Raw genomic sequence first — 56,421 nt, 5'->3', positions numbered from 1 at the left:
ATTGTCGAAACAGACCGAAGTTCATGGCCTGGTGCTGGATGTGCGCGACCGCAAGGCCATGGAAGAAGCCATCGCCAACCTGCCGCCGTCCTTTGCGACGTTGCGTGGCTTGATCAATAACGCCGGGTTGGCCCTGGGTGTGGATCCGGCTCCCAAGTGCGACCTCGATGACTGGGACACGATGGTCGATACCAACGTGAAAGGGTTGATCTACAGCACGCGCCTGCTGTTGCCGCGCCTGATCGCCCACGGCCGTGGCGCCGGAATCATCAACCTGGGTTCCATCGCCGGCAACTATCCGTATCCGGGCAGTCACGTCTATGGCGCGAGCAAGGCGTTCGTCAAACAGTTTTCGCTGAACCTGCGCTGCGACTTGCAGGGCACTGGGGTGCGGGTGAGCAACATCGAGCCGGGCCTGTGTGAAAGCGAGTTCTCCCTGGTGCGCTTTGGCGGCGATCAGGAGCGTTACAACGCGACTTACGCCGGAGCCGAGCCGATCCAGCCGCAGGACATCGCAGAGACGATTTTCTGGGTCCTCAACACCCCGGCGCATATCAACATCAACAGCCTTGAGCTGATGCCGGTCAGCCAGACCTGGGCCGGGTTTGCCATCGAACGGCATAACAAGGCTTAAAGAACGCGTGTAGTTCATCGCGGGCAAGCCCTGCCCGCGATAGCAATCTACCGGTCAGTCAGGTAGTCGGCCAATCCGCGATAACAGGTCATCAGATGATAGGGCGTGGTCGATGGCATGTCCTGGCGACTGACGAGGCCGGCGCCGTCCAGGCATTCATGCCAGCCTTGCGGATGCAGGAAATGTTGCTGCAAGGCTCGTAGCTGACGCTGCAGCGATGCCTGGCTTTCTGGCCGCAGGGTCAATGCCCGAAGGTATTCGGCCTGGGCCCAGATGCGCTGGGTGGCGTCGCGTGGGGCAGCTTGCGGGTGGGGGGCGAGCATCGCGCACACCGCACCGGATTGCGGGTCCACGCCCCGTTGCTCGGTTTGTTCGAAGCTGTGTTCCAGCGCCGTATGCAATGTGCTGCCACTCAGCAAGGGTGACGAGGCCAGCAGGTAATACCACTCGAACTGGTGCCCCGGCTCATACCAGTTATCCACAGCTCCGAGGGGCTTTTCCATCATGACGCGCTGCTGCGGGTCGGTGAAGCGCTTGAACATGCCATCACACAACGCCAGCAATGCCTGCCGGACGCTGGCGTCTTCGCGAACCGCAAGGACCGCAAGAAATGCTTCGGCCAAGTGCATCAATGGATTCTGCAAGGGGCCCGAGCCGAGTGACGACCAGTCGCGGCCAAGACTGGCTTCGTAGAGACCGTCCGGGCTGGCAAAGCGCTGCTCGACCACTTGCAGGGCGGCATTGAGCACCGACTCCACCAGGGGGTCGCGGACCTTGGCCCAATAATGGGCACAGGCGAACAGGATAAAGGCGTGGGTATACAGATCCTTGCCCGAGTCCAGCGGCGCGCCCTGTGGGTCGATGCTGTAGAACCAGCCGCCATGCTCGGCATCATGAAAATGCCGTTGCAGCGAGCGGAACAGCGCCGCAGCCCGCTCTTCGGCCCGGGGTACTTCGCCGATCAGGCTGGCGAATACATACAACTGCCGTGCGCAGGCCATCGCCCGATAACGCTGGGGCGGCAAGGGCGAATGCCCTGCGTCCAGCGATTCATAGGGCAGTGCCAGCTCCGCATTCCAGCCGGGCCCTTGCCACATCGGTACGATCACCTCATGAAAATGCTGGTGCACCGCGGCGAACAGGCGGGTCAATTCGGGTGAGGGCACAGGGCGGGAGGCATCAGGCATGGGTCGACATCGTCACGACGGAGGGGCGGTTGCGCGACATGGTAGCAGAGTGACCGGCTTCAGAGAGATGGCGCCCTCAAGTCCGTCATCGCGAGCAGGCCCGCTCTCACAGGGACGGTATACGTCCATCAAATGAGGGAGCGAGCCTGCTCGCGATGAAGCCCGGACGAACGATAAAGTCAACCCGCCAGTAACCAGACCCCAGCCGCCGCCGAGGCCGCCCCGGCCAGTCGTACCAGCGGAGCCGCTGCCCGTGGCAACACGCGAACCACGGCGAAACCAGCGCCATGCAATGCCGCCGTGGCCGCGACGAAACCTGCTGCATAAGCCCAGGGGCTCGACATTTCGGGCAGTTCCAGGCCATGGGCCACGCCGTGGAACAGCGCAAACAGCGCCGTGGCCACGATTGCCAGGCTCAACGGCGGGCGCACAGCCAAGGCCACTGCCAGGCCCAAGGCCAGCACCGAAGCGGCAATCCCGCTTTCCAGCGCCGGCAGGTCCAGGCCTTCGAAGCCCAGCAGGCCGCCGAGCAGCAGGGTCCCGACGAACGTGCACGGCAGCGCCCAGCGCGCCGCGCCCTGCTGTTGCGCAGCCCACAGGCCGACGGCCAGCATGGCGAGCAGGTGATCCAGGCCCCCGATGGGGTGGCTGAGGCCAGCCATCAGGCCATTGTCGCCATGACCGGGATGGGCGAAGGCCAAGGTCGGGCTCAGCAGCAAGGCGAAGGCGCCGAAGAGGCGTTTGAATGTCATGGAAAAGCTTCCTTGTCGATCATTGAAAAACAGATATGAAAATCAGGCCGCGGTCAGCAGGCCTTGGCGTTCGATGAAGGCGATGATGTCGTCCAGGCCCTGGCCGGTTTTCTGGTTACTGAACACGAATGGCTTGCCGTTGCGCATCCGCCGGGTGTCGCTGTCCATCATTTCCAGGGACGCGCCCACCAGGGGCGCCAGGTCGATTTTGTTGATCACCAGCAGGTCGGATTTACAGATGCCCGGCCCGCCCTTGCGCGGCAGCTTGTCGCCGGCCGATACGTCGATCACATAGATCGTCAGGTCCGACAGCTCCGGGCTGAAGGTCGCCGACAGGTTGTCGCCGCCCGACTCCACCAGGATCAGGTCGAGCCCCGGGAAGCGCCGGTTCAATTGGTCCACCGCTTCCAGGTTGATCGAGGCATCTTCGCGGATGGCGGTGTGCGGGCAGCCGCCGGTTTCCACGCCGATGATCCGCTCCGGCGCCAGGGCTTCGTTGCGCACCAGGAAGTCGGCGTCCTCACGGGTGTAGATGTCGTTGGTGACCACCGCCAGGTTGTAGCGCTCACGCAAGGCCAGGCACAGGGCCAGGGTCAGTGCGGTTTTGCCGGAACCGACCGGGCCGCCAATACCGACGCGCAAAGGTTGTGTATTCATGAGTGTCTCCTAGGAACGGAACAGGCGGCTGTACTGGCGCTCATGGGCCATGCAAGCCAGGGACAGGCCAAACGCGGCGCTGCCGTAATGCTCGGGGTCGATGTTCGAAGCGTTGTGCTGGGCCTGTTGCAGCAGCGGCAGCAGTTCGCTGGTCAGGCGCTGGGCGGCTTGCTGGCCCAGGGGCAGGGTTTTCATCAGCACCGCCAATTGGTTTTCCAGCCAGCTCCACAGCCAGGCGGCGAGGGCGTCCTGAGGGCTGATCTGCCAGGCTCTTGCGGCCAAAGCCCAGCCCAGGGCCAGGTGCGGTTCGGTGCGTTGCTCGAGAAAATACCGTGCGGCGGCGTCGAGTTCCGGCAGGCCGCTGAGCAGTTGCTGCAGCGAATAGCCCATCTGCCGGCTCTCCTGATAGAGCTCGCGGGTTTCCCGACTGGCGCGATGGGCTTCGCAGTGCTGCGTCAGGGCCGCCCAATCGTCCGCCGCAGCCGCGGTGCAATGGGCGAGCAGCAACGGCGCCTCGAAGCGTGCCAGGTTCAGCAGCAGTTGATCGCCGATCCATCGGCGTGCCTCGTCGGGTGACGTGATCTGGCCGTTGTCCACTGCCATCTCCAATCCCTGGGAATAGCTGTAACCGCCTATCGGCAGTTGCGGACTGGCCAGACGCAGCAGCGCCCAGGCGCGATTCATGGGCGCACGCCGAACTGATGCAGGCGTGGTGCGTAGTTGAAAGCTTCATCGCCGTGCCGCGAGTGGTGATGGCCGCCGCCATAGGCGCCGTGTTCCGGCTGGAACGGCGCTTCGATGGCTTCGGCACTGGCGCCCAGTTGTTCGAGCATCGCCTTGAGCACATAGTCGTCCAGCAGGCGCAGCCAGCCATCGCCCACTTGCAAGGCGACGTGGCGGTTGCCCAGATGATAGGCCGCGCGAGTCAGCTCAAAGGCGTTGGCGCAGGTCACGTGCAGCAACTGTTCGGGGCGGGCGCAGACCCGCACGATGCGTCCGTCCTCGGCCTGCAGGCATTCGCCGTCATGCAACGGCGGCTGCCCTCGCTCCAGAAACAACCCGACATCTTCCCCCTCGGCACTGAAACAGCGCAGGCGACTTTTGCTGCGTGCATCGAACGTCAGGTGCAGCTCCGCGTCCCAGCGGGGTTGAGTGTCGATTCTGCGATGAATCACCAGCATCGGAGAGCTTCCAGCAATGAACGGTGCTGTGTTTAGAGCAAGGGGCTTGCCAATCGAAAGGGGGCGTAGGAAATAGCCGAGGGATACCCAAGGCGCGGTTCAGCGCAGGTTACATTTCGTTCCGAACTGGTGCGCTCGGTGAGTCTTACGCACCATCTTGTGGCGCGCTACGGGCCTGTGGGAGCGAGCCTGCTCGCGATAGCGGTGTGTCGGCTGAACTGATGTCGATTGACCCAACGTTTCGCGAGCAGGCTCGCTCCCACAAGGGGCATCCGGATTACTCGATGCTTCCCAGCCCTTGCCAATGCTTGAGGCCGATGAAGATGAACCGCAATTGCTGGGTGATCTTCGCCTGGGGCGTGAGGTGGTCGGGCAAGGCTTCGTCGGGTGGGTCGATGATGTCGGGCAGGGTGGCGAATACGCTCTTGACGATGAGGTCGGCGATCACGCTCAACCCGGCCGGGTCCAGATGCTGCAATTTGGGCATCAACGTCAGGTCGGCGGCCAGGTCCGAGCTGATGCCTTCGCGCAGTTTTGCGATGGCGTGGCGCACGGGCAGCGAACCGCCGTACTGCTCGCGGGCCAGGAACAGGAACTGGGACCGGTTGGCTTGCACCACGTCAAGAAAGATCCGCACCGATGCATCGATGATGCCGCCCATGACGAACTCGTTATGACGTACCAGCCGGATGGTTTCACGGAAGGTCTGGCCCACTTCGCTGACCAATGCCAGGCCCAGTTGGTCCATGTCGTCGAAATGCCGGTAGAACCCGGTAGGCACGATGCCCGCCGTCCTGGCCACTTCCCGCAGACTCAGGCTGCCGAATCCACGGCCACACTCCATCAAATGACGGGCCGCATCCATCAGGGCGTTTCGGGTCTGTTGTTTCTGTTCGGCGCGAGGCAGCATCGCAGGGCTGGCTTCTGATTCTCAGGAGCGACGCACTCTAGCAAATCGGCTTTGCCGACGTCGAACGGTTGAAGGGGGCCGAGCGGGGAAACGTGTGTTGCAAAAAGTCAAAAGCCCGATTGCTGGAATCGGGCTTTTTTTCCGGCCACCATGGGCTCAGCTCGCTGTGCCGTTGCGTTCTTTCACGCGGTCACCGCCGTCTGAGGCAAGCAGTTGACCTTGTGGGGTGTGCTCGTAGCCGCCTTCTACCAGGCCTTTTTCTTCCAGTTTTTCGCGACCGCCTTCGGCGAGGGTCTCACCCAGTTTGGTCCGGTCGGAACCACCTTCGGCCAGCGACTCACCCAGTTTGGTGCGGTCGGAACCACCTTCGGCCAGCGACTCACCCAGTTTGGTGCGGTCGGAACCGCCTTCGGCCAGCGACTCACCCAGTTTGGTCCGGTCGGAACCGCCTTCGGCCAGCGACTCACCCAACTTGGTCCGGTCGGAACCGCCTTCGGCAACAGTCTGGCTGTAGACCGAGTGGCTATCCTTGACCTGTGGTGTGGCTTGTTCGGAAGCTGGCAGGGCGAAAGCAGTGGAAGCCAGCAGTGAAAGGGACAGACTCATCAGTAATTGGCGTTTCATGATCGTTGCTCCTCGGGAGGGCTGAAAAGTGGGTACGAGGGCAATGCTACTCTCGATAAGTCGATATAAAAGTTCATAAACGCAATGGTAATAATCAACGGAATTGATTGTTCTGGGGGATGGCTCTAGAACGGGCCTTTCAGAGGTGCGGTTTTGCACTGTGGTGGGTATTTTGTACTCACTGGTGCCGCATAAATGTGCGGGAGCGGTAACAGCTGTTGGCGGTTCGGTCAGGATTTTCACCCAGGGTGTTAAACCTGTCGGCCGTTTCGCCAGTCTCATCATTAACGAGCCGACTACAGGTTCGATTTTCCAAGCGTCGCGGTTCGGGCGCTGATTTGTCAGGAGCCTTGTGCATGACGCGCACTTCAAAAATCCTCGCCTGGACCTTTGCCAGTCTGCTCGTCCTGCTGGCGGTACTGGTACTGGTCATCGCGTTCTTCGATTGGAACCGGATCAAGCCGCCCCTCAACGCCAAGGTTTCCGAGGAGTTGCATCGCCCCTTCGCCATCAACGGTAACCTGGCGGTGATCTGGCAGCGCGAGTCGCAAGAAGAAGGCTGGCGAGCGTGGGTGCCGTGGCCCCATGTGGTGGCCGAAGACTTGAGCCTGGGTAACCCCGACTGGTCGAAAACGCCGCAGATGGTCACCCTCAAGCGCGTTGAACTGCGCATCTCGCCCCTGGCCTTACTGGCGCGTCGAGTATCGATTCCCCGTATCGACCTGACCGGCCCCGACGCCAACCTGCAACGTCTGGCCGACGGGCGCGCCAACTGGACGTTTCAGTTCGATCCCAAGGATCCGGACGCCGAGCCCTCCAATTGGGTCGTTGACATTGGCGCCATCGGCTTCGACAAGGGCCACGTCACGCTGGATGACCAGACCTTGAAAACCCGGCTCGACCTGCTGATCGATCCGCTGGGCAAGCCGATTCCCTTCAGTGATATCGTCGGTGACAAGACTGCCAAAAAAGCCCGGGATCAAGGCGCGACTCCGCAGGATTATGCGTTTGCCTTCAAGGTCGACGGGCAGTATCACGGCCAGGGACTCACCGGTTCCGGCAAGGTCGGCGGCCTGCTGGCCCTGCAGGATGCATCGCGTCCCTTTCCCCTGCAGGCCCAGGCGAAGATCGGCGACACCCGCGTCGAACTGGCCGGCACCCTGACCGATCCGATGAACCTTGGCGCCCTGGATTTGCGCCTGAAGCTGGCCGGCAACAGCCTGGCCCACTTATACCCGTTGACAGGCGTGACCCTGCCGGACTCGCCACCTTATTCCACCGACGGGCACCTGATCGCCAAGCTCCATGAGCCAGGCGGCGCACTGTTTCGCTATGAAGCGTTCAACGGCAGGATCGGCGACAGCGATATCCATGGTGACCTGGCGTATGTCGCCAGCCAGCCCCGACCGAAACTCAGTGGCACGTTGGTGTCCGATCAGTTGTTGTTCAGCGATCTGGCTCCCCTGATCGGCGCTGATTCCAACAGTGAGCAAAAGGCCCGTGGCGGTGCCAGCAAACAACCGTCGGACAAGGTCTTGCCCGTTGAAGAGTTTCGCACCGAGCGCTGGAGCGCGATGGATGCCGACGTGGAGTTTACCGGCAAGCGCATCGTTCATAGCGCGCAGTTGCCATTCACTGATCTTTACACGCACTTGGTGCTCAACGACGGTCAGCTGAGCCTCGAGCCGTTGCGGTTCGGCGTGGCGGGCGGCCGGCTTGATGCGCAGATCCGTCTCAATGGCCACACCCAGCCCCTCGAGGGTCGGGCGAAGCTGACGGCCAGGGGCTTCAAGCTCAAGCAACTGTTCCCCGGCTTCGAGCCAATGAAAACCAGCTTCGGCGAACTGAACGGCGATGCCGATATCGCCGGGCGCGGCAATTCGGTGGCGGCGTTGCTGGGCACTTCCAATGGCACGCTGAAGATGCTTATCAACGACGGTGCGATCAGCCGGGAGTTGATGGAGCTGGCGGGGTTGAACGTCGGCAATTACGTGATAGGAAAAATCTTCGGCGACAAGGAAGTGAAGATCAATTGCGCTGCGGCGGACTTCGACATCAAGACCGGTCTGGCGACGACTCGCCTGTTCGTCTTCGACACTGAAAACGCGATCATCTACATCGACGGCACGGCGAATATGGCCACCGAGCAACTGGACCTGACCATCACGCCGGAGTCCAAGGGCTGGCGGCTGATTTCCCTGCGCTCGCCGTTGTATGTCCGGGGCAAATTCGCCAAGCCTTCCGCCGGCGTCAAGGCCGTGCCGCTGATGCTGCGCGGCGCCGGGATGGTCGCGCTGGGTGTCATTGCGGCGCCGGCGGCAGGGCTGTTGGCATTGGTCGCGCCAAGCGGAGGCGAACCGAACCAGTGCGCGCCGTTGCTGGAGCAGATGAAAGCCGGCAAGGCGCCGGTGACGGTGAAGCCGACGCGCTAGTCGGCTTTACGATAAGGTGGCTGGCCTATCGCGAGCAGGCCCGCTCCCGCATGCGACCGAGATCAACTGTGGGAGCGAGCCTGCTCGCGATGGCGGCCTTACAGATCGGCCAGGATATCGGCCATATCATCGGCGTGCTCTTCTTCCTGGGCGAGGATGTCTTCGAAGATGCGCCGGGTGGTGGGATCCTTTTCACCGATGTACTGAATGATTTCCCGATAGCTGTCGATGGCGATCCGCTCGGCCACCAAGTCTTCGTAGACCATTTCCTTGAGGGTGTTGCCCGCCACGTACTGGGCATGGGAGTACCGGGTCAACAGGTCGGGGTTGAACTCCGGCTCGCCGCCCAGTTGCACGATGCGTTCGGCCAGTTTATCGGCGTGTTCGGCTTCCTGGTTGGCGTGTTCGAGGAATTCGCCGGCCGCCACGCTGGCCTTGAGGCCGGTGGCCATGAAGTAGTGGCGCTTGTAGCGCAGTACGCACACCAGCTCCGTGGCCAGTGCCTCGTTGAGCAGGCGCACGACTTCCTGTCGATCGGCGTTATAGCCCTCGGTCACCGCGCCGTTCTGGACATTCTGCCGCGCCCGTTCACGCAGGGTTGTCACATCGGATAAGTGCATGTCGCTCATCTCGTTCTCCTGGTGGCTGATCCGGTGGGAATGTCGCGCTCTGTGGCGCGATCTCTTGAGGTGGGAGTCACGAGCGAGACAAAAAGTTTTATGAAAATACCCGCATGGCCCTGGAGGGCTGTGCGCCAGACAGGCGGGCCTCTTCCTCCAGCCATTGGAAAAACGCCCGTACCGGCGGATGGCGCTCGCGGCCTGGCACGCATAACGCGCTGTAGCCGGCGCCATCGACTTGAACGTGCGGGCGATAACCCACCAGCAAGCCGCTGGCGACGCTTTCGGACACCAGGATGTTGCTGGCCAGTACCAGGCCCTGCCCGGCAATCGCCGCTTGCAGGGCATAGTGTTCCTCGTCGTATTCACGCATGCACGGTTGTCGAGTGAGCCAGGTTTCCCCGGCCTGGGCGCACCAGGCATCCCAGCCGTGGGCGTACAGCTTGGAGTTGTGCCAGCGCACGCTGATCAGTGTCGGGGGCTGTCGGGCCGCCAATGCCACCTGCGCGGGGGCGCCATACACGCCGAAGCTTTCGTCGAACAGGCACAGACCGTACAGGTTCGGGTAGTCATCGAGGCTGTAGCGCACCACCAGGTCGACGCTGGCGTCCTGATGCAGGTCGATCACTTCGCAATGGGTATCCAGGCGCACATTGATGTTTGGATGGCGCGCATAGAACCGGCCCAGGCGCGGTACCAGCCAGAGCGCGGCAAACGCCGCGGTGGTGGAGAGCGTCAGGTGAGTGTTGCTGCGTTGCGGGCGCAAGGTGTCGACGCTTTGCGCCACCTCCAGCAGCGCGCCATGCAGGCTGTGAAACAGCCGCTGCCCGCCATCGGTCAGCCGCACCTGACGCGGCAGGCGTTCGAACAGTTGCACGCCGAGCCAGGTTTCCAGGGAGCGGATCTGGTGGGAAACAGCCGTGGGCGTCACCGACAGCTCCTCGGCCGCGGCCTTGAAGCTGAGCAGGCGTGCGGCCGATTCGAAGCTGCGCAGGGCGTTGAGGGGCAGGTTGGCGAACATGGGGTAATCTCCGCGTGAGCGTTGAGATGAGTTTAATTCATCCATGTGAACTAACCCTCATTTGAGAGCGCGTGGCGATGAGCTTCAAGCTGCAAGCCACAAGCAGTCCCAGTGTAGTCTCAAACAAGGAGATTCAGATGAGTAAAGTTCTTGTGGTGCACGGCAGCCCCCGTGGTAAACGTTCCCATTCCCGGCGCTTGGCCGAAACCTTCGTGTCGGCGTGGCAGACCGCCCATCCACAATGCCAAGTGACCCGCCGCGAGGTGGGACGCACGCTGATTCCCCCCGTCAATGAAGCTTTCATCGCGGCGGCGTTCTACCCCGAACCCCAGGCCCGACCGTTGACCATGCAGGCGGATCTGGCCCTGAGCGACGTGCTTGTCGCCGAATTGCAGGCCCACGACCGACTGGTGATCTCCGCCCCCATGCATAACTTCAGCGTGCCCAGCGGGGTGAAAGCGTGGATCGACCAGATCGTGCGGATCGGTTTGACGTTCAACCACAGCCTGGACAATGGCGTGTCGCATTACGAACCGCTGGTACAGGGCAAGAAAGCCTTGATCGTGACCAGCCGTGGGGATTTCGGCTTCGGCCCCGGCGGGCCATTGGAGGCGATGAACCACGCCGACACGTTGCTGCGCACCGTCCTGGGCTTTATCGGCATCACCGATGTGACGGTGGTGGCCGCCGAAGGCGAAGAGGCGGCCGAGCGCAGCTTCGCCCAGTCCTGCACCGAGGCCGAGCAGCGCCTGCTGGCGTTGGCGCGGACCTTCTGATGGCCTGGGTTTTCCTGCTGGTTGCCGCCGCGTTCGAAGTAGCTTTTGCCATGGGCATGAAGTACGCCGAAGGCTTCACCCGATTCTGGCCGTCGCTGATCACTGTAGTGGCTGCGGTGGGGGGGATCGGGTTCCTGACCCTGTCCATGCGCGAGCTGCCGGTGAGTGTCGCCTACCCGATCTGGACCGCCATCGGCTCGCTGGGCACGGTGTTCCTGGGGTTCATGTTGCTGGGAGAGAGTCTGACGCTGGTGAAAATCGTCTCGGTGGGGCTGATCGTCGCGGGGGTGAGCGGGCTGAAGTGAGGCGGGTGTCATAGACTGGTCATCATCGACGCCGATGCTGGCTCACCCCATCACAAGGATGTCCGCTCTATGCTGCAACAGTGTGCCACTCGCTACCCGCTGGTGCTGGTCCCGGGAATGCTCGGGTTCATTCGCCTGGTGTTGTACCCGTACTGGTACGGGATCGTCTCGGCGCTTCGCCAACGGGGGGCCGTGGTGGTGGCGGTGAAGATTTCGCCGCTGCATTCTTCCGAGGTGCGCGGCGAGCAGTTGCTGGCGCAGATCGAGCAAATCCTGCGTCAGACCGGCGCGCAAAAGGTCAACCTGATTGGTCACAGCCAGGGCGCCCTGACGGCCCGGTACGCAGCGGCCCGGCGTCCGGACCTGGTGGCGTCGGTCACCTCGGTGGCCGGTCCCAACCATGGCTCGGAGCTGGCCGATTACCTGCAGATCCATTACCCACCCGAGCGTGCCAGCGGCCGGCTGCTCAGGGCCTTGCTGCGCTTGATCAATGCGCTGATGAGCCTGTTGGACACTGGTTATCGCGGGCCGAAGTTGCCGGTGGATGTCCGAGCTTCCCATGAATCCCTTACCACTGCCGGGGTAGCGCTGTTCAACCAGCGTTATCCACAGGGGCTGCCCGACACCTGGGGCGGGCAGGGGCCGGAAGAGGTCAATGGCGTGCGTTATTACTCGTGGTCCGGGATCCTTCAGCCTGGCAAGACCGACAAGGGGCGCAACCTGTTCGACGGCACGAATCGCAGTTGCCGGCTGTTCGCCCGCACCTTTGTGCGCGAGGCGGGGCAGTGCGATGGCATGGTCGGGCGATTCAGTTCGCATTTGGGGACGGTGATTGGCGACGACTATCCCATGGATCACTTCGACATCGTCAACCAGTCACTGGGATTGGTAGGCAAGGGGGCTGAGCCGATCCGCTTGTTTGTCGAGCATGCAGAGCGGTTGAAGGCGGCGGGGGTGTAGGCAGTCAGTTGGATCGTGTGATCGTTCTTCGCGAGCAGGCTCGCTCCCACAGGGACCGGGTCACACCAAATCCAATGTGAGAGCGAGCCTGCTCGCGATGACGGAATTGAGGACGAACCCATCTGAGGAATGTGTAACAAGCCTTGTCTACACTGCACAACATCGCCGTACCCTTCGGGCGGCATTCAGGAGAAGCCCCATGAAATTACCGCGTGTCTCTCTGCTGATGATCGGTTTGCTGCTGTGTTCCCAGGGTTTCGCCGAGACAGCGCAACAGACCAAAATGACCACCTGCAACGCCGACGCCACTGCCAAGGCGCTCAAGGGTGACGAGCGCAAGGCGTTCATGAGCAATTGCCTAAAGGCCAAGCCAACAGAGGTGCAGGGAACGCCTCAGGAACGCATGAAGACCTGCAATGCCGACGCCACCGCCAAAGCGCTCAAGGGCGATGAACGCAAGGCGTTCATGAGCAATTGCCTGAAGAACAAGTGACTTCTTGCGTCTGCAAGGGCCTTATCGCGGACAGGCTCGCTCCCACATTGGATTGGCATGAACCGGTCCCTGTGGGAGCGAGCCTGCTCGCGATGAGGCCCCCATGGGCTCTGCAAAGACATCTGAACCGTACCAAAGGTCGGCCGATACAATCTCTAGGCTCCGTTTGAAAAGTCTTGAGACGAAGGTCAGGCAAGGCGAAAACCGGCGAGGAAGCGGAGTTTACTGGAGTAAATGAGCATTCCGAGCCGGTTTTCAACGCAGCATGAACGAGTATCAAGGCTTTTCAGACAGAGCCTAGTGCTGTCCGCTGAAGGCTGGCAGACTGCCGATCCTTTCACACCGTTTTGTCCTGAGGCTGTATGCCAACGTTTTCTCAGCGTCATGTGTTGTTGGTGATCAGTTGGGTGATCATTTTTGGTGGGTTGCTGCTGGTGTTGCCGTTGCGGCTGTTGCCCAGTTTGCTGGCGGGTTTGCTGGTGTTCGAGCTGGTCAACATGCTCACGCCACAGCTGCAGCGGTTGATCGAAGGCCGGCGTGCCCGCTGGCTCGCGGTGGCGTTGCTGGGCACGCTGGTGGTCACTGTCCTGACGTTGATTTTTGCCGGTGCGATCAGCTTCCTGCTGCATGAAGCGGAAAATCCTGGTGCATCCCTGGACAAGTTCATGGCGGTCGTCGACCGCGCCCGGGGGCAACTGCCGCCGTTCATCGACGCCTACCTGCCGGCCAGTGCCGCCGAGTTCCGGGTGGCGATTGGTGACTGGATGAGCAAGCACCTGAGCGACCTGCAACTGGTGGGCAAGGACGCAGCCCACATGTTCGTGACGTTGCTTATTGGCATGGTACTGGGCGCCATCGTCGCCTTGCAGCGTGTTCCCGACCTGACCAAGCGCAAGCCCCTGGCTGCCGCGTTGTTCGATCGCCTGAACCTGCTGGTCAAGGCGTTCCGCAACATCGTCTTCGCCCAGATCAAGATTTCCCTGCTCAACACGTTCTTCACCGGGATTTTCCTGGCGGTGGTGCTGCCGCTGTTCGGGATCAAGTTGCCGCTGACCAAGACGCTGATTGTGATGACGTTCCTGCTGGGGCTGCTCCCGGTCATCGGCAACCTGATGTCCAACACCCTGATCACCATCGTTGGCCTGTCGCTGTCGATCTGGGTAGCGGTGGCGGCCCTGGGTTACCTGATCGTGATCCACAAGGTCGAGTACTTCCTCAACGCCCGCATCGTTGGCGGGCAGATCAGCGCCAAATCCTGGGAACTGCTTATGGCGATGCTGGTGTTCGAGGCGGCGTTCGGCTTGCCGGGAGTGGTGGCGGGACCGATCTACTATGCGTACCTCAAGAGCGAGTTGAAGCAGATCGAGATGGTTTAGGAGTAGCTGCAAGCTGCAAGCTGCAAGCTACAAGTAGAAGCCAATCTGCTTTTACTTGGAGCTTGAAGCTCGAAGCTCGCAACTGGCTTTAGCCGTACCGTTTCTTCGCCTCGATGGCCAGCCCGCTGCCGATGCTGCCGAAAATATTGCCTTCCACATGCCGCGCCCGGGGCAGCATCGCCGCGACGCTGTTGCGCAGCGCCGGGATGCCACTGGAACCGCCGGTGAAGAATACCGTGTCGACCTGATCGATTCCGACGTTGGCATCGCTCAGCATTTGCGTGACGCTCTCGCGTACCCGCCCCAGCAGACCTTCGATGGCCGTCTCGAACAAGGCCCGGCTCAGGTCCACACTCAGGCCCGGCTCGATCCGGTCCAGCGATACGTGTCGCTGGTCGGCGTGGGTCAGCTGGATCTTGGTTTCTTCCACTTCCATCGCCAACCAATGCCCGGCGCGCTGTTCGATCAGCTTGAACAACCGGTCGATGCCGCCGGTGTCCTCGATGTCATAGCGCATGCTGCCCAGGGCCAGGGTGGACTTCTGCGAGTACACCGCGTTGATGGTGTGCCAGGTCGCCAGGTTCATGTGGTGGCTGGTGGGCATGTAGGCGCCGCTTTTCATGCGGCTGCCGTAGCCGAACAACGGCATCAGGCCGGCCAGGGACAGCTGCTTGTCGAAATCGGTCCCGCCAATATGCACGCCGCCGGTGGCCAGGATGTCATCGTGACGGTTGTCGTGGGCCCGACGCTCGGGCGACAGGCGCACCAGCGAGAAGTCCGACGTACCGCCGCCGATGTCGACGATCAGCACCAGCTCTTCTTTGTCGATGGTCGACTCGTAGTCGAACGCTGCCGCGATGGGTTCGTACTGGAACGAGACTTCCTTGAAACCGATGGCGCGGGCAACGTCTGCCAGGGTGTTTTCCGCTTCCTGGTCGGCCAGCTCGTCGTCGTCGACAAAAAACACCGGACGCCCCAGCACGACTTCATCGAACGCACGACCGGCAGTGGCTTCGGCGCGCTTTTTCAATTGGCCGATGAACAGCCCCAGCAGGTCCTTGAACGGCATCGCCGTGCCCAGCACGCTGGTGTCGTGCTTGATCAGCTTGGAGCCCAGCAGGCTCTTGAGCGAACGCATCAGCCGGCCTTCGTAACCTTCCAGGTATTCGTGCAGGGCCAGGCGGCCGTAAACCGGACGGCGTTCCTCCTGATTGAAAAAAACCACCGAAGGCAGGGTGATCTTGTCGTCCTCCAGCGCAATCAGCGTTTCCACGCCGGGGCGCAGCCAGCCGACGGTGGAGTTGGACGTGCCGAAGTCGATGCCGCAGGCACGGGCCGGGGATGCGTTTTTCATGTCTTTCAGGTTCCGGTCGAAAAAACGGCCGCGCAGTGTATGTCAGTACCGCCCGGATTCGAAGGCCGGTTGTCCGCTAATTCATGGTCCGCGACCTTGAAAGCCTCGGTTTTGCCCCCACACTTGCAGGCATCAACCTGGCAGGCCACAGCGCGGGTGCAAGAACCGCCGCCGGCTGCCGATAAACTTCTGATGCGCCGTCCGGTCACAACCTTGAGATCGGTCAAACCCGGTGTCCGGTCATCCGGGCATGCTGTGCGTGGCGGTGCGACATCGATAACGGATGGTGATGCTTAGATGGACTTCAAAGACTATTACAAAATTCTGGGTGTGGAGCCGACGGCTGACGACAGCACGATCAAGGCCGCCTATCGCAAGCTGGCGCGCAAATACCACCCGGATGTCAGCAAGGAAAAGGACGCCGAAACCAAGTTCAAGGACGTTTCCGAAGCCTATGAAGCGCTGAAAAGCGCCGACAAGCGCGCCGAATACGACGACCTGCGCCGCTACGGCCAGCACGGCCAGCCGTTCCAGGGACCGCCGGGCTGGCAAAGCCGTGGCGGTTTCGGAGGCCAGGACGGCGGGGATTTTTCGGATTTCTTCAGTTCGATCTTCGGCAATCGTGGATCAGGTTTCGGTGGCGGACAATCAGGTCGCAGCGCCGGCCGTCGGGGGCAGGACGTGGAACTGGAATTACCGATTTTCCTGGAAGAGACCCTGTCCAACGAGTCGAAGAAGGTCAGCTACCATGTGCCTCAGCACAATGCGGCGGGGCAGCACGTCAGCAATACCAGTAAAAGCCTGAACGTGAAGATCCCTCTGGGGGTGACCGACGGCGAACGCATCCGCCTCAAGGGTCAAGGGGCGCCGGGTGTCGGTGGCGGCGCCAATGGCGACCTGTACCTGACCATTCGCTTCGCACCGCACCCCAAGTTCGACGTCGAAGGCCAGGACCTGATCATCACCTTGCCGCTGGCGCCCTGGGAGTTGGCCCTGGGCACCGAAGTGGCCGTCCCGACCCTCACCGGCAAGATCAACCTCAAGGTGCCGGCCGGCAGCCAGAACGGCCAGCGCATGCGCGCCAAGGGCCACGGCTTGCGCAACAAGACGGGCGAGCGTGGCTACCTGTTCGTGCAGCTCAAGGCGGTGATGCCCAAGGCCAATGACGAGTCGGTCAAGGCATTGTGGGCGGAGTTGGCGAAGAAGGCCGCGTTCGATCCGCGGGCGAATTTCTGATTGTTTGAAGGCTAGACTCGACAGTCAAGGCATTGGGAGAAGCAGACCATGAATAACCCGATCGTTGAACTGAACCTGACGGAATTCTGCGAGGCCGCCGCGCTGGCGGATGTCCATGTGATCGAGATCGTCGAGCACGGCATCCTCGAGCCCCACGGCAATGCCCCGGCGGATTGGCGTTTCACCGACTACGAACTGGTCCTGGCCCGGCGTGCGGCCAAGCTGCGGCAGGACCTGGACCTTGAATGGGAAGGCGTCGCCCTGGCGCTGGATCTGTTGGAAGAGGTGCAGCAACTGCGTACCGAAAACCGCATGCTCAAGCAGCGCTTGGGGCGGTTGGTGGGCTGAAGCCAATACTTCGGACAGTATGCTGACCTGTGGCGAGGGGATTTAGCGAAACGTCGCACCGCCCCGCTCGGTTGCGCAGCAACCGCAAGAAAAGCAGGGGCTGCTACGCAGCCCAGCGGGGATAAATCCCCTCGCCACAGGGTTATGTGTTTATCAGTTTTTCACCTTAGAACAGAAAATACCGCTGCGCCATCGGCAACACCTCAGCCGGTTCACACCACAGCAGCACGCCGTCGGCCCTGACCTGATAAGTCTGTGGGTCGACCTCGATGGCCGGCAGGTAGTCGTTGTGGATCAGGTCGGTCTTCTGCACGTCGCGGCAGCCTTTGACCACGGCAATTTTCTTCTTCAGACCAAGCTGTTCCGGCAGCCCCGCCTCGGCGGCGGCCTGGCTGATGAACGTCAGGCTGGTGGCGTGGCGTGAGCCGCCGAAGCTGGCGAACATCGGCCGATAGTGCACCGGCTGCGGTGTCGGGATCGAAGCGTTGGCGTCGCCCATCAGGCTGGCGGCGATGGCTCCACCCTTGAGGATCAGCGTCGGCTTAACGCCAAAAAACGCCGGGCGCCACAGCACCAGGTCGGCCCACTTGCCCACTTCGATGGAGCCCACTTCATGGCTGATGCCATGGGTGATTGCCGGGTTGATGGTGTACTTGGCGATGTAGCGTTTGATGCGGAAGTTGTCGTTGCCTTCGCCGTCACCGGGCAGGGCGCCGCGCTGTCTTTTCATCTTGTCGGCGGTCTGCCAGGTGCGGGTGATGACTTCGCCGACCCGGCCCATGGCCTGGCTGTCGGAGCTGATCATCGAAAACGCTCCGAGGTCGTGGAGGATGTCCTCGGCGGCGATGGTTTCGCGGCGGATGCGGCTTTCGGCAAATGCCACGTCTTCGGCAATGCTGGGGTCCAGGTGGTGGCAGACCATCAGCATGTCCAGGTGCTCGTCGATGGTGTTGCGGGTGAACGGGCGGGTCGGGTTGGTGGAGCTGGGCAGCACGTTAGGGAAACCGCAGGCCTTGATGATATCCGGCGCGTGACCGCCGCCGGCGCCTTCGGTGTGGTAGGTATGAATGGTGCGGCCCTTGAATGCCCCCAGGGTGGTTTCCACGAAGCCGGATTCATTGAGCGTGTCGGTATGGATCGCCACCTGGACGTCGTACTGGTCGGCGACGCTCAGGCAGTTGTCGATGGCCGCCGGGGTGGTGCCCCAGTCTTCGTGCAACTTCAGGCCAATGGCGCCGGCCTTGACCTGCTCGATCAACGGCTCCGGCAGGCTGGCATTGCCCTTGCCGGTGAGGCCGATGTTCATCGGGAAAGCATCGGCGGCCTGGAGCATGCGCGCCAGATGCCAGGGACCCGAGGTACAGGTGGTGGCATTGGTCCCGGTGGCCGGGCCGGTGCCGCCGCCGATCATGGTGGTGACACCGCTCATCAGGGCTTCTTCGATCTGCTGCGGGCAGATGAAATGGATGTGGGTATCGATGCCGCCAGCCGTGAGGATCATGCCCTCGCCGGCGATCACTTCGGTGCTGGCGCCAATGGCGATGGTCACGTCGGGCTGGATGTCCGGGTTGCCGGCTTTGCCGATGGCCGCGATGCGCCCGTCCTTGAGGCCGACATCAGCCTTGACGATGCCCCAGTGGTCGATGATCAGTGCGTTGGTGATCAGGGTGTCGACGACTTCGGCGGCCAGCAACTGCCCCTGGCCCATGCCATCGCGAATCACCTTGCCGCCGCCGAACTTCACTTCTTCGCCATAGGTGGTGAAGTCTTTTTCCACTTCGATCCACAGCTCGGTGTCGGCCAGGCGGACCTTGTCGCCGACGGTGGGGCCGAACATGTCGGCGTAGGCTTGGCGGGAGATTTTCATGTGCTTGCCTTGAGTTCGATTGAAGGTTGGAACCGTTCGCTGCGCTCACGTATCGCGAGCAGGCTCGCTCCCACAGGGGACGCGATCAAATGTGGGAGCGAGCCTGCTCGCGATGAAGCCGGTGCAGACACCCCGGGATTTAAAGATCGCCCATGATGCGCCCGGCAAACCCGAACACCCGCCGCAACCCGGCCAGTTCGACCAGCTCGACTTCCCGGCTCTGGCCCGGTTCGAAGCGCACGGCCGTGCCGGCCGGGATGTTCAGGCGCATGCCGCGGCTGGCGGCGCGGTCGAAGGTCAGGGCGTCGTTGGTTTCGAAAAAGTGATAGTGCGAGCCAACCTGGATCGGCCGGTCGCCGCTGTTGGCCACGGTCAGTGTCAGGGTGCGGCGGCCGGCGTTCAGTTCGATGTCGCCGGGCTGGACCTGGTATTGGCCTGGAATCATTGTGGTTGCCCCAAGAGCTTGTAGTAGATTGCGGTCGGGGTGTACGTCCCGTCCGGGCTTTGGCAGTAGTCGGGCAGTTCACCGACGCGGGTGTAGCCCATGGCGCGGTAGAACGCCTCGGCGTCGGAGCCGGCCTGGGTGTCGAGGTACAGCAGGCCGCGCTTGTGCTGGCGTGCGCCGAGTTCCAGGGCGCTCAGCAGCTGCTGGCCCAGGCCACGGCGACGGGCATCGCCGCGCACCAGCAGCTTCTGCACTTCGGCGCGGTTCAGGCCATTGGGTTTCTGGCACAGGGCGAGTTGGACACTGGCCTGCACTTGCTCATCCTTGACCACGACCCACAGCAACAGGCTGCCTTGGTTGAGGCCGGCCTGAACCTCATCGAAATGGGCGCGGGCCTGGGTCGCATCCAGGTCAGCCATGAAGCCGACGCTGGCGCTGTTGCCCACGGCGTCGAGCAACAGATCGATCAGGCCCTGGCGATAATGCGCAAAGCTTTCAGCGTGGACTCGGCGCAATTGGGCGGCGTTCATCGGGTTTCACTCCTTGTCGACGGCAGGCGCGGGCGCCCCTGGGTTGAGCATCAACTGCATGAAGGTCAGGTCGAGCCAGCGACCGAACTTGGTGCCCACCTGGGGCATCTGCCCGGTGGTGACGAAACCGGCTCGCTCGTGCAGGCGAATCGAGGCCGTATTGCCACTTTCGATGGCGGCAACCATGACATGCTTGCCACAAGCCCTGGCGCGCTCGATCAGCGACGCCATCAACAACGGTCCGAGGCCATTGCCACGTTGGTCGCTGCGCACGTACACGGAGTGCTCGACGGTGTGGCGGAAGCCATCGAAAGGGCGCCAGTCGCCGAATGAAGCGTAGCCGAGTACGTTTTCGTCGGCATCGGCCACCACCAGCACCGGATAGCCCTGGGATTGCCGGGCGTCGAACCACGCTTGGCGATTAGCCAGGTCCACTGCCTGTTCGTTCCAGATGGCGGTGGTGTTCAGCACCGCGTCGTTGTAGATGTCGCGGATGCCCGGCAAGTCGGCGGGGCGAGCGTCACGGACGAGGTAAGTCATGGCGCTGCCTCAGGCGATGGGCTGGTGGACGGTGACCAGTTTGGTGCCGTCGGGAAACGTCGCCTCGACCTGGATCTCCGGAATCATTTCCGGGATGCCTTCCATCACTTGGTCGCGGGTCAGCAGTGTCGTGCCGTAATGCATCAGCTCGGCCACGGTCTGGCCGTCGCGGGCGCCTTCGAGCAAGGCTGCGGAAATGAAGGCCATGGCTTCCGGGTAATTGAGCTTCAGGCCACGGGCCAGCCGTCGTTCGGCGACGAGGCCGGCGGTGAAGATCAGCAGCTTGTCTTTTTCGCGTGGGGTCAGGTCCATGTGCAATCCATAAAAGGCAGATAAAAAATTCGGGCTACCAACACAAATCCCCCCTGTGGGAGCGAGCCTGCTCGCAGTTGCTATGGTCGCCTCAACATAGATGTTGACTGACACACCGTTATCGCGAGCAGGCTCGCTCCCACAGGAAAGCAGATTCATGTGCTCCATATTCTCGGGGGCACCGCCTCCCGACCGAGCAGCGCCGGGCGCAGCAGCCGCCACAGTTCAACCAACCACCCCCGCGCCAGCAACGCCTCGCTCGCCAGACACCGTGCTACCAGCAGGCCAGGCAACTGCGTCAGGTCACCGCGCACGGGGTGCCCGAGAGAGCGGCACCGCTCCAGCAGCTCGCTGTCAATCTCACCGGTCACCAGTAGAGTGGCGAACACCGGCTCACCGCCCAGCCCGATGGGGGAGTCGAGCAATCCGTCGCCGCCGACAATGCGCTGGCGTTCGTGCCAGAGCAACTGTCCGTCGCGGCGAATGTCCAGCCGCGACTGGAAATGCCCATGATCAAAGCGCTCGCCGCTGGCGGGGCGACCCAAGGCAACCATGTCCCAGTAGAACAAGCGCCCATCACCGTGCAGGTCGATGGTGGTGCTGAGTTCGGCTTGGGCCGCGCTGAACACGATGGTTTCCTGGGGCAGCCATTCCAGGGTCGCGCCGGGGGCTACGTTCAAGGTCAATTGCTGATAGGCAGGACTGGCGGCGCGGTACCATTTGGCCGCACCGGGGCTGGTCAACTGCGCCCAGGCCCCAGGGCCTACGTTGGCCGAAATATCCAGGCGGTCACCGCCGGCGATCCCGCCCGGTGGATGGACAATGATGTGCTGGCAGACCTCGGCGCCTTCGGCGTACAGATGCTTCTGCACCCGCAACGGGCCTTGATGGCGGCGTTGTACCGGGCGCGTGCAGTCGCCGAAACGGGAGTAGCCGAGTTCCAGCTCGGCGTGCCAGCTGGGTGTGAACAGGGGCGGCGAAGATAAAGGTAGATTCATGATTTCTGATAATTATCGGGACGCCCAAGACTAGATCGTAACCAGTCCGCGCACACCCTCGGCTTCCATATTTTCGCCGCGTCCCTGTTGCACGATCTCGCCCCGGGACATCACCAGGTATTGATCGGCCAGCTCGGCGGCGAAATCGTAGAACTGCTCCACCAGCAAAATCGCCATGTCGCCCCGGGCTGCCAGTTTTTTGATGACGGCCCCGATTTCCTTGATCACCGACGGCTGGATGCCTTCGGTGGGTTCGTCGAGGATCAGCAGGCGCGGGCGACTGGCCAGGGCACGGCCAATGGCCAGTTGCTGTTGCTGGCCGCCGGAGAGGTCACCGCCACGACGCTGTTTCATTTGCAGCAGCACCGGGAATAATTCATAGATAAACGCCGGCACCTCCTTGGCCTCGGAGCCGGGAAAACGCGACAGGCCCATCAGCAGGTTCTCTTCCACCGTCAGCCGCCCGAAAATCTCCCGGCCCTGAGGCACGTAGGCGATGCCGGCATGAACCCGTTGGTGGGGCTTGAACGTGGTGATCGGCTTGCCCTCCCAACTCACCGCACCTTCCCTGGCCGGCAACAGGCCCATCAGACACTTGAGCAGGGTGGTCTTGCCCACGCCATTGCGCCCCAGCAGGCAAGTGACTTCGCCAACCTTCGCGTCGAACGACAGGCCCCGCAGGATGTGGCTACCGCCGTAGTATTGGTGAAGATGTAGGACTTGTAGCATTTGAACTCCGTTCGTAGGGCTTCAAGCGGCAAGCTTCAAGCGGCAAGTAAGAGCGGGACGGTGTACGGCTTGGCTTTAGCTTGTCGCTTGAAGCTTGCGGCTCGAAGCTGGTCGATTCATCTGCCCAAATAAACGTCAACGACCCGTTCATCGGCCTGCACCTGCGCCAGCGACCCCTCGGCCAGCACGCTGCCCTGGTGCAGCACGGTAACGTGATCGGCAATCGCGCCGACAAACCCCATGTCGTGTTCCACCACCATCAGCGAATGCTTGCCCGCCAGGGACTTGAACAGCTCGGCGGTGAAGTCGGTCTCGGCGTCGGTCATGCCCGCCACGGGTTCGTCCAGTAGCAACAGTTGTGGGTCCTGGACCAGCAGCATGCCGATCTCCAGGAATTGCTTCTGCCCATGGGAAAGCAAGCCGGCAGGGCGATTGACTGACGCGGTGAGGCGGATGGTTTCCAGCACTTGATTGATGCGGTCGTGTTGCTCGCCCGTCAGTTTCGCCCGCAGGCTGGCCCACACCGACTTGTCGGTCTTGAGCGCCAGCTCCAGGTTCTCGAACACGCTCAGGGCTTCGAACACCGTGGGTTTCTGAAACTTGCGGCCGATGCCCGCCTGGGCGATCTGCACTTCGCTCATGGCGGTCAGGTCCAGGGTTTCGCCGAACCAGGCCTTGCCGTGGCTGGGCCGGGTCTTGCCGGTGATCACGTCCATCAGCGTGGTTTTGCCCGCGCCGTTGGGGCCGATGATGCAGCGCAGTTCGCCGACGCCGATGTACAGGTTCAGATTGTTCAGGGCCTTGAAGCCATCGAAGCTGACGCTGATGTCTTCCAGGGTCAGGATGGTGCCGTGGCGGGTGTTCAGGCCCTCGCCGGCCGCCTGGCCGAGGCCGATGGCGTCGCGGCTGCTGCCGGCGTCCTTGTTGGGTTCCGGCGGATAAAAAGCCGGTTCGAGCATGAACTGAGCCGTGGGTGTGATCCTCATGATTCGCCCCTTTTCTTCAGCAATCCGATTACGCCCCTGGGCAGGTACAGCGTCACGACGATGAACAGCGCACCGAGGAAAAACAGCCAGTATTCAGGAAACGCCACGGTGAACCAGCTCTTCATGCCGTTCACCACCCCGGCGCCCAGCAGCGGGCCGATCAAGGTGCCGCGACCGCCAAGGGCCACCCACACGGCGGCTTCGATGGAGTTGGTCGGCGACATCTCACTGGGGTTGATGATGCCCACTTGCGGCACATACAGCGCGCCAGCCAGGCCGCACAACACAGCGCTCAACACCCAGACGAACAGCTTGAACCCTCGCGGATCGTAGCCGCAGAACATCAAGCGGTTTTCCGCGTCGCGCAGGGCGGTCAGTACCCGGCCGAACTTGCTGCGGGCCAGGCGCCAGCCGATGAACAGGCTGGCCGCCAGCAACAGCACGGTCAGCAGGAACAGCACGGCGCGAGTACCCGGTTCGGTGATGCCGAAGCCCAGAATCGAACGGAAGTTGGTGAATCCGTTGTTGCCGCCGAAGCCGGTTTCATTACGAAAAAACAGCAGCATCCCGGCGAAGGTCAGGGCCTGGGTCATGATCGAGAAATACACGCCCTTGATCCGCGAGCGGAAGGCGAAGAAGCCGAACACCAGCGCCAGCAAACCGGGTGCCAGCACCACCAGGCCCAGGGCCCAGAGAAAGCTGTCGGTGCCGGTCCAGTACCAGGGCAATTCGGTCCATGACAGAAAGGTCATGAATGCCGGCAGCCCGTCGCCCGCAGCCTGGCGCATCAGGTACATGCCCATGGCGTAGCCGCCGAGGGCGAAGAACAGCCCATGACCCAGGGAAAGCAGACCGGCATAGCCCCAGACCAGGTCCAGCGCCAGGGCGACGATGGCGTAGCAGAGAATCTTGCCCACCAGCGTCAGGGTGTAGGCCGAGACGTGCAGGACGTTGTCTGGCGGCAGCAGCGACAGCAGCGGCAGGCTCAGCAGCAAGGCCAGGATCAGCGCACCGACGACGACGGTGACTTTGGGGCCGGCTTTTTGCGCGGCGGTGAGCATCAGGGGCTGGTTCATCAGTCGATTACCCGTCCTTTGAGGGCGAAGAGGCCTTGCGGACGCTTCTGGATGAACAGAATGATCAGCGCCAGGATCAGGATCTTGCCCAGCACCGCGCCGATATGAGGTTCGAGGATTTTATTGGCGATGCCCAGGCCGAACGCGGCGGACACGCTGCCGGCCAACTGACCGACGCCTCCCAGGACCACCACCAGGAATGAATCGATGATGTAGCTCTGGCCCAGGTCCGGGCCGACGTTGCCAATCTGACTCAGGGCCACGCCGCCGAGACCGGCGATGCCTGAGCCGAGGCCGAAGGCGAGCATGTCCACGCGACCGGTGGGCACGCCGCAGCAGGCGGCCATGTTGCGGTTCTGGGTCACGGCGCGGACGTTAAGGCCCAGGCGGGTCTTGTTCAGCAACAGCCAGGTCAGCACCACCACGAACAGTGCAAAGGCGATGATGACGATGCGGTTGTACGGCAGCACCAGGTTCGGCAACACCTGGACCCCACCGGACAACCAGGCCGGGTTGGCGACTTCGACGTTCTGCGCACCGAACACCAGGCGCACCAATTGGATCAGCATCAGGCTGATGCCCCAGGTGGCGAGCAGGGTTTCCAGCGGACGCCCATAGAGGTGACGAATCACCGTGCGCTCCAGGGCCATGCCGATGGCGGCAGTGATGAAAAACGCCACCGGCAGGGCGATCAGCGGGTAAAACTCGATGGCGTTCGGGGCGAAGCGCTGGAACAGCATCTGCACGACATAAGCGCAGTAGGCACCGAGCATCAGCATCTCGCCGTGGGCCATGTTGATCACCCCCAGCAAACCGAAAGTGATCGCCAGGCCCAACGCCGCCAACAGCAGGATCGAACCCAGGGACATGCCGCTGAAGGCCTGCCCCAGCAGCTCGCCCACCAGAAGCTTGCGCTTGACCTGGGCGAGGCTGGTTTCAGCGGCGGTGCGCACGCCGTCATCGGTTTCGACGCCGGGTTCGAGCAGGCCTTCGAGGCGGGTGCGGGCCAGCGGGTCGCCGGTTTCACCCAGCAGCCGGACGGCGTTCAGGCGCACGCTCGGGTTGGTATCCGCCAGTTGCAGATTCGCCAGGGCCAGGCTCAGGGCGGCATGCACATCTTCGTCCTGTTCACCAGCCAATTGCCGATCGAGGAAAGCCAGCTGTGCCGGGCGGGCGCTTTTCTGCAACTGCTGCGCGGCACCCAGGCGTACACGGGCATCGGCAGCCAGCAATTGATGGCTGGCCAGGGCGGTTTCGATCAGCCCTCGCAAGCGGTTGTTCAGGCGCAGGGTCTTGGGCTGACCGTCGACGGTCAACTGGCCTTGTTGCAAGGCATTGACCAGCTCGACGCGCTCAGGCTCGGGCTGCGCGGCCCAGGTTTCCAGGAGCCTGGCCTGCTGGGTCGGGTTGGCGGCGACGAAGTCCTCGGCGTCGCCGGCATAGGCGACCGCGGGTAGTAGCAGCGCCAGGGCGAGGATGAGGCGGTAGAGGGCAGTGGGCATATGTCAGGCCTTGCTCGTACTTTTTTTGTGGGAGCGAGCCTGCTCGCTCCCACAAGGGGATGGGTGTTGGCCCCGGATCCGGGGCCAACACCCATGGGCTCAGTTGCTCTTCACCGCATAGTCGGGCTTCTTGTCGTTGCCGGCGATGAAAGGGCTCCACGGCTGGGCGCGGATCGGGCCTTCGGTCTGCCAGACCACATTGAACTGACCGTCGGCCTGGATCTCGCCGATCATCACCGGCTTGTGCAGGTGGTGGTTGGTCTTGTCCATGGTCAGGGTGTAGCCCGACGGTGCGGCGAAGGTCTGGCCGGCCAAGGCTTCACGTACCTTGTCGACGTCGGTGGACTTGGCTTTTTCCACCGCTTGCGCCCACATGTGGATACCGACATAAGTGGCTTCCATCGGGTCGTTGGTGACGGCCTTGTCGGCGCCGGGCAGGTTCTTGGCCTTGGCGTAGGCTTTCCAGGCATCGACGAATTTCTTGTTCGCCGGGTTATCCACCGACTCGAAGTAGTTCCACGCCGCCAGGTTGCCGATCAACGGCTTGGTGTCGATGCCGCGCAGTTCTTCTTCACCCACGGAGAACGCCACCACCGGAACGTCGGTGGCTTTCAGGCCCTGGTTCGCCAGCTCCTTGTAGAACGGTACGTTGGAGTCGCCGTTGACCGTGGAAATCACCGCCGTCTTGCCGCCGGCCGAGAATTTCTTGATGTTGGCGACGATGGTCTGGTAATCGCTGTGACCGAACGGGGTGTAGACCTCTTCGATGTCCTTGTCCGCCACGCCTTTGGAATGCAGGAACGCACGCAGGATCTTGTTGGTGGTACGTGGGTAAACGTAGTCGGTGCCCAGCAGGAAGTAGCGCTTGGCACTGCCGCCTTCTTCGCTCATCAGGTATTCCACCGCCGGTATCGCCTGTTGGTTCGGTGCTGCGCCGGTGTAGAACACGTTCGGCGACATCTCTTCACCTTCGTATTGCACCGGGTAGAACAGCAGGCCGTTGAGTTCTTCGAACACTGGCAACACGGATTTACGCGACACCGAGGTCCAGCAACCAAACACTACGGCGACCTTGTCCTGGGTCAGCAACTGCCGGCCCTTCTCGGCGAACAGCGGCCAGTTCGACGCCGGGTCCACGACCACCGCTTCCAGTTTCTTGCCGTTCACACCGCCCTTGGCGTTGATCTCGTCGATGGTCATCAGCGCCATGTCCTTGAGGGACGTCTCGGAGATCGCCATGGTCCCGGACAGCGAATGCAGGATACCGACCTTGATGGTCTCGGCGGCCTGGACGGTCCAGGCCATGCCCATCGCGGCAATGCTGGCCGAGAGTGTGAAAGCCTTGATCAAGCTACGACGTTTCATGGTGCGATCTCCGTGACTTTATGAGTGTTCTTGGTGGGCAGATGCGGACGCTGAAAGGGGCTTTTGCAAGGGGTGTGCCCGGTTGGGGGGAGGCTTGGAAACAAGGGGATGGCGTGGTTGGCAAGTAGAGCCGCGCACCATGAGGGAACGCCTTATGGGAGCTGGTGCGCCAGATGCGCCACATTGGGGCGCAGGATTTGCAAAATTCCTGTGGGAGAAAAAGGGGGATCAGCGCCGCCGCATCAAGCCGATGAAGAACAACCCGCCAATGGCCGCGGTGGCGACACCAATCGGCAGATCCTCAGGGGCAATCAGGGTGCGGGCGGCGACGTCCACCCAGATCAAGAACAGGCTGCCCAGCAGCACGCACGCTGGGAGTAGCCGACGATGCTCGGCCCCCACCAGCCGACGGGCGATGTGCGGCACCATCAGCCCGACAAAACCGATCGAGCCGCTGATGGACACCAGCACGCCGGTCATCAGCGAGGCAATCAGAAAAATCCACAAGCGCACTCGTGCCGCATTCAGCCCCAGGGTTACGGCGGTCTGCTCGCCGGCCATCAATGCATTCAGCGGCCGGGCCATGCCCAGCAGCAACAGCAGGCCGAGTGACACGCTGACGGCCGGCACCGCCAGCAGCTCCCACCGCGCCAGGCCCAGGCCGCCGAGCATCCAGAACATCACGGCAGAGCTGGCGCGATGGTCCCCCAGGAACAGCAGCAAATTGGCCGCCGCCATCATCACGAAGGAAACCGCCACCCCGCATAGCAACAGGCGGTCGCTTTCCAGGCGACCCTGGCGGCTGGCAATTGCCAGCACCAGAAACATGCTCAGCAACGCACCGATGAACGCGGCCAAGGGCAGGGTCAGCAGGCCGACGATTTCGCCGACATGCAGCACCACGATCACTGCGCCCAGGGTCGCGCCGGAAGTGACGCCCAATAGATGTGGATCCGCCAGTGGGTTACGAGTCACCGCTTGCAGCACCGCACCGATCAGCGCCAGCCCCGCTCCAACCAGGGCGCCGAGGAGCAGGCGCGGTACGCGGATCAGCCACACGATGTGTTCCTGGCCGGGCGACCAATACACGTCCCCCACACCGAATGCCTTGTTCAGCAGAATGTCCCAGACCACGGCGACCGGGACTCGTGCAGGCCCGAAGCCCAGGGACACCACGCAGGACACCAGCATCAACGCGCCGAGCAACATCAGCAATGCGCTATAGCGACGAGCGTTCATGGGGTGTGGAAACCCTTCGCCAGGGTTTGCACCGCCAGCACGTTATCGATCCCCGGCGTGGCCTGGACGTAGGGAATCACGATGAAACGGCGATGCTTGATCGCGTCCACCGATTGCAAGGCCGGGTTGTCCAGCAGGAACTGTTGCTTTTGCTCGGCGCTGACTTCGCCGTAGTCGACGATCACGATGACCTGGGGATTGCGCTCCACCACGTTTTCCCAATTCACCCGGGTCCAGCTGGTTTCCAGGTCATCCAGGATGTTGCGCCCACCGGCCGCGTCGATCAGCGCCTGGGGCATGCCGAGCCGGCCGGAGGTCATGGCGCGGTCTTCACCGCTGTCATAGAGAAACACCCGTGGCCGGTCGGCTGGCAATTGTCGACGGAGGTCGGCTACCTGGGCCTGCATCGTGGCGATGAGGTGGTTGGCGCGATCCTGCACGTCGAAGATCTTCCCGAGATTACGCAGGTCGTTATAGGTGTCTTCCAGCGAAGCCGCCGGGCGCTTCATGACGAAGGCGCAGGATTCGGTCAGCTCGTACACGTTGATGCCCAACGGTTGCAGGGTCTGTGGCGTCAGGTCGCCACCCACCCGCATGCCGTAGTCCCAACCGGCGAAGAAAAAATCCACATTGGCATTGAGCAGGGTTTCCACGGAAGGGTACTTGGCCGCCAGCTCCGGCAGGCCCTCGAGGATCTTCGCCATCTCGGGCGTCACGGACTTCCAGCCACTGATGCCGCTGTAGCCCACCATGCGCGGCTTGAGCCCGAGGGCGAGCATCATCTGAGTCATGTTGATGTCATGGCTGACGGCATGTCGGGGTGCTTCGTTGAACACCACCTGACGGTTGCAGCTCTGGATCGTCAACGGATAGCGGGTGGCTTCGGCCAAGGCCTGGGCGCTGCACAGCAGCAGTGGCAGGAGTAGCAGAGAACGCAGGGTCATGGTTGGGTTATCCAGGTGATTCGTGGGTAGCCGGCCAGGGGATGTGCGTCCACCAGGGCTTCGATGCCGAACACTTCGCGCAGCAGCGCGGCGGTCAGGACTTCCGCCGGCGTGCCACTGGCGACGATCTGGCCGTGGTCGATCACGTACAGCCGGTCGCAGAAGGCCGCGGCGAGGTTCAGGTCGTGGAGGCTGGCGAGGGTACCGATGCCGAGGCCCTTGATCAGTTGCAGCAGTTGCAGTTGATAGCGGGGGTCGAGGTGGTTGGTCGGCTCGTCGAGGATCAACAGTTGCGGCTGCTGGGCCAGGGCACGGGCCAGGATGACACGTTGCTTTTCGCCGCCCGACAGGGTGGCGAAGCCATGGTCGCCGAAGCCTTGCAGCCCGACTGCTGCCAGGGCCTGAAGTACCAGGCGCCGGTCTTCATGGTTATCGCCATCGAACAGGCCCTTGTGGGGTGTACGACCCATGGCGACCACTTCTTCCACCGTCAGGCCAAAGGCGTCGGGAAATTCCTGCAACACCACGGCGATACGCTGCGCGCACCAGCGCGACGATTGTCGCCAGACATTGTGGTGGTCGAGTTTCACCTCACCGCTTTCCAGCCGATTGAAGCGATAGGCGCAGCGCAACAGGCTGGTCTTGCCGCTGCCGTTGGGGCCGATCAAACCGACGAACTCCCCGGCCGCCACCTGCAGCGTGACGTCCCGCAGCTGGAACTGGTGATGGCAGTGGCCCTGGCCCAGGGGTGTCCAGGCGAGGTGAGAGAGGGTGAGCGAGGTCATCATTTACTCAAAGTCTTTTGGATCGGCACCGTTGCCTTGTGGAGGCTCGCTCCCAAAGGAAACAGCCCAGGTATCGAATGGCGGCCGCGATTGTAAGGGGGGCGCGACACCTTCCGTTAACGCACTTTCTTCAGCATGAAAATGAAACGGCCTCAAATGCTCGCAAAGACCTGTCAGAGCTGACAGTAGTTTTGGAGGATGGAGGCGCGTTAGCCTGTGTCCTCCCCTAGAACCAGGGATGACAGGCCATGACAACGACCAGGCTCGGGACGTTTATCGGCGCGTTGGCCTTTGGGGGCATTTTCGTTCCTCCGGTGGGTGCCTCCGAATCCTCCTGTGAGCAGGCATGGATGGCTAATCCGATCAGCGCGAGCTGCAAGGCGACGGTGAGCGCGACGGATGCCGGGCGCCCAGCTCCCGCGGTGATCGAGCCTCAGGGCAACGGGCAGTGCCGCATCACCGTGACGTGCAGAAACGACTACGGCGGCGGCACTCCCAACGAAGTCGAAGGCGTCAGCATCGTTGAGGTGGAGAACCTTCACGTTTGCAATGGCATCCTTCAACTTGAATCCTGTGGCGACCTGTTTCGGCCTTGATTGTCCCTCAGGGGATAGCATCTTTTTGAGGGTCTTGCGCCCAGCGGGAAGTGAGCAGACGGTCGATCACCCAGATCACCACCAGCGAAGCCCCCACCAGCGGGAACATCGCCGCCAGAGCCAGCATGATGAACACCCCGGTCTTCCAGGTTGGCAAGTCGTGACGCAACGGCGGCACGCCGAATCTTCCCTGGGGTCGACGCTTCCACCAGATCACCAGGCCGCTCACGGCGCTGAGCAGGATCATCAGGCAGATCAGCAGCACGATGATCTGGTTCAGCGGGCCGAACATCTTGCCCTCGTGGAGCATCACGCCGGTTTCGGTGGCGCGGGCAACCACGCTGTAGTGCTCCCAGCGTACGTCCGCCAGCACCTTGCCGGTGTACTGATCCACGTGCAGGGTCGCGTCGTTGCGCGGGTCGTCGGCGAAGACTGAAATCGTGAACACCCCGGTGGAGGTTTTTGGCAGTGTGATGCTGTAGCCGGGCGTCACGTTGCGTTCGTGGGCGATGTCCTGCACCGCTTGCAGGCTGACGGTCGGAGCGGCGGGACCTGCGTGCATGTCGCCGTGGTTCATGTGCTCGGCATGGTCGCCGGACATCGGCATCGGGGTGTTTTCCATGGCCCAGGGTACGGTCTGGCGATGAGCATCGTTGAGGCTGCGCGCCTCGACGTCGGACTTGGGCACGTCGTTCCACATGGCCGCTGGGAAGCGGTTCCAGAGGTCGGCGTATTGCTTGCCCCAGAAGCCTGTCCAGGTCATGCCGCTGAGCAGCATCACCAGCAGGAACGCGGCGCCCCAGAAGCCCGCGACGACATGCAGGTCGCGCCAGAACACCCGACCACGCGCCGCCCAACGCGGCCACAACAGCCCTGCCGACGATTGGCCGCGAGGCCACCACAGGTAGAGTCCGGATACCACCAGCACCACGCCCCAGCCGGCGGCCATTTCCACCAGCCGGTCACCGACGGTGCCGATCAGCAACTCGCCATGGATCGCGCGGGCCATGGCTTGCAGGTTGTTCTTTGCATCCTGCTCGCCCAGCACGTCGCCATGGTAGGGATCGATGAACACGTTCAGCTCCCGGCCCTTGTCAATGACCACGAACTGCGCACTGCGCTCGGCGTTGATCGGCGGCAGGTACTGTTTGACCTGGCCTTCGGGGTAGGCCTGGCGGACCTGCTTGAGCAGGTCGTCGGCGGTCATCGCGTGATGCCCCGCCGGGACGTTCAGCAGGTCGCCGTACATCAACGGATCGAGTTGTGGCTTGAACAGATAGATGATGCCGGTCAGGGCCAGCATCACCATGAAGGGCGCCACGAACAGCCCGGCATAAAAATGCCAGCGCCAGGCCAGGTTGTAGAAATTAGGTTTCGGTTGGCTCATCGAAAAGCGCTCCGCTTGGCAAATTGGGGTGTACGGTCAAATCCCTGTGGGAGCGAGCCTGCTTGCGAAGTGGCGGTACATTCAGCATTGATGTGACTGATAGACCGCATCGCGAGCAGGCTCGCTCCCACAGGTTTTGTGCTCTGGTTATTGTCAGAAACTCATATCCACCTTCGTCCAGAAGGTGCGCCCCGGTTCGTTGATGGCTTGCGGGTCGTTCGCCGGGTAGCCGAACCCGGCGTTGCCGGCCAGGTTCAGGTGTTCGGCGTAGGCCTTGCCGAAGAGGTTGTCGACGCCGCTGCTGACCTTCCAGTGCGAGTTGATGCGGTATGCGCCGTTGAGGGAGAACACGCCGAAGCCCGAGCTCTTGCCGTAGTCCTTGCCCACCACGTTGCCCTTGTTCTCGTCGACGCGGTTCTGCGCCGCCACCACGCGCCACAGGGCACCGGTGCTCCAGCGGTCTTCGCTGTAGGTCAGGCCCAGGCGCGCGTCCAGCGGCGGCATTTGCGCCAGGGCGCTGCCGTCGCTGCTGTTCTTGCCCCAGGCATAGGCCAGGGTGGCGTCGGCTTTCCAGTGCTCGGTCAGCTTGTAGGCCGCGCCCAGCTCACCGCCCATGATCCGGGCGTCGATGTTCTCGGCCCGGGAAGTCGTCCCCATCATGCCGGGGGTGTAATCGAACAGGATGTAGTCGCGCACCTGCCCGACATAACCCGACGCCCAGGCCTCCAGGGTTTCGCTCTTGTACTGCAGGCCGAAATCCAGCTGGGTGGTTTTCTCCGGCTTGATCGAGTCGAAAGCATTCACCGAGCCGGCGGGGCCGGCGTTTGGCGAGAACAGCTCCCAGTAATCCGGAAAACGTTGTGCGTGGCCCAGGCCGGCATAAAGAGTAGTAGGACTGTCCGCCAGATCATGTTCGTAACGTACGAAACCGCTGGGCAGTGTGTCGGCACGGGTCTCGTCGGCGGTGGGGTTGGGGTGGGACGACATGCCGGAGCCGATACTTTGCCGGTAATCCCTGGCCGATGCGCGGTCGAGGCGGGCGCCGGTAATCAGCCTGTCGCGGTCGGCGGCGTACCACGTCAGTTCGCTGAACACGCCGTAGTTGTGGAAATCGGCGTCCTTGGTGCGGGGCAGGTCCTTGTAGGTATCGACGCCCATGCTGCTGCGCTGGCGATGTTCGTTGGTCTGGGCGTCCAGGCCGCTGATCAACTGCACGTCGGCCCAGCGCCAGGTGGCCTTGATCCGTGCACCGAGGGTCCGGCGGTCAACGTTGGAAGCCATTGGCCCAGCCATCATCCCGGTGCCGGACGGCGTGCGCAGCGTGTAGTTGTCCATCACATGGTCGGCGTAGTTGTAGTAGACCTGTGCCTCGATTTTATCCAGCACCTCACCAAGGTTTGAGCGTTCGAAGCGCAGCCCCAGGCTTTCGCGCTTGAACTGAGAACCGTCCATGCCGCGTCCGGCATAGCGCGCTTCGCCATCGCCCTTGCCGGCGGTCAGTTCCAACAGGGTATCGGCATCCGGCGTCCAGCCGAGGGTGACGTCGCCGTTCCATTTGTCGTAGCGCGACGGCACCGTGTCGTTATTGCCATCGCGGTAATCGTCGGAGTGGGCGGTGTTGCCGATCACCCGGACATAACCCAGTGGGCCGCCGGCAGCGGCATCCAGCACTTTGTCGAAGCGGCCGTTGGAGCCGGCCAGCACGCTGGCGTTGACCCGGCTACCGAGCTCGCCGAACTGCTCTGGCTCGCGGTCGAACAGGATGGTCCCGGCGGATGAGCCAGGGCCCCAGAGTACGGTTTGCGGGCCTTTGATGACGGTGAGCCTGTCGTAGGTTTCCGGCGATATGTAGGACGTCGGCGCGTCCATCCGCCCGGGGCAGGCTCCCAATAGCATGCTGCCGTTGGTGAGGATATTCAGCCGCGAGCCGAACATGCCCCGCAGCACCGGGTCGCCATTGGTGCCGCCATTGCGCACCAGGGCGAAGCCGGGAATGGTCTTGAGGTAGTCACCGCCATCGCTGGCCGGTACCGGCTGGCGCGGGTCCTTGGGGTTGGTGACGACGGTGAGGGGAGAACTGGGGGCGATGGCGGTAATGACCGTCGGGCTCAATTCTTCGACCTGGCCCTCGTGATGGTCGTGTTCCTCGGCCAGTGTGTGTTGGGCGAGCAGCAGGCCGCACAACGCGGCGATCGTGGGGCGTAAAGGGGAGCATCGAACCTGGGCGGTGCCCAATGCGATGCCGGCAGAAAACCTGGACATGATGATTCCATCGAACAGACGTAAACGACACGGTCGAGCAGCCTGGGGCTGTCTAATGCGACCGGGTGAAGTAAGTGTCGGGTTTACGCGTCGAAGGGCGGTGCGCGGGTGCGGGCTCCGGGGAAGAACGACCTCCGGGCATGGCCCAGCCGTGGGGAGGGGCTGGTGTAGGTAGTGGCCGTTGGCGTATCGAAAACGGCGAAGGACTGCCCTCCCGGCAGGGCGGGGCAGTTGAACAACAGGCTGCAATAGCCGCACTTTTCCCACAGCGCGTGGTGTTCGCTCCGGGGCTGGCAGTGTTCGGCCGCCGGGGCGTCATGGGCCGCATGGGCACCCTGCGACATGTTCATGGCCATGTCCATTGGCATGGACGCAGCCACGGGCTGACCCATCGGCATCGACTGAGAAATCAGCGGACCGATAAAGATCATCAGCATGGCAAACAGGCTGATCCAACTGCCGCGTGCCAGGCTCATCGACTGGCGGCGGGGTTTGGTTGGCCTCGTGCGGGGAAGACCCATGGGCTGGTATCAGTGCGCGTGGGTTTCGACCTTGGTGCCGTCGGGGGCTTTTTTCTGCACCGCAACGTCAACGGTGACATCCCCGGCTTTTTCGAAATGCAGGGTCAGGGGGAAACGCTTGCCGTCGCTCAGCAGGCTGCGGTCCTTCAGTTCAAGCAGCATCACGTGATAAGCCATCGGCGCGAAGGTGACGGTGGCGCCGGGAGCGATCTCGACGACGGGCACGGGTTGCATCTTCATCAGGTCGTCTTGCTTCACATGCTCGTGAAGCTCGGCCTTGGCGGCGATGGGCGCGTCGACACTGAGCAGTTTGTCGGCGGTGGTGCCGGTGTTGTGGATCACGAAATACGCGGCCACGGTCGGCGCGTTGGGCGGCAGTTCCTGGGACCAGGGATGGGCGATTTCAAGCTCGCCCACTTTGTATTGGTGAGCCTGGGCGAAGCCGACGGGAAGCAACAGGGCGGCCAGCAGGATAAGTCTGTTCAACATGGCAATTCTCCGGAACGATTCAAGGCGCAGATGTTTTGCGAAAGGAATCAGACCAGAGGCGAAGCGCGGGGGTTGAGGCTCGGCCATTGCTGGCGTGGCGTAGGACTGTCTAGTGCCGGGGGGATGACACCGCCCTGGACCGGCCGGGCATCAAGATACAACTGCGGGGCTTGACCGGCGAGCGCCACCGACGACGGCGAACCCGAGCAGCACCAGCAATGCTGCATCGTCGAATGGTCGTCCTTGGACGGCGTGCCCTGCTCGAACTTGCCCAGGGAGATCGCCACCATCTTCGTGCCGCTGGAGGAACAGAAACTGCCCCACAACAGCTGCTCGGCCGGCGTATTAGTGCTCGCCGCGACGGTGCCGGACAGCGGCATGGCAAGCATGTTGAACAGCACTGCGAAGCAGGCGATCCAGGCAAATGCAAGCCGTTGTCGGGACATGGGGCAATCCGCTCGGTAGGGCGATCAGGTGGTGGTATTTAGCCTGATCGGGTGACAGAAGTAAAAAAGGTGCATGCGGTGTAGGGTCGCAGGGTTTGGGTTAACAGTAGTAATAGATCGTCAGATGAGTGCTCTCGTCGCGAGGGAGCTCCCCCGTCGGGGGGCAGGTAGCTCCGAAATATGTGGATAAATTCAAATAGCGGTCGCATGTAACCGCAGACCCAACGCTTTCATGACTTTCATGATGGTTGCGAATTCGGGATTGCCCGTGGTTCCCAAAGCCTTATAGAGACTTTCTCTTCCCAGTCCTGCATCGCGGGCTATCTGTGTCATGCCTTTGGCACGAGCAATATCATTGAGGGCTGCTCGAACCAGTACCCCGTCCCCTGCGTCCTCTTCTAAACAAGCATCCAGATAAGCGGCCATTTCCTCAGCTGTTCTGAGGTAGGTGGCAGCATCAAAACGTGTGTACTCTTCAGCCATGATTCACACCTCATTACCCTTGGGGTGCGCCATTTCAACAGCGCGTGCGATATCCCGTTTCTGAGTCGATTTGTCACTCCCACGAGCAGCAAATACAACGCGGAACCCCGACGGGTGAAATAAACTCTGTAGCCAGGACCTGAGTGGATACGCATCTCATAGACTGCGTCGCCTACCGGTTCGCAATCGCCAAAATGTCCATGCGTTGCCAAACGGAGCCTGGCAATGATGCGAGCCTTCCCTACGACGTCCTTCAACCCATCAAGCCATTTTGAAAATGTGCGGGATTGTTCAAGATCGATCATGTGGATCGTATTCCTTGGGATACACATTGGCAAGCAACACTTTCCCGAGGCGAGCCAGGGCTCCATCAGCTGAACGAATGATTGTCGCGAGTTGCTTGCAGGCATTCAGGAGCGCAACTATAGAGTCGAGTGCCTGGATGAAATAGCCGGCTCCGTCCTGGAAACTGGCAGGAAACTTCTTTAAAACGGACTGATTTCAGGATTCGTCTGACCCTGACAATGCGGCCAATACCTCGTCGATCATCCGCAACTCTCGATCAACAGCCGGCAGCACTGGCCGCTTCAACACCAACACCGGCACCCCACGTTCCCGCGCCACTTCCAGCTTCGGCTCGGTGGCGGCGCTTCCGCTGTTCTTGCTGATCAGCACATCGATCTGTCGCCGCTCGAACAATGCGCGCTCGTCTTCGAGGTGAAAGGGGCCGCGTGCGCCGATGACTTCGCATCGTTCGTTACCGGGGTAGACGTCCAGGGCGCGCAAGGTCCAGAACTGCTCTGGCGGGATTTCGTGCAGGTGTTGCAGTGGTTCCCGGCCCAGGGTGAACAGGGGGCGGCGAAAGGGTTTCAGGGCCTGGATCAGTTCGGCCCAGTCGGCCACGTCGCGCCAGTCGTCGCCGGCCTGGGGCTGCCAGGCCGGACGGCGCAGGGCCCAGCAGGGAATGCCGCAGACGCGGGCTGCGTGGGCGGCGTTGTGGCTGATCTGCGCGGCGTAGGGGTGGGTGGCGTCAAGTAGCAGGTCGATGCCTTGTTCGCGGATGAACTGCGCCAGCCCTTCGGCTCCGCCGAAGCCGCCGACGCGCACCTGGCAAGTCAGGTCCGTCGGCACGCGGCCGATGCCCGCCAGGCTGTAGATGTGTCGGGGACCGAGGGTGCGGGCGATGGCGAGGGCTTCGGTGATGCCGCCCAGCAGCAGGATGCGTTTCATCTGAAGGCTCATTTGACGGTTCATTTAAAGACACCGGCATGACCGACGATGCCGCCCTGGCGGTCGATGGCGAAGACTTCCACCTGGACCTCCGCCGGTACGATGCTGCGGGCGAAGGCCAGGGCGTGCTCGCATACCACATCGCCGAGGGCGATGCCGGCTGCGCTGGCCATCGCCAGGGCTTGCTGGCTGGTGTTGGCGTCGCGGATACCTTGTTGCAATGCTTCATCAGCGCCGATGCTGGATGCCCAGTCGGCCAGTTGTGGCAGGTCGATGCTCGAGTGACGGCTATGCAAATCCATGTGGCCGGCGGCGAGCTTGCTGATTTTGCCAAAGCCGCCGCACAGGCTGAGTTTTTCCACCGGGACCTTGCGCAGATGCTTGAGCACGGCACCGACGAAATCGCCCATCTCGATCAGGGCGATTTCCGGCAGGTTGTAGACCCGGCGCATGGTGTCTTCGCTGGCGTTGCCGGTGCAGGCGGCGATGTGCAGGTAGCCGTTGGTCTTCGCCACGTCGATGCCCTGGTGGATCGAGGCAATATAAGCCGCGCAGGAAAAAGGCCGGACGATGCCGCTGGTGCCGAGGATCGACAAACCTCCGATAATCCCCAGCCGAGGGTTCATGGTTTTCAGCGCCAGGGTTTCGCCGCCCTCGACATTGACCGTGACCTCGAAGCCGCCGGCATAGCCGGTTTCCGCCGCCAGCCGGCCGAGGTGATCGCTGATCATCTGGCGCGGCACCGGGTTGATAGCCGGCTCACCGACCGCCAGCACCAGGCCGGGGCGTGTCACGGTACCGACGCCGCGCCCGGCCAGGAAACGTACCCCCGGCTCGGTCAGCAGGCGCACCTGGGAAAACAGCAACGCGCCGTGGGTGACGTCCGGATCGTCACCGGCATCCTTGATCGTCCCGGCCTCGGCGCCCTGTTCGGTCAGCCGACAGAACTCCAGGCGCATCTGCACGTGTTTGCCCTTGGGCAGCACGATCTCCACGGCGTCGGCGCAACTGCCGCCCAGCAACAGGCGCGCCGCCGCGAGGCTGGTGGCCGTGGCGCAACTGCCAGTGGTCAGGCCGCTGCGCAGGGGGGCGGGTTGTTCGGCGGTTTCGTCACGCATCGAGAGGTTTCACCAGCTCCAGCAGGGTGATCGGCAGCGCCTGGCGCCAAGTGTCGAACTCGCCCAGTGGCTGGGCCTGGGCGACGTGAATGCGGGTCAGTTCGCCGCCGTGACGTTCGCGCCAGTTCATGAGTGTCATCTCGCTTTGCAGGGTCACGGCGTTTGCCACCAGTCGTCCGCCGGGCTTGAGCCGTTCCCAGCAGGCGTCAAGCACGCCTTCGCGGGTCACTCCGCCACCGATGAATATGGCGTCCGGCGGCTCCAGCCCTTCGAGGGCCTGGGGCGCTCGCCCGCGAATCAATTGCAGGCCCGGCACGCCGAGGGTGTCGCGATTCCGCTCGATCAACCCTTGGCGCCCTTCGTCGGCTTCAATCGCCAGGGCCCGGCAACTGGGGTGGGTGCGCATCCATTCAATGCCGATGGAACCGCTGCCAGCGCCCACGTCCCACAGCAATTCGCCTGGCAGCGGGGCGAGGCGGGCCAGGGTGATGGCGCGCACGTCGCGCTTGGTCAATTGACCGTCGTGTTCGAACGCGCTGTCCGGCAGACCCGCCAGGCGAGACAGGCGCGATGCGTGGGGCTCGGCCCGGCATTCGACGGCGATCAGGTTCAGGTCGGCGATGGCCGGGTCGGACCATTGCGCGGCGCAGTTTTCGATGCGTCGTTCCGCCGGGCCGCCGAGGTGTTCCAGCACGCTCATCGGGCTGGGTCCGAAGCCGCGTTCGCGTAGCAGCGCTGCCACCGCGGCCGGGCTGTGCCGGTCATTGCTCAATATCACCAACCTGACGCCTGTGGACAAATGGGTGTTGAGCGCTGCGAGGGGACGCGCAACCAACGACAGGGTGACGACGTCCTGCAATGGCCAACCCATGCGTGCCGCCGCCAGCGAACAGGAGGATGGTGCCGGGATGACTTGCATCTGGTCTGCCGGTAGCTGTCTGGCCAGGCTGGCGCCCACGCCGTAGAACATCGGGTCGCCGCTGGCCAACACGCACACCGATTCTCCCCGCCGTGTCAGCAGCGTTTCGAGGGAAAACGGGCTGGGCCATGGCTCCCGTTCGCCGCGGATGCACGCAGGCAATAGCGCCAGCTGACGGGCGCTGCCTACGATGCGCGAGGCTTGCAGCAAGGCGTGGCGGGCCGTGCGGCCCAGACCTTTGAAGCCGTCTTCACCGATGCCCACGATGGTCAGCCAGGGGGTCATCTTTGTTCCTCGTGTGGATGGGGTTTTCCTGCGTGCCTGTCAGGCTGCGAACCGGGCCGCCATCATACCGCGAACCTGTGGGAGCAAGCCCTGCTCGCGATAGCGGTCTGTCATTCAGCATCTGCATCGACGGATTCACCGTCATCGCGAGCAGGGCTCGCTCCCACAGGATTTGCGTGGCGATCCGACGATGACGGCGGCACCTTCGACACTACCGTCCCCGGCTCATCGATAGACATACTTGAGGATATAAGCGTACAGGTCATTGAAAACAGCCTCGGGGACATGTTCAGGGTGCATCTGCGCCCCGCATAACGCCAGGTGGCATTCCTTGACCATTTCTTCCCGGTCGCCAATGAGGTGCAGGCGGTTGTTGACGATAAGCTCGAAAGCGCTCGCATAGGCCACCTTGGGGCCGGTGGTGATCACGGTGCCGTCCGACGCTCGTGTATACGTGCTCTGGACGCGCAGGATTCGTTCTTTCAAGGGCCCGAACCCTCGCTCATACAGGAAAATCTGCGAGCCGCTGACCGCCTTGGCGGCCGTCTCGAAGGCGTGGATGGTCGCCTGGGCGTTACCGAGGCTGGCGTTCAGCGCCGAGAGCGGGACGAACCGTTCAATTTCCTGCTTTTCCAGGCCCTTGAGTGCGCGCTTGATGCTCGACAGGTGGGCGAAGGCTTTCTTGCAGGCGATGATGTGGGTTTCGAACTGATACCCGGCAGCCGTCGCCGCCGGGGGAAAGGCGGCGAAATCAAGGCTGTCGAACGCACATTCCATGATGATGTTGTATTTGCATTGGAAAGCCTTCTCGAAGATTTTCGTGCCGATGTCCCGGACGAATGCTTCCGTGTGTTCATAAGCGTGCAGCACGCCGTGCTTGATCATCCGGGCGTACTGCGGATGTTTCTCACGGTACTCGGGCAGGTACAGGCGTATGTAATTGTCGTAGCGCCCGGTGGGCAGAAGGCTTTTTTCCAGCAGGTAGGTTTTCCCCGAGCCTTGGGACCCGGCGGTAATCAGCATTTTGGGAACCGTTTCGGCCGTGATGCCCTTCAAGAGCGGGATAATGAGCTCGTCGTACGCCGCGCTGACCTGCGCTGGGGTATAGGTGTAATTCGGGGTAGGTGTCATTCCTTGATTTCCTTATCGAGGATGGGAGGTGAAGGGTTGCCTGGCTCTCTGAATGAAGCGGGTCTTCCGGCTTTGTTCAAACAGGCCTTGGTTGCAGGATATGTAGACTGCCGCAGAACCTTTGTCGGGCGGGCTTGCCTATTTGTCACTGCGCATGACTGAAACCGACCGGCAGGCTTTTCATGACGCCCGTCAAAGCAGGCATAATGGCGGTCCTTCGCCGATGCGGCGCGCTGATCGACCGGTTTTCCCTTGAACGAACATCCATCCTCCTGCGTCATACGCCCCACGGGTTGTCCGGGGTTGTTGCGTGTCGTCCAGGCGCTGGACGGTGGGATTTGCCGGATCAAGCTCGACGGCGGGTCCATTCAGTCGGCTCAGGCCGACGCCGTGGCGTCGGCGGCCGAGCGGTTCGCCGCTGGGGTCATCGAGGCGACCAACCGCGCCAACTTGCAGATCCGTGGGATTGGCGCGGCGCAGGATGCGCTGATCGAACAGTTGCTGGCCGCTGGATTGGGCCCCCATACCCCGGCTGGCGACGATGTCCGCAACCTGATGCTCAGTCCCTCGGCCGGGATCGATCGGCAGATGCTGTTCGATACCCGACCGTTGGCCGCACGGATCCTGCTCACCCTGCAAACCCACGCACGCTTCCATGAGCTGTCGGCGAAATTCGCCGTGCAACTGGATGGCGGTGAAGCCATGGCGATGCTCGAACATCACCATGACCTGTGGTTATCCGCGCTTGTCCATCGCGGTGAGTCCTGGCTGGCCTTCGGGCTGGCTGGCTCGCCGCTGGATAGGGCGGCGGGGAGGGTGCCCCTGGACCAAGGGCACGCGCTGGTGGTGGCGGTGCTGGAGTTGTTCCTCGACCTGGCCCGCCCGGACCAGACACGCATGCGGCATTTGCTGGCCGAAATCCCAGAGGATGAGTTCATCGCCCGGTTGGCCCGTCGCGTGGCGCTGCAACCTTGCCTCGACTGGCAGCGGGGCGCGTCCGTCGATGGATTGCACATCGGTATTCATCCCCAGCGTGACGACCTGGTCTACGTCGGCGCCCTGGCCCCTCTCGGTCGGCTCGATGCCGTCATGCTGCGGGGGGCAGCGCAGTTGGCGCGGGAGAAGGGTGACGGCAGTCTTCGCTTCACGCCCTGGCAAAGCCTGCTGCTGCCCAACGTCGGCGGCCATGACGCGGTGCAGGTGCTGGCGCGACTGGGTGAGCTGGGCCTGGTGTGCTCGCCCGATGAGCCTCTGGCGACCCTCATCGCCTGTACCGGCTCCAGCGGCTGCGGCAAGGCCCTGGCCGATACCAAGGCCGATGCCAGGCAACTGGCTGAACGGCTGCAACGCCACGGGCAGGCCTTGAAAATCCATCTGACCGGCTGCCCTCGTTCCTGCGCGGCGGCCCATGTCGCGCCCGCCACCTTGCTGGCAGTCGGACCCGGTCGCTACGACCTCTATTTTCGCGATGCCACGCTGCCGGGGTTCGGCGCGTTGCAGGCGTGCAACCTGACGATTGAAGCGCTCGGCCACTGGTTCGACGCTCACCCCCGGAGCCCCTTTGATGCTTGATTACATTCGCGACGGTCAGGAGATCTATCGCAACTCCTTCGCGATCATTCGCGCCGAGGCCAACCTGTCGCGTATCCCGCCGGATCTGGAAAAACTCGCTGTGCGGGTGATCCACGCCTGCGGCATGGTCGAGGCCGTCGACGGTCTGCAGTTTTCCGACGGCGCGGGTACGGCCGGGCGTCAGGCGCTGGCTGCTGGCGCACCGATCCTGTGTGATGCGCGCATGGTTTCCGAGGGCGTGACCCGCGCTCGCCTGCCGGCCAACAACCCGGTGATCTGCACCCTGCGCGACGAGCGTGTGCCGCAACTGGCCAATGAACTGGGCAATACCCGTTCGGCGGCTGCCCTGGAGCTGTGGCGCCCGTATCTGGAAGGTAGCGTCGTGGTGATCGGCAACGCGCCGACCGCCCTGTTTTATCTGTTGGAAATGCTCGATGCCGGCGCGCCGAAACCGGCGTTGATCCTCGGTTTTCCGGTGGGCTTTGTCGGTGCCGCCGAGTCCAAGGCGATGCTGGCGGCCAACAGCCGCGGCGTGCCGTTCGTGATCATGCAAGGCCGGCTGGGTGGCAGCGCCATGGCCGCCGCCGCCGTCAACGCCCTCGCTACGGAGATTGAATGATGCAGCAGCCTGGACGTCTGATCGGCCTCGGCGTAGGCCCCGGTGACCCGGAACTGATTACCCTCAAGGCCCTGCGCCTGCTGCGCGAATCGCCAGTGGTGGCGTACTTCGTCGCCAAGGGCAAGAAGGGCAACGCCTTTGGCATCATCGAGGGCCATTTGCAGACAGAGCAAACGTTGTTGCCGCTGGTCTACCCGGTGACTACCGAAGCACTGCCGGCGCCGCTGTCGTACGAACAGGTGATTGCCGATTTCTACGACACCGCCGCCGAACACCTGGCCGTGCACCTGGATGCCGGTCGCGACGTCGCGGTGATTTGCGAGGGCGATCCGTTCTTTTACGGCTCCTATATGTATCTGCACGATCGCCTGGCCGAGCGCTACGAGGCCGAAGTCGTTCCCGGCGTGTGTTCGATGCTCGGCGGCGCCTCGGTGCTGGGCGCGCCGCTGGTGTATCGCAACCAGAGCCTGTCGGTGCTGTCCGGCGTACTGCCTCATGACGAGCTCAAGCGCCGCCTGGCCGATGCCGATGCGGCGGTGATCATGAAGCTGGGGCGCAACTTCCCCAAGGTCCGCCAGGTGCTCGGTGAGCTGGGCCTGGACGGACGGGCGCTCTACGTCGAGCGGGCTACCATGGCCAATCAGAAGATCGTGCCGCTGGATGAAGTCGAGCCGATGTCTTCGCCGTACTTCTCGCTGATCATCGTGCCGGGCGAGCGGTGGCAAGGATGACGTCCAGGACTGCGGCAATCGTCATCCTCGGGCCGGGCAGCCTCGCAACGGCCCGGCGGATCCAGCAGCGCTATCCCGACGCGTTGATTCACGGTCTGGCCGGGCGGGTCGAGGGTGTGGATCGCCCCTACACCGAGTTTGGCGCGACGCTGCGCGAGCTTTATCAACAAGACACGCCGATCATCGCCCTGTGCGCGGCCGGCATCGTCATTCGTACCCTGGCGCCGCTGCTGCTGGAAAAAGGCGTCGAGCCGCCCGTGCTGGCAGTGGCGGAAGACGGCAGTGCCGTGGTGCCGCTGTTGGGCGGCCTGGGCGGCGTCAATGTCCTGGCCCGGGAGATTGCGGCCAGCCTGCAAGTCGCCCCAGCGATTACCACCAGCGGTGAACTGCGCTTTGGCACGTGCCTGCTCAATCCACCGAGCGGTTACCGCCTCGACGACCTGGAGCAAGGCAAGCGCTTCGTCTCCGACCTGCTGGCCGGCGAACCGGTACGTATCGAAGGCGCCGCCCCCTGGCTGGACCAGGCGCAGCTGCCCCAGGACGAGCGGGCGCGCCTGGCGATTCGCATCGATTGCAGCGCGACCGTTCCGGTGGTCGACGAGCTGCGTATCTACCCGCGCCAAGTAGTGGTGGCGCTGAAGGCCGGCGTGGCGAATGTGGCCACTGCCATCGACGACGCCTTGCTTCAGGCGGGCCTCGCGATGCAATCACTGGCGTGCCTGTTGGCAGTGGACACTGAGATGGCGCGTCCCGAGTTGCATCAGGCGGCCTCGGCCCTGGGCGTGCCGCTGCGTTTTGTGGCGGCCGGCGACGACATCGCGCATTGGTTGGGCGAGGCTCTGGGTCAACCGGCTTCGCTGCAAATCGTCAATGACGTCGCCATTGCCGTGGCCGAGCAGCCCCTCAATCCGCAACGGATCGGACGCGGGCGCGGACGCCTGGCGGTGATCGGCCTCGGCCCAGGGGCGGCAGACCTGATGGTGCCGGCCGTGCGGGCCGAACTGGACCGCGCCACCGATGTGCTGGGGTACGAAACCTACGTACGCATGGCGGGGCCGTTCCGGGACGATCAGGTGCAGCATTGCACCGACAACCGTGAAGAAATGCAGCGCGCTCGACACGCCTTTGAACTGGCGGCCCAGGGACGCTCCGTGGTGGTGGTGTCGTCTGGCGATCCGGGCGTGTTCGCCATGGCCGCAGCGGTGCTGGAAGCCTTGCATGAGTCAACGGACGTCCATTGGCACAACGTCGACCTGCAAATCCTGCCCGGCGTCTCGGCCTCTCTTGCCACGGCGGCCCAGGCCGGTGCGCCTTTGGGTCATGATTTCTGCGTGATGTCGCTGTCGGACAATCTCAAGCCCTGGTCGATCATCGAGACGCGCCTGGACCTGGCGGCGCAGGCCGACCTGGCCCTGGCGTTCTACAACCCGATCTCCCGGTCGCGACCATGGCAACTGGGGCGTGCGCTGGACATCGTCGCGCAGCATCGCACGTCTGACACTCCGGTGGTCCTGGGGCGCGACATCGGCCGTCCGGGTCAGACCCTGCGGGTCACCACCCTGGGACAACTGACCCCGGACCAGGTGGACATGCGCACCATGGTGCTGGTGGGGTCCTCCACGACGTGTGTGTTCCCCCGCGCTGAAGGGGGCGACTGGGTGTATACGCCGCGCTGGTACGGCAGCAAACCTCGTTGATTCGATTCGGCAGCCCGTTCGGGCTGCCATCACCGCTGAATTCGTCAGTGTCCTATTTAGAGTCGCTCTATAAGTTTTGTCACTTGTGGATGGCGTGCGCTTGCAACATTGAGTTTGTTTTTTATTTGGAAATTTATTGGGTTTGAGTGGCGCCTTGATCGTGGGTTACTTTCATTCAAGGTCATCGAGAGATTTATTTTCCGAACGTTAACGTCCAAGTGCTGGGATGCACTTGTGGATGACTGTTTTTCCGATGCGGGCCTCGGCCTGTTTACATGCAATAAATGGAAGTATTGTTCATGAGTGAAACCCGGTTTACATCAATGCGCGGTTACGTCGATTTCGTCGGCTTGTTGAAGTTGAAGGATATTGAACAGGCGTTGGTCACGTATAAAGGCACCGATCGGTACGATGCAGTGCTGCGCTATTACTTTGGCTGTATTGCCGCGCTGGATGCGCCTGGCATGCTGGAACCGTTGGGGCTGCTCAAGCAGGCGCTGGGGGCGCTGCAACGGGGTGGCAGACGCCGCCGCACGGCGGAACTGGAGCCGTCGGGTGGCACGACGGCGGTTGATCTGACGTACATCCACGACACTGTGGAAGATTATGAAGAGCGTTTGCATCACAGCGTCGAGCAACTAAAGGTGCCGGCCACTGAAGTGCCGAAGAAATTGCATTTCGTCTGGCTGGGGGGCGGCATGGGTGCCATTCAGCGCGACTATATAACTATCTGGAAAAAGGTGATGGCCGGTGAGGGCTATCAAGTTAATCTCTGGTATGACAGTGATGCATTGTTGGCGTATGAAACCAACCGGATCATTGTCGAAGCCGCCAAGGCCGATGCAATGCTCAATGGCGCACAAGATATTATCGATCCCTCCGAGTTGGGCGACCGCTATGAAGAGCGGGTCATCGTCTTGAAACAACAAATGTTCGCGCACATTAAAAAGTTCGTGGAAAACGGCGGCAGCGCCGATGACGCGAGGATTGACCTGCTGGTCCGGGCCTATGGTGAGGACAAGGCGCGGCTGACTGCCCTGAGGGCCGCCAACCGGCTCAGTCTTTCCGCTGTGTCCGAAGGAAATCTGGCGTTGCGCGACCTTGCCCACGGTGATGTGCCGCTGCACCTGAACGATATTTACGAGCGCGAGATCAGCCTGCGTTGCAATCTGGCCTCGGGTTCCGATGTGGTGCGTCTCGAAGCGTTGTTCAACGAAGGCGGCAGTTATGCCGATGTCGACAACTTGCCGCCATTGCAGGAAAAACTGGGCGGGGTGGATATTCGCGGGTTCAAGACCGATGCGCGCCTGGGCGTGCTGCAATTGCTGCTAGACCGCAATCCTGAATGGATGCCCGGCCGTCAGGCGTTGCGTCACCAATACACTGACTATCTGGGGCAGATCCCGGCGGAGAATATCGAGGCGCTCACGCGTTTTGCAGACGGCAAGCCGGAGCTCAATCAGGTTTTTCGCACCCCGGTGGAGCGTCTTGCGCGCCCCTATGAACTGCGTGCCGTCGCTGAGCAGAATTCCCTGAGCAACGCTTTCCTGATGGCCCACCCGGGGGCGGCGATGCTCGAGACGGTGTTCGAACGTTTCCGGCTCAATTATGAAATCGTCGACGCCACCGCTCGCCTGGCCGACGAGCAAAACGTCGCGCTTATCGATGTCGATGCCATGGCCGGTCTGGCGCAGCAAGCCGCGACCGACGTGTTTGGTCCGTTGCATGAGCTGCCTTCGGAGGCGGAGATGGCGGTGTCCTTCCTCGTGCAGGCTGCCGCGACGTATTACAGCGACGGCATTCGTCCCCAGAGCGAAGTAACGATCTACCTGACCGGACCTGGCGCCATGCGCGAGGGTATGGCCGATTATCAACGGGCGAACTTCACCCCTCGCAGTGCCGAGAACTGGCGGGTCGGGATCGCCATTCCAGCCGTTGCCACAGTCAACCGCGCTACCGAAGAAGAGCAGGATCATTCCTGGAAAGAGAACGAAAGCGACACCCAACAGTGGCTCGATGGCGAGAAGAAACGCTGGCAGGAAGGCCGATTCAAGGCCCGTTACGCCGGTGATCTGGCGGAGCTGCTCAAATACCGCACGCTCCAGTTCGATGAAGGCTGGCCGTTGGTGGAAGGACGCCATGTGCTGTCCACCGACCTGTTGCAGCATCTGGCCGATCAGTTGGGTGAACCTTTCATGGCGATGATGGGGCGTAGCCATACCGGTGTGGTGGCTTTCGACCGGCCTATACCGCTGAGTTTCGAGGCGCGCCAGTCGATCCGTGCTCAAAGCGCCAGCCTGCTGCCGCCCGCGTCGTTGGGTGATCCACAGACGCAGCGGCTTTCTGTCGTCGAACTCTTGGAGCGATTCGCCAAGGGCAGTTTTGAAGCGGCACAGTTGAGTCCGCTGCAGCGTCTGCTCCTGGGGACCTTGGTCGGTGCACAGTCGCTGGATAACCGCAGCTTCGACGCCGTTCGCCCGCAGCTCGATAACCTGGCCAATAACCTGGGTGAACGAGGTACCGCCGGCAGTTATGCGGTGATCGAGCAGGCGTTGTACCAACAGCGCGCACCGGCATTCCTGGCCGGGCTGGCCGACCCTGTCGACTACCCGGCCGTGCATGCTGAAACCGCCTTGGGATTGAAGAAAAACGCCTTGGAGCAGCCGTTGACGTTGCGCCAATGGGGGCAGCGAGTGGCTCGGATCCAGCGGCTGGCGAAGCTTGAATACCGCGTGCGGGTCATTGAGCGCCTCGGTGTCGTCCTGGACGGCTTTGAAGCCGACGCGATCAAGCTGGTGCCGCAAGACCTGCTGCTCCAGGGCGAAGGCGACAGAGTCGGTGGGCGCTGTTATCCACTGAGCCTGATCATGGCGGCCGCGTTGTCGACGGACAAGGCTGCGGTGAACACCCTGCGCGAGCGATTCTACCTGGGGGCCATCGAACCCGAGGCGAGCGATTGCATGACCTTCCTGCAAGGGGTGGAAGCCTTGCGCGATGTTCAGGCGAGCGAGGTCGGTGTGGCACTGGCGCGCTCGGACCTGAAGGCGGTGGTGGAAGTCTTGCAAGCCAGGGCGACCACCAGCACGCTGATGCTCAACTCGGATAACCACGCCATGCTGGTGGGCAGGACCTTCGAGGGCGAACGCAGCACCTATCATTTCTACGATCCGAATTTCGGTCTTTTCGAGTTCGCCCATGCCACGCGGTTCAGGCAGGCACTGGAGCGGTTTTTTCTCGAAGAGGGAATGGCCGCTCACTACGCGGCCTACGGAGAGGCGACACGGCCGACCTTCGATCTGTTCGAGTTGGACGGTGCGAAAATTTCGAGAACCGTATTGCCGGACACCATCAAAGTCTCGGAACTGCTGCAGCCCGGTGCGCTGCCCGGGCAGAGGCTACGCCCTGTGCAACAGCGCTTGGCCAGTGCCCGTGGACAATCGCTGATAAACAATCCCCGGCTCGGCAGTTGCCTGCTGGCACTGGACGGCCATTGGTGGGGCCAACAAATCGCGCAGGTAACGACGCGGCTCTGGCAGCAGGATCCGTCGGCCTCCCTACGGGTTCCTCTGTTCGAAACCCTGGAGATCGCACCGGACGGTACGTACCGGGTAAGCCTGATCGATCCGCAGAACCCCGACCAGTTGGTTCGGATCATCTCGGACGACCATCGGCTCCTGCGTATCAAGAATTACCTCTCGGAACGCTTCCTGGCGTTGGCCAATAAACCCGCCGTTGCGAGCGATCCTGCCGAAGTGGGCAGTGTTCATACCCTCAATGCTGGCTTCACCATCCAGGCGCTGATGACCGCGCTCAAAGAACATGAGGGGCCTGATCGGCCGCTGTCCCTGGCGGTACGGTTGCATGCCTACGTCAATTACGCGCAGTTGGTGCACGGTAATGTGGTCGATGTCGCGGGCCTGGTCGGTCTGGTCCGACAGGCGCTGGCCGAAGAGAAGTTGATCGCGCGCACCGTCGCCCCGGTGGTCAAGGCTGCCGTGGGGCCCAGTGTGAGCGAGGCCACCGGCGGCGTGCTGCAACTGGCGAATGTCGGTTTCGACATCTATCAACTGGCGACAGCAACCAACGAGGTCACCCGGGCCCAATTTGGCACTCAACTGGCGTTCGACTCGGCCGGCCTGGTGCTGTCGGCGGGAGCGCTCGCCGCCGGCGCCACGACCGCCGGAGCGTTTCTCGGGGGCGCGGCGGTGATCCTCGGCGGGCTGGCGGTGGGACTGGCAGCCTTGGCCCAGGGATTTGCAAGCATTGCCGAGGAGGCCAGGCAGGTCGGGCTGTTCTTCGATGAGGTGACCAAGGCGCATCTGCAGGCCTATCGGTTTGACGCCCGTAGCAAAAGCTGGTTGCCGCGTCCCTCGTTGATCATCCAGACCTTGGACCTGGCCCATGGCCGACTTCAGCTGGACAGTCCCAGGCTGTATCCGTTACGGGATCATTTCGGTGTCCCGACCTTCGATCTTGACTACGAACGAGCGATCAACATCCGGCGAGAGCTAGGCCTGACGGATCGAGTCAGGTACATGCCGCCCGCCTCCGAGGCGATTGTGCTGCCTTGTGTGCCGCAAACCTGCTACCGCTATGAATACAAGGCGTTGCCATTCGCCGGGTTGCGCCATGACGCCGGATTCGACACGGCGCGGCGCTTGGAGAAAAAGCAGGCCGATGGTGGATGGCTGTTCCTGTTTTCGTTCTATTCATTTCCGAGCGATTACATCCTCTACCGGATGGTCCCGGACTATCGACCGACCGTGATCAACGTCATGCTCGACACTCTCGAGCGCTCACTGGTGGTGCCTGCTCTTCCCGCCATCTGGCATGGAAAAATCAACTACCGGGTCCGCGGTGCCGGCGGACGCTGCAACGTATTGCTCAGTCCCGGCGTGAACCTGACGTTCGAGACGTTGAGGTCGCAGAAGTCGACCTGGGTGCTGGATGCTCCTTGGGCTCGCGAACGTGAAGTTCGCTTTGAGCGCAACACCAAGCTGTTCGTGAGTGACGTGGAGGTGATGCTTACAGGGGATGGTCACCACGAAATACTGCTCCGGCTCGCCGACAATCAGTTATTCCGGGTTGAGTTGATTACGAGCTCTCTCATCCTGATCGAGCAGGATGTGCCATCGGGCGTGGATCGACAGGCCCTGCAAGCGCACCTGAAGGCTCTGGTTCAAGAACACCGTCTGGCGTTGCCTTACACACCGATCCATCGCTACCTGATTCCGTTCGAGAAGACGGATGAACCCCGGTACATCACGGCCTGGTACGACGCCAGGGAAGACCGCTTCCTGTATATCCGCAACGATCTGCCAGGCGCCGAGGATGCCACGCTGGGCGCAGTGGCGGGTGGCTATGCCTACTTCTTCGAGCCGCAGAGCCTGGTGATCTGGCAAGTCGACGCCCTCACCGGGTTGTTGAGCCATCGCTATTGGCTTTGGGCCGCGAGCGAGACGGCGACCGTCATCAAGGGTGTCGAGGCGGACGCGCAGGGTGTGATTCATGTGGTGCAGGAGATCACCCGCATTGACCAGACAACCGAGCGACTGGTCTATGTGATCCATGATGGACAGTTGCTGCTGAGTTCGGTAACGCGAGACCTGGACCCGACCCTGGAATCCATTTTCAGCGCCAGTGAGACGCTGGCCGACTGGACGCAGGTGCTGGGCAACGCTTATCCGGTAACGCTCTATGCCGATCATGACGATACCTTCGTCACGGTCAACTGGCGCCCGGCACCATTTGTTTCCGTTTGCTGGAAGATCGAAGAGTCACTACGGGACATGGCCTGGGTTCGCGGCAGCGACCAGTTGATCATCCGTCCCTCACCGGGACGCAATCATTATCGTGGATGGCCGGACTCGATCAAGAACATGACGGACCTGACACTGCTTGCGCCAGCTGACGGCAGCGACGTATTTGTCATCTATGACAGGCTCAAACAGGAACTCTGTCGCAGGCAGCGCCCCCTGGTGGAGGGTAAAGGACAGTGGTCCAGCCGGTTCCATCGGGCGGACAAGCTGGAAAATGTCATCGCTGTCGAGGATGGGTACCTGGCGCTGACTACGGATGGTTTGTTCTACAACCTGACGGATCGGGGAGACCTGGAGTTGGGAGGCGTGACTGAGGCCTGGTTCAAAGACCGGACGCAGTGGTGGTCCGAACTGGCTTCACTGGCCCGGCGCAACCCAGACGAGCGCCTGGCCCTTATCGGCTTGCGCAACTTCAATGGCGACGCGACGCTGTGTGCCTGGTGCATCGGGAGCCGGGTGTTGCTGGCCGAACCGGGTCGTGGCAAGGAAGTGCGCTTGCTGGGAGTAACCCCGGATGGGGAGGCGGCCTGGTTGTTCGATGTTTCGAGTGGAGAGGTCTATCGCCAGGGATTTATCGACCCGCAACGGCTGGCATCGGCCTTTGGAACAGGTTCACGATTATTGCAGGCTGATGCGCTACCCGTTGCGCAACGCGAATGGGCACCCTGGCAATTTGTCGAACTGACGGTCGAAGGGGCGGGGCTGCGTGGCGTGACATTCGAAGGCGTGGTGGTCTCGTTGCGGGATCGGGAGCCGGCGTTGATGACCGGTGTCACACTTGAGTGGGTTGCCGCTCAGGGGGGACGCGAGCGCGAGGCGCTCAAGCGACTGATGGACTATCCAGCCCATAGCTCACTGCTGTCGGTGGAGGATCCCGAAAACCTGAAATGGTTCGTCACCCAGAGCAAACGCATGATTCGTGTCCCACGGACCGCGATTCCGGGATCCTTCGAGGTGCTTGGAACCCAGCGCGAAAGTAACGTATTGATCCATCAGAACAGCAATGGACAACTGTTGACCTATCCGGGCATGGAACTCGCGGGTTCCCTCAGCTACGTGCAGCGCGATGGCGAAGTCATGGTCGTCGAGGGGCAGGTCGATGACTTCCTGCCACTGATGCCGGATGGTGTCACGACGCTGGTCCTGCGCATGGGGCGGGGAGTGAAGAGCTTTCGGCTGTCGAAGGCGGCCTGGCTGAGACTCGAGGCGGTCGTGCTCAACTGTCGGCATACCCTTGAAAGCACGGCGAAAGGGCCCGGTAAGATGATCTGGGAGCTGGATGAACCAGACGAGTTGCTGTTGAGTATTGTCGACGAGCATCTGGTGGTCATAGACCCGGACAATGGCCACAGCGTGATCTTCCGGGAGGCGTATGCCAGGGACATCGGCTTGCGGGGTGACGTCGTGCTCAGCTTCAAGGGCCATGGGGATTATGCCGTTTCGAAGTTGGTACAGCGGATGGACACCCGGCAGAACGCCCAGGGTGGCTTAACGCTGAAAGCGTTGCTGGGCGTTGCGGAAGTTGGGGAAAAAAGCCTCGCGGATCAGGGTTTGTACGAAAAGTAGCCGAGCGGCTGATTCATTCGCTGGGTTCATGAGGCGATTCTCCTCAGGTTGAATCGCCTCATGAGCTGCTCGTTCAGTTTCTTTTTTATCAGTGCTCTTTTGCGGTCCAGTTCATTCCGGTCCAGTCGCAGAAAGGCCCGCTGCTGGACGATGGTTGCCGAACGTCTTTCCCAGTTCCAGAACAGAAAGTGATGTTTCTTTATATCGACACTCAACTCGAATTTATAGACGGCAATGTTCAGGTTGTTCTGGGCGTCGTAGCGGGCCGGAATAATCTGAAAACTTTCGCCTTCCCTGGTTTCCTGGTCGAAGGACAGCATGGCGGGTGAGTTGGTTTTCAATGTGTCGAGGGTGTCGATCATCGCATTGGCTTGCCGTGAGTCTCTCATGGCCTCGGCGCTCTGGACCAGAAAGTCTGCAACGGAGCCCGACTCGATGTGTTGTGTGCGAGTAAGGATGGAGTCGCCGTACAGCGACCAGCCGAGGAAATTCAAGGTGCGCACGTATTCTTCGAACCAGCCACTGGAGTCGGTGTAGCGGTTATGACCCAGGTCAGCCGACAGCGTTGCGATGTTATGACAGTCAGCGATGTCGTTATGATCTTGCAGGGAAAGGGTACCAATATAGGAAAACAGGTTGGGCCCGGTGATCAGCCCGGTGAGTGATACGTTGTTCAAGGGAAAGTCTCCGTCGTGTTGTTATGCATAAATACAACGATGAGCGGAAGATGTGTGTGTGGATAAGTGATTAAATTAAAGCCGGATGTTTTGTCGTTAAGTAAAGTACGAATTACATATATTGAAATGGGGTTTTGTTGCGGTTTGTCCGGATAATAAATTAGATTGTTGTTCGTCCGCAGGAGCGGTCGTTACATAACAAAGGAAGTTATATGGAACCGTTTGAAAGTGAAATCAGTGTCGCCCAGAGTATTGAATTGATCGGCGCCCGTCTCAACAGGCGCAAGGCGCTGGTCACTGCCAGTCGGCGCGTGCGTCGATCCGCCGAACTGACTGACAGCCCGACCAGGGACCTGGATGCACTGATGTTGGGGGATGCCTTGTTGGGCTATGGCAACAACATGTCGCTCACCAACATGGCGATTATGGAAAACCTCATGACCATGGCAATCATGGAGGCCAACTTCGAGGTGCCTGGCGGCAAGAACACCCTGGCATGGTACGACTCGTTTATCCGTTGCCTCCATGACCTGGGCTGTTTCGTGGCCGATGACGGCTATACCCGTTACTCCGAGAGTTCCCAGCGTGTGAACATGGACTTCGTGATCAGCGATATCGTCAAAGGAATCATCGATGGGGTGAAGGCCAGCGTTCCGGCGGCAGCCGTGCTGGGCGCCGTGGTGAATACCACGATCGATGGTCTGAAGCAGGATCAGCCCACCCTCAATTTGTTCAACAGCCAGGTCAAGACGCCCGAGGGCGCACGTCTGTCGGTGATTCCCTGCGAACAACTGGCCAACGGCATCCTGATTGCGTCATCCGCTTCGATCAGGCAGACCGGATCATCGAACAACGGCGGCGTTCTGTTTGTGAACTGGCAATCTTCGGCACGGGAAATTTTCCGTGGCAAATCCTACGTGACCTTCAATCCGGCGCGTTATGAAGACTTCCGCCAGGACATCGAAGAGTACCTGGGGGAACACCGCAGGGAAGTCCTGAAAAAACGATTCCACCGCCGCCGTCAGGCCTGAAGAGAGCTCCTGAAGAGAGCTCTTGAAGACAGCTCCGTGCTACGGCACCAGATAACCTTTCACCCCTGTAAAGATGATCTGCGCCGCCAGCGCGCAGACAAACAGTCCCATCAGGCGACTGACGATCTGCAAGCCCTGGTCACCCAGGATCCGCTCGATGCGGCTGGACAGGTAGAGCACGACGCCGACAGTGAAGCTGGCCAGGGCGATGCTGACGATGGCGGTGAGTTTGTCGTCCCAGTGCGGCTGGCTCACGCCCATCACCAGCAAGGCGCCGATGGTGCCAGGGCCGACAGTCAGGGGAATGGTCAGCGGGACGATAGTCACGTCCTGCTGAACATTATCGGTCTGTACGGCTGACTTGCCTTGGGCCATGCCCAGCGCCGAAATGAACAGCACGCTGCCGGCACCGATGCGGAACGCATCCACGGTGATACCGAACACGCTGAAAATCATCCGTCCGAACAAATACAGCAAGACGCTGGAGACCAGCGTCGCGATCGCGACCTTCCAGGCCAGGCGCCGTTGTTCCTTGCGTGAATAACCGCGGGTCAGGCCGATAAAACAAGACAACACGAAGAACGGGCTATAGAGCACCAGCATCTTCAGATAAACGCTGAACAGCACATGGAGCATGGTCGAGGCTCAAGGCGGAGGAGGACGACGGGAGTCTATCAGGCGATGTGACGTCTGTCGGCTCAGGACGTTTGCGCGGTGCGGTTCTGCTGCTCGCGCTGGGCGACCCAATGTTCGATCAACTCCCGCAACTGCGACAGTTCCACCGGCTTGGCCATATGACCATCCATTCCCGCCTGGCGTGCCCGCTCCTTGTGCTCGGCCAGGATATGCGCGGTCAAGGCGACCACGGGGGTGCGGGTCCGCTGGTTGCCCATTTCCCAGGCGCGCAGTTGCTGGGTTGCGGAGAAGCCGTCGAGGATCGGCATCTCGCAGTCCATCAGAACCAGGTCGTAGCGATGTTCCTTCATGGCCTTGAGGGCTTCTTCGCCGTTGCTGGCGGTGTCGGGTTGCAGGTTGAGCTTGCCGAGCATGCCACGGATGACCTTGGTGGAAATGCTGTTGTCCTCGGCCACCAGGATGCGGAAGTCGCTGGGGACTTTCACCGGTGCGGTAGGGCCCGCATTCGATGGCTGGCTGGGGGCATGCCCCCTGTTGCGCTGGTTAAGCTCGTCGGCCAGGGTGGTCTTGAGGGTATAGCCGGCGACCGGTTTGGCGAGAATGCGTTTGATCCCGCTGTTGCGCGCCACGATCTTGCTCGGTGCGTTACTGATGCCGGTGAGCATGATCAACAGGATGTCGTGGTTCAGGCTCGGGTCTTCCTTGATCTTGGCCGCCAACTGCATGCCGGTCATGCCGGGCATGTTCTGGTCCAGCAGGACCACGTCGAAATAATCGCGCAAGTGCGCCTTGGTGCGCAGCAGCGCCAGCGCTTCCTTGCCCGAAGGCACCGCACTGACGTTCAGGCCCCAGGCGCTGCACTGCTGCACCAACACTTTGCGGCAGGTTTCGTTGTCGTCGACGACCAGCACTCGTGCCCCTTGCAACGGGCTATCGAGGTCAGAAGTCGGATGCTCGAGGCGATCCGGATCCAGCGGCAGGGTCAGCCATAAGGTGCTGCCCTGTTGGCCGCTTTTGATGCC

Annotated in this window: 53 protein-coding genes and 1 pseudogene (2 of these 54 running past the window's edge); 16 read left to right on the top strand and 38 right to left on the bottom strand. The window is 62.1% G+C overall.

Features of this window, described 5'->3' with window-relative positions; genetic code table 11:
- Positions 1–634: the 3' portion of an SDR family oxidoreductase gene (locus tag EGM97_RS14220; protein ID WP_238965341.1), read on the top strand. The gene continues 134 nt to the left of window position 1, outside the view; the window shows 634 of its 768 coding nt (coding positions 135–768); its start codon lies off the left edge, out of view; it ends in the stop codon at positions 632–634.
- A 47-nt stretch (positions 635–681) separates the two neighbouring features.
- Here the strand turns inward: EGM97_RS14220 and EGM97_RS14215 are convergent, their stop codons facing one another.
- The 7 genes from EGM97_RS14215 to EGM97_RS14185 all read right to left on the bottom strand — a co-directional run bounded on the left by EGM97_RS14215 (position 682) and on the right by EGM97_RS14185 (position 5,945).
- On the bottom strand, positions 682–1,821 hold the full coding sequence (locus tag EGM97_RS14215; RefSeq protein ID WP_238965342.1) for an AGE family epimerase/isomerase: 1,140 nt from the start codon (positions 1,819–1,821) through the stop codon (positions 682–684).
- Between the two features lie 179 nt (positions 1,822–2,000).
- Positions 2,001–2,573, bottom strand: a complete 573-nt coding sequence (locus EGM97_RS14210; protein WP_238965343.1) for a HupE/UreJ family protein — start codon at positions 2,571–2,573, stop codon at positions 2,001–2,003.
- Positions 2,574–2,615: 42 nt separating this feature from the next.
- Complete coding sequence (gene ureG, locus EGM97_RS14205) at positions 2,616–3,230, bottom strand: urease accessory protein UreG (RefSeq protein ID WP_003197309.1); 615 nt, start codon at positions 3,228–3,230, stop codon at positions 2,616–2,618.
- Positions 3,231–3,239: 9 nt separating this feature from the next.
- On the bottom strand, positions 3,240–3,914 hold the full coding sequence (locus EGM97_RS14200) for an urease accessory protein UreF (protein WP_238965344.1): 675 nt from the start codon (positions 3,912–3,914) through the stop codon (positions 3,240–3,242).
- The gene (gene ureE / locus EGM97_RS14195; RefSeq protein ID WP_238965345.1) at positions 3,911–4,411 is read right to left on the bottom strand and encodes an urease accessory protein UreE; all 501 of its coding nucleotides are present in this window, start codon (positions 4,409–4,411) and stop codon (positions 3,911–3,913) included. Before ureE ends, EGM97_RS14200 begins: the two co-directional genes overlap by 4 nt.
- A 277-nt stretch (positions 4,412–4,688) precedes the next feature.
- Positions 4,689–5,321, bottom strand: a complete 633-nt coding sequence (locus EGM97_RS14190; protein ID WP_238965346.1) for a TetR family transcriptional regulator — start codon at positions 5,319–5,321, stop codon at positions 4,689–4,691.
- Positions 5,322–5,477: 156 nt separating this feature from the next.
- Positions 5,478–5,945: a hypothetical protein gene (locus EGM97_RS14185; protein ID WP_238965347.1), complete on the bottom strand. Its 468-nt coding sequence runs from the start codon at positions 5,943–5,945 to the stop codon at positions 5,478–5,480.
- A gap of 356 nt (positions 5,946–6,301) precedes the next feature.
- Between EGM97_RS14185 and EGM97_RS14180 the strand changes: the two genes are divergently transcribed.
- A complete protein-coding gene (locus tag EGM97_RS14180) occupies positions 6,302–8,377 on the top strand; it encodes an AsmA family protein (RefSeq protein ID WP_238965348.1) in 2,076 nt (691 codons plus the stop codon).
- 98 nt (positions 8,378–8,475) lie between these two features.
- Here the strand turns inward: EGM97_RS14180 and EGM97_RS14175 are convergent, their stop codons facing one another.
- Both EGM97_RS14175 and EGM97_RS14170 read right to left on the bottom strand, forming a co-directional pair.
- On the bottom strand, positions 8,476–9,006 hold the full coding sequence (locus tag EGM97_RS14175; protein ID WP_238965349.1) for a ferritin-like domain-containing protein: 531 nt from the start codon (positions 9,004–9,006) through the stop codon (positions 8,476–8,478).
- Between the two features lie 88 nt (positions 9,007–9,094).
- Positions 9,095–10,063 (bottom strand): LysR substrate-binding domain-containing protein, encoded by a 969-nt coding sequence (locus EGM97_RS14170; RefSeq protein WP_238965350.1) that lies wholly within the window; start codon positions 10,061–10,063, stop codon positions 9,095–9,097.
- A gap of 92 nt (positions 10,064–10,155) precedes the next feature.
- On the opposite strand from EGM97_RS14170, the gene EGM97_RS14165 reads away from it, so the two are divergent.
- The 5 genes from EGM97_RS14165 to EGM97_RS14145 all read left to right on the top strand — a co-directional run bounded on the left by EGM97_RS14165 (position 10,156) and on the right by EGM97_RS14145 (position 13,928).
- A complete protein-coding gene (locus EGM97_RS14165; RefSeq protein ID WP_238965351.1) occupies positions 10,156–10,794 on the top strand; it encodes an FMN-dependent NADH-azoreductase in 639 nt (212 codons plus the stop codon).
- Positions 10,794–11,099 carry a DMT family transporter gene (locus tag EGM97_RS14160; protein WP_238965352.1) on the top strand — a complete coding sequence of 102 codons (306 nt, stop codon included), beginning with the start codon at positions 10,794–10,796 and terminating at the stop codon, positions 11,097–11,099. Before EGM97_RS14165 ends, EGM97_RS14160 begins: the two co-directional genes overlap by 1 nt.
- Before the next feature lie 69 nt (positions 11,100–11,168).
- Positions 11,169–12,059 (top strand): esterase/lipase family protein, encoded by an 891-nt coding sequence (locus tag EGM97_RS14155; protein WP_238965353.1) that lies wholly within the window; start codon positions 11,169–11,171, stop codon positions 12,057–12,059.
- Between the two features lie 199 nt (positions 12,060–12,258).
- The gene (locus tag EGM97_RS14150) at positions 12,259–12,552 is read left to right on the top strand and encodes a PsiF family protein (RefSeq protein ID WP_238965354.1); all 294 of its coding nucleotides are present in this window, start codon (positions 12,259–12,261) and stop codon (positions 12,550–12,552) included.
- Positions 12,553–12,914: 362 nt separating this feature from the next.
- Positions 12,915–13,928, top strand: a complete 1,014-nt coding sequence (locus EGM97_RS14145) for an AI-2E family transporter (RefSeq protein WP_238965355.1) — start codon at positions 12,915–12,917, stop codon at positions 13,926–13,928.
- Positions 13,929–14,016: 88 nt separating this feature from the next.
- On the opposite strand, the gene EGM97_RS14140 is transcribed toward EGM97_RS14145, so the two are convergent.
- Positions 14,017–15,282 carry an Hsp70 family protein gene (locus EGM97_RS14140; protein WP_238965356.1) on the bottom strand — a complete coding sequence of 422 codons (1,266 nt, stop codon included), beginning with the start codon at positions 15,280–15,282 and terminating at the stop codon, positions 14,017–14,019.
- Positions 15,283–15,579: 297 nt separating this feature from the next.
- Here EGM97_RS14140 and EGM97_RS14135 point away from each other — a divergent pair, with 297 nt between their 5' ends.
- Positions 15,580–16,518 carry a DnaJ C-terminal domain-containing protein gene (locus EGM97_RS14135; RefSeq protein ID WP_238965357.1) on the top strand — a complete coding sequence of 313 codons (939 nt, stop codon included), beginning with the start codon at positions 15,580–15,582 and terminating at the stop codon, positions 16,516–16,518.
- Positions 16,519–16,566: 48 nt separating this feature from the next.
- The gene (locus tag EGM97_RS14130; RefSeq protein WP_238965358.1) at positions 16,567–16,866 is read left to right on the top strand and encodes a chaperone modulator CbpM; all 300 of its coding nucleotides are present in this window, start codon (positions 16,567–16,569) and stop codon (positions 16,864–16,866) included.
- A gap of 166 nt (positions 16,867–17,032) precedes the next feature.
- Here EGM97_RS14130 and ureC read toward each other — a convergent pair whose 3' ends face one another.
- From ureC to EGM97_RS14060, 14 genes are all read right to left on the bottom strand, one after another.
- Positions 17,033–18,733: an urease subunit alpha gene (ureC, locus tag EGM97_RS14125; protein ID WP_238965359.1), complete on the bottom strand. Its 1,701-nt coding sequence runs from the start codon at positions 18,731–18,733 to the stop codon at positions 17,033–17,035.
- Between the two features lie 139 nt (positions 18,734–18,872).
- Positions 18,873–19,178, bottom strand: a complete 306-nt coding sequence (locus EGM97_RS14120) for an urease subunit beta (protein WP_238965360.1) — start codon at positions 19,176–19,178, stop codon at positions 18,873–18,875.
- Positions 19,175–19,708, bottom strand: coding sequence for a GNAT family N-acetyltransferase (locus EGM97_RS14115; RefSeq protein ID WP_238965361.1), 534 nt, complete (start codon positions 19,706–19,708; stop codon positions 19,175–19,177). The genes EGM97_RS14120 and EGM97_RS14115 overlap by 4 nt, the downstream gene beginning before the upstream one ends.
- Before the next feature lie 6 nt (positions 19,709–19,714).
- Positions 19,715–20,248, bottom strand: a complete 534-nt coding sequence (locus tag EGM97_RS14110) for a GNAT family N-acetyltransferase (RefSeq protein ID WP_238965362.1) — start codon at positions 20,246–20,248, stop codon at positions 19,715–19,717.
- Between the two features lie 9 nt (positions 20,249–20,257).
- Positions 20,258–20,560 carry an urease subunit gamma gene (ureA, locus tag EGM97_RS14105; RefSeq protein ID WP_238965363.1) on the bottom strand — a complete coding sequence of 101 codons (303 nt, stop codon included), beginning with the start codon at positions 20,558–20,560 and terminating at the stop codon, positions 20,258–20,260.
- A 155-nt stretch (positions 20,561–20,715) separates the two neighbouring features.
- The gene (locus EGM97_RS14100; protein WP_238965364.1) at positions 20,716–21,558 is read right to left on the bottom strand and encodes an urease accessory protein UreD; all 843 of its coding nucleotides are present in this window, start codon (positions 21,556–21,558) and stop codon (positions 20,716–20,718) included.
- A gap of 30 nt (positions 21,559–21,588) precedes the next feature.
- Entirely contained in the window at positions 21,589–22,287 is a 699-nt protein-coding gene (gene urtE, locus EGM97_RS14095) for an urea ABC transporter ATP-binding subunit UrtE (RefSeq protein WP_238965365.1), read from the bottom strand.
- Positions 22,288–22,403: 116 nt separating this feature from the next.
- Positions 22,404–23,273 carry an urea ABC transporter ATP-binding protein UrtD gene (gene urtD, locus EGM97_RS14090; RefSeq protein WP_238965366.1) on the bottom strand — a complete coding sequence of 290 codons (870 nt, stop codon included), beginning with the start codon at positions 23,271–23,273 and terminating at the stop codon, positions 22,404–22,406.
- Positions 23,270–24,349: an urea ABC transporter permease subunit UrtC gene (urtC, locus tag EGM97_RS14085; protein WP_238965367.1), complete on the bottom strand. Its 1,080-nt coding sequence runs from the start codon at positions 24,347–24,349 to the stop codon at positions 23,270–23,272. The genes urtD and urtC overlap by 4 nt, the downstream gene beginning before the upstream one ends.
- Positions 24,349–25,851, bottom strand: a complete 1,503-nt coding sequence (gene urtB, locus EGM97_RS14080; protein ID WP_238965368.1) for an urea ABC transporter permease subunit UrtB — start codon at positions 25,849–25,851, stop codon at positions 24,349–24,351. The genes urtC and urtB overlap by 1 nt, the downstream gene beginning before the upstream one ends.
- 99 nt (positions 25,852–25,950) lie before the next feature.
- Complete coding sequence (gene urtA / locus EGM97_RS14075; RefSeq protein ID WP_238965369.1) at positions 25,951–27,216, bottom strand: urea ABC transporter substrate-binding protein; 1,266 nt, start codon at positions 27,214–27,216, stop codon at positions 25,951–25,953.
- A gap of 228 nt (positions 27,217–27,444) precedes the next feature.
- Positions 27,445–28,455 (bottom strand): FecCD family ABC transporter permease, encoded by a 1,011-nt coding sequence (locus EGM97_RS14070; protein ID WP_238965370.1) that lies wholly within the window; start codon positions 28,453–28,455, stop codon positions 27,445–27,447.
- Entirely contained in the window at positions 28,452–29,399 is a 948-nt protein-coding gene (locus EGM97_RS14065; protein ID WP_238965371.1) for an ABC transporter substrate-binding protein, read from the bottom strand. The genes EGM97_RS14070 and EGM97_RS14065 overlap by 4 nt, the downstream gene beginning before the upstream one ends.
- Complete coding sequence (locus EGM97_RS14060; RefSeq protein ID WP_238965431.1) at positions 29,396–30,184, bottom strand: ABC transporter ATP-binding protein; 789 nt, start codon at positions 30,182–30,184, stop codon at positions 29,396–29,398. Before EGM97_RS14060 ends, EGM97_RS14065 begins: the two co-directional genes overlap by 4 nt.
- Before the next feature lie 248 nt (positions 30,185–30,432).
- Between EGM97_RS14060 and EGM97_RS14055 the strand changes: the two genes are divergently transcribed.
- Positions 30,433–30,780 (top strand): hypothetical protein, encoded by a 348-nt coding sequence (locus EGM97_RS14055; RefSeq protein WP_238965372.1) that lies wholly within the window; start codon positions 30,433–30,435, stop codon positions 30,778–30,780.
- 7 nt (positions 30,781–30,787) lie between these two features.
- Here EGM97_RS14055 and EGM97_RS14050 read toward each other — a convergent pair whose 3' ends face one another.
- From EGM97_RS14050 to EGM97_RS14000, 11 genes and pseudogenes are all read right to left on the bottom strand, one after another.
- A complete protein-coding gene (locus EGM97_RS14050; RefSeq protein ID WP_238965373.1) occupies positions 30,788–32,167 on the bottom strand; it encodes a PepSY-associated TM helix domain-containing protein in 1,380 nt (459 codons plus the stop codon).
- Positions 32,168–32,320: 153 nt separating this feature from the next.
- The gene (locus EGM97_RS14045; RefSeq protein WP_238965374.1) at positions 32,321–34,429 is read right to left on the bottom strand and encodes a TonB-dependent copper receptor; all 2,109 of its coding nucleotides are present in this window, start codon (positions 34,427–34,429) and stop codon (positions 32,321–32,323) included.
- An 83-nt stretch (positions 34,430–34,512) separates the two neighbouring features.
- Positions 34,513–34,905: a DUF2946 domain-containing protein gene (locus EGM97_RS14040; protein ID WP_238965432.1), complete on the bottom strand. Its 393-nt coding sequence runs from the start codon at positions 34,903–34,905 to the stop codon at positions 34,513–34,515.
- Between the two features lie 54 nt (positions 34,906–34,959).
- Positions 34,960–35,439 (bottom strand): copper chaperone PCu(A)C, encoded by a 480-nt coding sequence (locus EGM97_RS14035; protein ID WP_238965375.1) that lies wholly within the window; start codon positions 35,437–35,439, stop codon positions 34,960–34,962.
- Positions 35,440–35,486: 47 nt separating this feature from the next.
- Positions 35,487–35,885: a DUF2946 domain-containing protein gene (locus tag EGM97_RS14030; protein ID WP_238965376.1), complete on the bottom strand. Its 399-nt coding sequence runs from the start codon at positions 35,883–35,885 to the stop codon at positions 35,487–35,489.
- Positions 35,886–36,077: 192 nt separating this feature from the next.
- Positions 36,078–36,368 carry an addiction module antidote protein gene (locus EGM97_RS14025; protein ID WP_238965377.1) on the bottom strand — a complete coding sequence of 97 codons (291 nt, stop codon included), beginning with the start codon at positions 36,366–36,368 and terminating at the stop codon, positions 36,078–36,080.
- A gap of 3 nt (positions 36,369–36,371) precedes the next feature.
- Positions 36,372–36,673, bottom strand: a pseudogene (locus tag EGM97_RS14020) (type II toxin-antitoxin system RelE/ParE family toxin).
- A 196-nt stretch (positions 36,674–36,869) separates the two neighbouring features.
- Positions 36,870–37,598, bottom strand: coding sequence for a cobalt-precorrin-6A reductase (locus tag EGM97_RS14015; protein ID WP_238965433.1), 729 nt, complete (start codon positions 37,596–37,598; stop codon positions 36,870–36,872).
- Positions 37,599–37,618: 20 nt separating this feature from the next.
- Positions 37,619–38,716 (bottom strand): cobalt-precorrin-5B (C(1))-methyltransferase, encoded by a 1,098-nt coding sequence (locus EGM97_RS14010; RefSeq protein ID WP_238965378.1) that lies wholly within the window; start codon positions 38,714–38,716, stop codon positions 37,619–37,621.
- A complete protein-coding gene (cbiE, locus tag EGM97_RS14005) occupies positions 38,709–39,920 on the bottom strand; it encodes a precorrin-6y C5,15-methyltransferase (decarboxylating) subunit CbiE (protein ID WP_238965379.1) in 1,212 nt (403 codons plus the stop codon). Before cbiE ends, EGM97_RS14010 begins: the two co-directional genes overlap by 8 nt.
- A gap of 225 nt (positions 39,921–40,145) precedes the next feature.
- Positions 40,146–41,051: a zeta toxin family protein gene (locus tag EGM97_RS14000; RefSeq protein ID WP_238965380.1), complete on the bottom strand. Its 906-nt coding sequence runs from the start codon at positions 41,049–41,051 to the stop codon at positions 40,146–40,148.
- A gap of 252 nt (positions 41,052–41,303) precedes the next feature.
- On the opposite strand from EGM97_RS14000, the gene cobG reads away from it, so the two are divergent.
- The 5 genes from cobG to EGM97_RS13975 all read left to right on the top strand — a co-directional run bounded on the left by cobG (position 41,304) and on the right by EGM97_RS13975 (position 53,055).
- Positions 41,304–42,623, top strand: coding sequence for a precorrin-3B synthase (gene cobG / locus EGM97_RS13995; RefSeq protein ID WP_238965381.1), 1,320 nt, complete (start codon positions 41,304–41,306; stop codon positions 42,621–42,623).
- Positions 42,616–43,242 (top strand): precorrin-8X methylmutase, encoded by a 627-nt coding sequence (locus EGM97_RS13990; RefSeq protein WP_053155511.1) that lies wholly within the window; start codon positions 42,616–42,618, stop codon positions 43,240–43,242. The genes cobG and EGM97_RS13990 overlap by 8 nt, the downstream gene beginning before the upstream one ends.
- Positions 43,242–43,973, top strand: coding sequence for a precorrin-2 C(20)-methyltransferase (locus EGM97_RS13985; protein WP_238965434.1), 732 nt, complete (start codon positions 43,242–43,244; stop codon positions 43,971–43,973). The genes EGM97_RS13990 and EGM97_RS13985 overlap by 1 nt, the downstream gene beginning before the upstream one ends.
- Positions 43,970–45,670, top strand: a complete 1,701-nt coding sequence (cobJ, locus tag EGM97_RS13980; protein WP_238965382.1) for a precorrin-3B C(17)-methyltransferase — start codon at positions 43,970–43,972, stop codon at positions 45,668–45,670. The genes EGM97_RS13985 and cobJ overlap by 4 nt, the downstream gene beginning before the upstream one ends.
- Positions 45,671–45,969: 299 nt before the next feature.
- Positions 45,970–53,055, top strand: a complete 7,086-nt coding sequence (locus EGM97_RS13975; RefSeq protein WP_238965383.1) for a TcdA/TcdB pore-forming domain-containing protein — start codon at positions 45,970–45,972, stop codon at positions 53,053–53,055.
- A 26-nt stretch (positions 53,056–53,081) separates the two neighbouring features.
- Here EGM97_RS13975 and EGM97_RS13970 read toward each other — a convergent pair whose 3' ends face one another.
- Positions 53,082–53,732: a hypothetical protein gene (locus EGM97_RS13970; RefSeq protein WP_238965384.1), complete on the bottom strand. Its 651-nt coding sequence runs from the start codon at positions 53,730–53,732 to the stop codon at positions 53,082–53,084.
- A gap of 212 nt (positions 53,733–53,944) precedes the next feature.
- On the opposite strand from EGM97_RS13970, the gene EGM97_RS13965 reads away from it, so the two are divergent.
- Complete coding sequence (locus EGM97_RS13965; protein WP_238965385.1) at positions 53,945–54,763, top strand: hypothetical protein; 819 nt, start codon at positions 53,945–53,947, stop codon at positions 54,761–54,763.
- Between the two features lie 39 nt (positions 54,764–54,802).
- Here EGM97_RS13965 and EGM97_RS13960 read toward each other — a convergent pair whose 3' ends face one another.
- Positions 54,803–55,399 (bottom strand): MarC family protein, encoded by a 597-nt coding sequence (locus EGM97_RS13960; protein WP_238965386.1) that lies wholly within the window; start codon positions 55,397–55,399, stop codon positions 54,803–54,805.
- 62 nt (positions 55,400–55,461) lie between these two features.
- Positions 55,462–56,421: the 3' portion of a hybrid sensor histidine kinase/response regulator gene (locus EGM97_RS13955; protein WP_238965387.1), read on the bottom strand. 1,812 nt of this gene lie beyond the right edge of the window; the window shows 960 of its 2,772 coding nt (coding positions 1,813–2,772); its start codon lies off the right edge, out of view; its stop codon occupies positions 55,462–55,464.

The sequence above is a fragment of the Pseudomonas sp. AF32 genome (genome assembly GCF_022342325.2).
Classification (GTDB): domain Bacteria; phylum Pseudomonadota; class Gammaproteobacteria; order Pseudomonadales; family Pseudomonadaceae; genus Aquipseudomonas; species Aquipseudomonas uvaldensis.
This window is presented reverse-complemented; position numbering and strand designations above follow the sequence as displayed.

Bases quoted from the DNA above. Each gene is read 5' to 3' on its own strand.
- EGM97_RS14040 (WP_238965432.1), bottom strand. From the start codon at position 34,905: ATGAGCCTGGCACGCGGCAGTTGGATCAGCCTGTTTGCCATGCTGATG.
- urtE (WP_238965365.1), bottom strand. From the start codon at position 22,287: ATGCTACAAGTCCTACATCTTCACCAATACTACGGCGGTAGCCACATC.
- EGM97_RS14045 (WP_238965374.1), bottom strand. From the start codon at position 34,429: ATGTCCAGGTTTTCTGCCGGCATCGCATTGGGCACCGCCCAGGTTCGA.
- EGM97_RS14035 (WP_238965375.1), bottom strand. From the start codon at position 35,439: ATGTTGAACAGACTTATCCTGCTGGCCGCCCTGTTGCTTCCCGTCGGC.
- EGM97_RS14110 (WP_238965362.1), bottom strand. From the start codon at position 20,248: ATGACTTACCTCGTCCGTGACGCTCGCCCCGCCGACTTGCCGGGCATC.
- urtD (WP_238965366.1), bottom strand. From the start codon at position 23,273: ATGAGGATCACACCCACGGCTCAGTTCATGCTCGAACCGGCTTTTTAT.
- EGM97_RS14060 (WP_238965431.1), bottom strand. From the start codon at position 30,184: ATGACCTCGCTCACCCTCTCTCACCTCGCCTGGACACCCCTGGGCCAG.
- EGM97_RS14170 (WP_238965350.1), bottom strand. From the start codon at position 10,063: ATGGATGAATTAAACTCATCTCAACGCTCACGCGGAGATTACCCCATG.
- EGM97_RS14115 (WP_238965361.1), bottom strand. From the start codon at position 19,708: ATGAACGCCGCCCAATTGCGCCGAGTCCACGCTGAAAGCTTTGCGCAT.
- EGM97_RS13990 (WP_053155511.1), top strand. From the start codon at position 42,616: ATGCTTGATTACATTCGCGACGGTCAGGAGATCTATCGCAACTCCTTC.
- EGM97_RS14155 (WP_238965353.1), top strand. From the start codon at position 11,169: ATGCTGCAACAGTGTGCCACTCGCTACCCGCTGGTGCTGGTCCCGGGA.
- EGM97_RS14120 (WP_238965360.1), bottom strand. From the start codon at position 19,178: ATGATTCCAGGCCAATACCAGGTCCAGCCCGGCGACATCGAACTGAAC.
- EGM97_RS14100 (WP_238965364.1), bottom strand. From the start codon at position 21,558: ATGAATCTACCTTTATCTTCGCCGCCCCTGTTCACACCCAGCTGGCAC.
- urtC (WP_238965367.1), bottom strand. From the start codon at position 24,349: ATGAACCAGCCCCTGATGCTCACCGCCGCGCAAAAAGCCGGCCCCAAA.
- EGM97_RS13975 (WP_238965383.1), top strand. From the start codon at position 45,970: ATGAGTGAAACCCGGTTTACATCAATGCGCGGTTACGTCGATTTCGTC.
- EGM97_RS14030 (WP_238965376.1), bottom strand. From the start codon at position 35,885: ATGTCCCGACAACGGCTTGCATTTGCCTGGATCGCCTGCTTCGCAGTG.
- EGM97_RS14180 (WP_238965348.1), top strand. From the start codon at position 6,302: ATGACGCGCACTTCAAAAATCCTCGCCTGGACCTTTGCCAGTCTGCTC.
- EGM97_RS14210 (WP_238965343.1), bottom strand. From the start codon at position 2,573: ATGACATTCAAACGCCTCTTCGGCGCCTTCGCCTTGCTGCTGAGCCCG.
- EGM97_RS14070 (WP_238965370.1), bottom strand. From the start codon at position 28,455: ATGAACGCTCGTCGCTATAGCGCATTGCTGATGTTGCTCGGCGCGTTG.
- EGM97_RS14130 (WP_238965358.1), top strand. From the start codon at position 16,567: ATGAATAACCCGATCGTTGAACTGAACCTGACGGAATTCTGCGAGGCC.
- EGM97_RS14175 (WP_238965349.1), bottom strand. From the start codon at position 9,006: ATGAGCGACATGCACTTATCCGATGTGACAACCCTGCGTGAACGGGCG.
- EGM97_RS14010 (WP_238965378.1), bottom strand. From the start codon at position 38,716: ATGCGTGACGAAACCGCCGAACAACCCGCCCCCCTGCGCAGCGGCCTG.
- EGM97_RS13960 (WP_238965386.1), bottom strand. From the start codon at position 55,399: ATGCTCCATGTGCTGTTCAGCGTTTATCTGAAGATGCTGGTGCTCTAT.
- ureC (WP_238965359.1), bottom strand. From the start codon at position 18,733: ATGAAAATCTCCCGCCAAGCCTACGCCGACATGTTCGGCCCCACCGTC.
- EGM97_RS14165 (WP_238965351.1), top strand. From the start codon at position 10,156: ATGAGTAAAGTTCTTGTGGTGCACGGCAGCCCCCGTGGTAAACGTTCC.
- EGM97_RS14135 (WP_238965357.1), top strand. From the start codon at position 15,580: ATGGACTTCAAAGACTATTACAAAATTCTGGGTGTGGAGCCGACGGCT.
- cbiE (WP_238965379.1), bottom strand. From the start codon at position 39,920: ATGACCCCCTGGCTGACCATCGTGGGCATCGGTGAAGACGGCTTCAAA.
- EGM97_RS14055 (WP_238965372.1), top strand. From the start codon at position 30,433: ATGACAACGACCAGGCTCGGGACGTTTATCGGCGCGTTGGCCTTTGGG.
- EGM97_RS14150 (WP_238965354.1), top strand. From the start codon at position 12,259: ATGAAATTACCGCGTGTCTCTCTGCTGATGATCGGTTTGCTGCTGTGT.
- cobJ (WP_238965382.1), top strand. From the start codon at position 43,970: ATGACGTCCAGGACTGCGGCAATCGTCATCCTCGGGCCGGGCAGCCTC.
- EGM97_RS14200 (WP_238965344.1), bottom strand. From the start codon at position 3,914: ATGAATCGCGCCTGGGCGCTGCTGCGTCTGGCCAGTCCGCAACTGCCG.
- EGM97_RS14185 (WP_238965347.1), bottom strand. From the start codon at position 5,945: ATGAAACGCCAATTACTGATGAGTCTGTCCCTTTCACTGCTGGCTTCC.
- ureG (WP_003197309.1), bottom strand. From the start codon at position 3,230: ATGAATACACAACCTTTGCGCGTCGGTATTGGCGGCCCGGTCGGTTCC.
- EGM97_RS14015 (WP_238965433.1), bottom strand. From the start codon at position 37,598: ATGAAACGCATCCTGCTGCTGGGCGGCATCACCGAAGCCCTCGCCATC.
- EGM97_RS14025 (WP_238965377.1), bottom strand. From the start codon at position 36,368: ATGGCTGAAGAGTACACACGTTTTGATGCTGCCACCTACCTCAGAACA.
- EGM97_RS14215 (WP_238965342.1), bottom strand. From the start codon at position 1,821: ATGCCTGATGCCTCCCGCCCTGTGCCCTCACCCGAATTGACCCGCCTG.
- EGM97_RS14050 (WP_238965373.1), bottom strand. From the start codon at position 32,167: ATGAGCCAACCGAAACCTAATTTCTACAACCTGGCCTGGCGCTGGCAT.
- ureA (WP_238965363.1), bottom strand. From the start codon at position 20,560: ATGGACCTGACCCCACGCGAAAAAGACAAGCTGCTGATCTTCACCGCC.
- urtA (WP_238965369.1), bottom strand. From the start codon at position 27,216: ATGAAACGTCGTAGCTTGATCAAGGCTTTCACACTCTCGGCCAGCATT.
- EGM97_RS13965 (WP_238965385.1), top strand. From the start codon at position 53,945: ATGGAACCGTTTGAAAGTGAAATCAGTGTCGCCCAGAGTATTGAATTG.
- EGM97_RS14065 (WP_238965371.1), bottom strand. From the start codon at position 29,399: ATGACCCTGCGTTCTCTGCTACTCCTGCCACTGCTGCTGTGCAGCGCC.
- urtB (WP_238965368.1), bottom strand. From the start codon at position 25,851: ATGCCCACTGCCCTCTACCGCCTCATCCTCGCCCTGGCGCTGCTACTA.
- EGM97_RS13985 (WP_238965434.1), top strand. From the start codon at position 43,242: ATGCAGCAGCCTGGACGTCTGATCGGCCTCGGCGTAGGCCCCGGTGAC.
- EGM97_RS14000 (WP_238965380.1), bottom strand. From the start codon at position 41,051: ATGACACCTACCCCGAATTACACCTATACCCCAGCGCAGGTCAGCGCG.
- EGM97_RS14190 (WP_238965346.1), bottom strand. From the start codon at position 5,321: ATGCTGCCTCGCGCCGAACAGAAACAACAGACCCGAAACGCCCTGATG.
- EGM97_RS14140 (WP_238965356.1), bottom strand. From the start codon at position 15,282: ATGAAAAACGCATCCCCGGCCCGTGCCTGCGGCATCGACTTCGGCACG.
- ureE (WP_238965345.1), bottom strand. From the start codon at position 4,411: ATGCTGGTGATTCATCGCAGAATCGACACTCAACCCCGCTGGGACGCG.
- EGM97_RS14145 (WP_238965355.1), top strand. From the start codon at position 12,915: ATGCCAACGTTTTCTCAGCGTCATGTGTTGTTGGTGATCAGTTGGGTG.
- EGM97_RS14160 (WP_238965352.1), top strand. From the start codon at position 10,794: ATGGCCTGGGTTTTCCTGCTGGTTGCCGCCGCGTTCGAAGTAGCTTTT.